57 protein-coding genes and 1 riboswitch (1 of these 58 running past the window's edge) are annotated in these 57,671 nt (G+C 43.4%); of the genes, 15 read left to right on the forward strand and 42 right to left on the reverse strand.

The window, feature by feature from the left end:
• Positions 1-304: 304 nt before the first annotated feature.
• Complete coding sequence (locus Q4591_RS10085; protein ID WP_102436057.1) at positions 305-763, forward strand: RNA-binding protein; 459 nt, start codon at positions 305-307, stop codon at positions 761-763.
• A gap of 10 nt (positions 764-773) precedes the next feature.
• On the opposite strand, the gene murI is transcribed toward Q4591_RS10085, so the two are convergent.
• Positions 774-1,574 (reverse strand): glutamate racemase, encoded by an 801-nt coding sequence (gene murI / locus Q4591_RS10090; RefSeq protein WP_102436055.1) that lies wholly within the window; start codon positions 1,572-1,574, stop codon positions 774-776.
• 142 nt (positions 1,575-1,716) lie between these two features.
• Here murI and trmA point away from each other — a divergent pair, with 142 nt between their 5' ends.
• Positions 1,717-2,814 (forward strand): tRNA (uridine(54)-C5)-methyltransferase TrmA, encoded by a 1,098-nt coding sequence (gene trmA, locus Q4591_RS10095; protein ID WP_102436053.1) that lies wholly within the window; start codon positions 1,717-1,719, stop codon positions 2,812-2,814.
• A gap of 87 nt (positions 2,815-2,901) precedes the next feature.
• Here the strand turns inward: trmA and fabR are convergent, their stop codons facing one another.
• Positions 2,902-3,516: an HTH-type transcriptional repressor FabR gene (gene fabR / locus Q4591_RS10100; RefSeq protein ID WP_076541308.1), complete on the reverse strand. Its 615-nt coding sequence runs from the start codon at positions 3,514-3,516 to the stop codon at positions 2,902-2,904.
• A 144-nt stretch (positions 3,517-3,660) separates the two neighbouring features.
• On the opposite strand from fabR, the gene Q4591_RS10105 reads away from it, so the two are divergent.
• The 3 genes from Q4591_RS10105 (at position 3,661) to mnmH (ending at position 7,017) form a co-directional block, all read left to right on the forward strand.
• Positions 3,661-4,764, forward strand: coding sequence for a fatty acid desaturase (locus Q4591_RS10105; protein ID WP_102476453.1), 1,104 nt, complete (start codon positions 3,661-3,663; stop codon positions 4,762-4,764).
• A gap of 95 nt (positions 4,765-4,859) precedes the next feature.
• Positions 4,860-5,903 (forward strand): selenide, water dikinase SelD, encoded by a 1,044-nt coding sequence (gene selD, locus Q4591_RS10110; protein ID WP_303412815.1) that lies wholly within the window; start codon positions 4,860-4,862, stop codon positions 5,901-5,903.
• A 10-nt stretch (positions 5,904-5,913) separates the two neighbouring features.
• Positions 5,914-7,017 carry a tRNA 2-selenouridine(34) synthase MnmH gene (gene mnmH / locus Q4591_RS10115; protein WP_102476455.1) on the forward strand — a complete coding sequence of 368 codons (1,104 nt, stop codon included), beginning with the start codon at positions 5,914-5,916 and terminating at the stop codon, positions 7,015-7,017.
• A 122-nt stretch (positions 7,018-7,139) separates the two neighbouring features.
• On the opposite strand, the gene Q4591_RS10120 is transcribed toward mnmH, so the two are convergent.
• From Q4591_RS10120 to nudE, 3 genes are all read right to left on the reverse strand, one after another.
• A complete protein-coding gene (locus tag Q4591_RS10120) occupies positions 7,140-9,011 on the reverse strand; it encodes an MFS transporter (protein ID WP_303460922.1) in 1,872 nt (623 codons plus the stop codon).
• A gap of 294 nt (positions 9,012-9,305) precedes the next feature.
• Entirely contained in the window at positions 9,306-10,115 is an 810-nt protein-coding gene (cysQ, locus tag Q4591_RS10125) for a 3'(2'),5'-bisphosphate nucleotidase CysQ (protein WP_102436043.1), read from the reverse strand.
• 168 nt (positions 10,116-10,283) lie between these two features.
• Complete coding sequence (gene nudE / locus Q4591_RS10130; protein ID WP_102436041.1) at positions 10,284-10,832, reverse strand: ADP compounds hydrolase NudE; 549 nt, start codon at positions 10,830-10,832, stop codon at positions 10,284-10,286.
• Between the two features lie 79 nt (positions 10,833-10,911).
• Between nudE and yrfG the strand changes: the two genes are divergently transcribed.
• A complete protein-coding gene (gene yrfG / locus Q4591_RS10135; RefSeq protein WP_102436039.1) occupies positions 10,912-11,586 on the forward strand; it encodes a GMP/IMP nucleotidase in 675 nt (224 codons plus the stop codon).
• 90 nt (positions 11,587-11,676) lie between these two features.
• On the opposite strand, the gene gspN is transcribed toward yrfG, so the two are convergent.
• The 12 genes from gspN to gspC all read right to left on the reverse strand — a co-directional run bounded on the left by gspN (position 11,677) and on the right by gspC (position 23,261).
• Complete coding sequence (gene gspN / locus Q4591_RS10140; protein ID WP_102476458.1) at positions 11,677-12,438, reverse strand: type II secretion system protein N; 762 nt, start codon at positions 12,436-12,438, stop codon at positions 11,677-11,679.
• A 12-nt stretch (positions 12,439-12,450) separates the two neighbouring features.
• The gene (locus Q4591_RS10145; protein WP_102436035.1) at positions 12,451-12,927 is read right to left on the reverse strand and encodes a type II secretion system protein M; all 477 of its coding nucleotides are present in this window, start codon (positions 12,925-12,927) and stop codon (positions 12,451-12,453) included.
• 1 nt (position 12,928) lies between these two features.
• The gene (gspL, locus tag Q4591_RS10150; RefSeq protein ID WP_102436067.1) at positions 12,929-14,131 is read right to left on the reverse strand and encodes a type II secretion system protein GspL; all 1,203 of its coding nucleotides are present in this window, start codon (positions 14,129-14,131) and stop codon (positions 12,929-12,931) included.
• Positions 14,132-14,209: 78 nt separating this feature from the next.
• Positions 14,210-15,211, reverse strand: a complete 1,002-nt coding sequence (gene gspK, locus Q4591_RS10155; protein ID WP_102436065.1) for a type II secretion system minor pseudopilin GspK — start codon at positions 15,209-15,211, stop codon at positions 14,210-14,212.
• Positions 15,211-15,945, reverse strand: coding sequence for a type II secretion system minor pseudopilin GspJ (gene gspJ / locus Q4591_RS10160; RefSeq protein WP_102436033.1), 735 nt, complete (start codon positions 15,943-15,945; stop codon positions 15,211-15,213). Before gspJ ends, gspK begins: the two co-directional genes overlap by 1 nt.
• Positions 15,935-16,303 (reverse strand): type II secretion system minor pseudopilin GspI, encoded by a 369-nt coding sequence (gene gspI / locus Q4591_RS10165; protein WP_076541330.1) that lies wholly within the window; start codon positions 16,301-16,303, stop codon positions 15,935-15,937. Before gspI ends, gspJ begins: the two co-directional genes overlap by 11 nt.
• Positions 16,290-16,865, reverse strand: coding sequence for a type II secretion system minor pseudopilin GspH (gene gspH, locus Q4591_RS10170; protein ID WP_102476459.1), 576 nt, complete (start codon positions 16,863-16,865; stop codon positions 16,290-16,292). The genes gspI and gspH overlap by 14 nt, the downstream gene beginning before the upstream one ends.
• A 22-nt stretch (positions 16,866-16,887) precedes the next feature.
• Positions 16,888-17,337, reverse strand: coding sequence for a type II secretion system major pseudopilin GspG (gspG, locus tag Q4591_RS10175; protein WP_102436029.1), 450 nt, complete (start codon positions 17,335-17,337; stop codon positions 16,888-16,890).
• Positions 17,338-17,400: 63 nt separating this feature from the next.
• Positions 17,401-18,624 carry a type II secretion system inner membrane protein GspF gene (gene gspF, locus Q4591_RS10180; protein WP_102436027.1) on the reverse strand — a complete coding sequence of 408 codons (1,224 nt, stop codon included), beginning with the start codon at positions 18,622-18,624 and terminating at the stop codon, positions 17,401-17,403.
• A 3-nt stretch (positions 18,625-18,627) separates the two neighbouring features.
• Entirely contained in the window at positions 18,628-20,190 is a 1,563-nt protein-coding gene (gene gspE / locus Q4591_RS10185; protein WP_102436025.1) for a type II secretion system ATPase GspE, read from the reverse strand.
• On the reverse strand, positions 20,183-22,327 hold the full coding sequence (gene gspD, locus Q4591_RS10190) for a type II secretion system secretin GspD (protein WP_102436023.1): 2,145 nt from the start codon (positions 22,325-22,327) through the stop codon (positions 20,183-20,185). The genes gspE and gspD overlap by 8 nt, the downstream gene beginning before the upstream one ends.
• A 25-nt stretch (positions 22,328-22,352) precedes the next feature.
• Positions 22,353-23,261: a type II secretion system protein GspC gene (gspC, locus tag Q4591_RS10195; protein WP_102436021.1), complete on the reverse strand. Its 909-nt coding sequence runs from the start codon at positions 23,259-23,261 to the stop codon at positions 22,353-22,355.
• A 246-nt stretch (positions 23,262-23,507) separates the two neighbouring features.
• Between gspC and hslR the strand changes: the two genes are divergently transcribed.
• The 4 genes from hslR (at position 23,508) to Q4591_RS10215 (ending at position 28,707) form a co-directional block, all read left to right on the forward strand.
• Positions 23,508-23,906 carry a ribosome-associated heat shock protein Hsp15 gene (hslR, locus tag Q4591_RS10200; RefSeq protein ID WP_102436019.1) on the forward strand — a complete coding sequence of 133 codons (399 nt, stop codon included), beginning with the start codon at positions 23,508-23,510 and terminating at the stop codon, positions 23,904-23,906.
• Between the two features lie 33 nt (positions 23,907-23,939).
• Positions 23,940-24,800, forward strand: coding sequence for an Hsp33 family molecular chaperone HslO (gene hslO / locus Q4591_RS10205; RefSeq protein WP_303460929.1), 861 nt, complete (start codon positions 23,940-23,942; stop codon positions 24,798-24,800).
• Between the two features lie 299 nt (positions 24,801-25,099).
• Positions 25,100-26,641 carry a phosphoenolpyruvate carboxykinase gene (locus Q4591_RS10210; RefSeq protein ID WP_303460931.1) on the forward strand — a complete coding sequence of 514 codons (1,542 nt, stop codon included), beginning with the start codon at positions 25,100-25,102 and terminating at the stop codon, positions 26,639-26,641.
• A 197-nt stretch (positions 26,642-26,838) separates the two neighbouring features.
• Positions 26,839-28,707 (forward strand): M14 family metallopeptidase, encoded by a 1,869-nt coding sequence (locus Q4591_RS10215; RefSeq protein WP_102436015.1) that lies wholly within the window; start codon positions 26,839-26,841, stop codon positions 28,705-28,707.
• Positions 28,708-28,778: 71 nt separating this feature from the next.
• On the opposite strand, the gene Q4591_RS10220 is transcribed toward Q4591_RS10215, so the two are convergent.
• On the reverse strand, positions 28,779-29,135 hold the full coding sequence (locus tag Q4591_RS10220; RefSeq protein ID WP_102476462.1) for a GIY-YIG nuclease family protein: 357 nt from the start codon (positions 29,133-29,135) through the stop codon (positions 28,779-28,781).
• Positions 29,136-29,272: 137 nt separating this feature from the next.
• Between Q4591_RS10220 and moeA the strand changes: the two genes are divergently transcribed.
• The 3 genes from moeA to Q4591_RS10235 all read left to right on the forward strand — a co-directional run bounded on the left by moeA (position 29,273) and on the right by Q4591_RS10235 (position 31,745).
• Positions 29,273-30,526: a molybdopterin molybdotransferase MoeA gene (gene moeA / locus Q4591_RS10225; RefSeq protein ID WP_102476463.1), complete on the forward strand. Its 1,254-nt coding sequence runs from the start codon at positions 29,273-29,275 to the stop codon at positions 30,524-30,526.
• Between the two features lie 38 nt (positions 30,527-30,564).
• Positions 30,565-31,335: a molybdopterin-synthase adenylyltransferase MoeB gene (moeB, locus tag Q4591_RS10230; RefSeq protein ID WP_303460935.1), complete on the forward strand. Its 771-nt coding sequence runs from the start codon at positions 30,565-30,567 to the stop codon at positions 31,333-31,335.
• A 77-nt stretch (positions 31,336-31,412) separates the two neighbouring features.
• Complete coding sequence (locus Q4591_RS10235; RefSeq protein WP_303460936.1) at positions 31,413-31,745, forward strand: DUF333 domain-containing protein; 333 nt, start codon at positions 31,413-31,415, stop codon at positions 31,743-31,745.
• Between the two features lie 71 nt (positions 31,746-31,816).
• Here Q4591_RS10235 and Q4591_RS10240 read toward each other — a convergent pair whose 3' ends face one another.
• Positions 31,817-32,038 (reverse strand): DUF2986 domain-containing protein, encoded by a 222-nt coding sequence (locus Q4591_RS10240; RefSeq protein ID WP_102436005.1) that lies wholly within the window; start codon positions 32,036-32,038, stop codon positions 31,817-31,819.
• Positions 32,039-32,177: 139 nt separating this feature from the next.
• Positions 32,178-32,345, reverse strand: a complete 168-nt coding sequence (locus Q4591_RS10245; protein ID WP_076541354.1) for a YqaE/Pmp3 family membrane protein — start codon at positions 32,343-32,345, stop codon at positions 32,178-32,180.
• A gap of 139 nt (positions 32,346-32,484) precedes the next feature.
• On the opposite strand from Q4591_RS10245, the gene Q4591_RS10250 reads away from it, so the two are divergent.
• Complete coding sequence (locus Q4591_RS10250) at positions 32,485-33,681, forward strand: GGDEF domain-containing protein (RefSeq protein WP_102436003.1); 1,197 nt, start codon at positions 32,485-32,487, stop codon at positions 33,679-33,681.
• Positions 33,682-33,728: 47 nt separating this feature from the next.
• Here Q4591_RS10250 and Q4591_RS10255 read toward each other — a convergent pair whose 3' ends face one another.
• The 11 genes from Q4591_RS10255 to moaA form a co-directional block, all read right to left on the reverse strand.
• The gene (locus Q4591_RS10255; protein WP_102531521.1) at positions 33,729-34,409 is read right to left on the reverse strand and encodes a TIGR01621 family pseudouridine synthase; all 681 of its coding nucleotides are present in this window, start codon (positions 34,407-34,409) and stop codon (positions 33,729-33,731) included.
• Between the two features lie 63 nt (positions 34,410-34,472).
• On the reverse strand, positions 34,473-35,729 hold the full coding sequence (locus Q4591_RS10260) for a HAMP domain-containing sensor histidine kinase (protein WP_303460937.1): 1,257 nt from the start codon (positions 35,727-35,729) through the stop codon (positions 34,473-34,475).
• Positions 35,730-35,778: 49 nt separating this feature from the next.
• Positions 35,779-36,456, reverse strand: a complete 678-nt coding sequence (locus tag Q4591_RS10265; RefSeq protein WP_303460938.1) for a response regulator transcription factor — start codon at positions 36,454-36,456, stop codon at positions 35,779-35,781.
• An 11-nt stretch (positions 36,457-36,467) separates the two neighbouring features.
• Positions 36,468-36,992 (reverse strand): PepSY domain-containing protein, encoded by a 525-nt coding sequence (locus Q4591_RS10270; protein ID WP_303412836.1) that lies wholly within the window; start codon positions 36,990-36,992, stop codon positions 36,468-36,470.
• An 82-nt stretch (positions 36,993-37,074) separates the two neighbouring features.
• Positions 37,075-38,181: an ABC transporter ATP-binding protein gene (locus tag Q4591_RS10275; RefSeq protein ID WP_303460939.1), complete on the reverse strand. Its 1,107-nt coding sequence runs from the start codon at positions 38,179-38,181 to the stop codon at positions 37,075-37,077.
• Positions 38,162-38,842 (reverse strand): molybdate ABC transporter permease subunit, encoded by a 681-nt coding sequence (modB, locus tag Q4591_RS10280; RefSeq protein WP_303460940.1) that lies wholly within the window; start codon positions 38,840-38,842, stop codon positions 38,162-38,164. Before modB ends, Q4591_RS10275 begins: the two co-directional genes overlap by 20 nt.
• 3 nt (positions 38,843-38,845) lie before the next feature.
• Complete coding sequence (modA, locus tag Q4591_RS10285; RefSeq protein WP_303460942.1) at positions 38,846-39,700, reverse strand: molybdate ABC transporter substrate-binding protein; 855 nt, start codon at positions 39,698-39,700, stop codon at positions 38,846-38,848.
• 14 nt (positions 39,701-39,714) lie between these two features.
• Complete coding sequence (moaE, locus tag Q4591_RS10290) at positions 39,715-40,191, reverse strand: molybdopterin synthase catalytic subunit MoaE (protein WP_102476470.1); 477 nt, start codon at positions 40,189-40,191, stop codon at positions 39,715-39,717.
• Between the two features lie 2 nt (positions 40,192-40,193).
• The gene (moaD, locus tag Q4591_RS10295; protein ID WP_076541374.1) at positions 40,194-40,442 is read right to left on the reverse strand and encodes a molybdopterin synthase sulfur carrier subunit; all 249 of its coding nucleotides are present in this window, start codon (positions 40,440-40,442) and stop codon (positions 40,194-40,196) included.
• A gap of 111 nt (positions 40,443-40,553) precedes the next feature.
• Positions 40,554-41,036 carry a cyclic pyranopterin monophosphate synthase MoaC gene (gene moaC, locus Q4591_RS10300; RefSeq protein WP_102476471.1) on the reverse strand — a complete coding sequence of 161 codons (483 nt, stop codon included), beginning with the start codon at positions 41,034-41,036 and terminating at the stop codon, positions 40,554-40,556.
• 64 nt (positions 41,037-41,100) lie between these two features.
• The gene (gene moaA / locus Q4591_RS10305) at positions 41,101-42,081 is read right to left on the reverse strand and encodes a GTP 3',8-cyclase MoaA (RefSeq protein ID WP_102476472.1); all 981 of its coding nucleotides are present in this window, start codon (positions 42,079-42,081) and stop codon (positions 41,101-41,103) included.
• A riboswitch (molybdenum cofactor riboswitch) is annotated at positions 42,069-42,202 on the reverse strand. It overlaps the preceding gene by 13 nt.
• 208 nt (positions 42,203-42,410) lie before the next feature.
• On the opposite strand from moaA, the gene Q4591_RS10310 reads away from it, so the two are divergent.
• The gene (locus Q4591_RS10310; RefSeq protein ID WP_102531517.1) at positions 42,411-44,060 is read left to right on the forward strand and encodes an electron transfer flavoprotein-ubiquinone oxidoreductase; all 1,650 of its coding nucleotides are present in this window, start codon (positions 42,411-42,413) and stop codon (positions 44,058-44,060) included.
• Positions 44,061-44,155: 95 nt separating this feature from the next.
• Here Q4591_RS10310 and Q4591_RS10315 read toward each other — a convergent pair whose 3' ends face one another.
• The 11 genes from Q4591_RS10315 to Q4591_RS10365 all read right to left on the reverse strand — a co-directional run.
• Complete coding sequence (locus Q4591_RS10315; protein WP_102435982.1) at positions 44,156-44,515, reverse strand: DUF4870 domain-containing protein; 360 nt, start codon at positions 44,513-44,515, stop codon at positions 44,156-44,158.
• A 49-nt stretch (positions 44,516-44,564) separates the two neighbouring features.
• Entirely contained in the window at positions 44,565-45,275 is a 711-nt protein-coding gene (locus Q4591_RS10320; protein ID WP_303460943.1) for an MOSC domain-containing protein, read from the reverse strand.
• 395 nt (positions 45,276-45,670) lie between these two features.
• Positions 45,671-46,525: a PfkB family carbohydrate kinase gene (locus tag Q4591_RS10325; RefSeq protein WP_303461016.1), complete on the reverse strand. Its 855-nt coding sequence runs from the start codon at positions 46,523-46,525 to the stop codon at positions 45,671-45,673.
• Between the two features lie 171 nt (positions 46,526-46,696).
• Positions 46,697-48,034 carry a coproporphyrinogen III oxidase family protein gene (locus Q4591_RS10330; RefSeq protein ID WP_303412850.1) on the reverse strand — a complete coding sequence of 446 codons (1,338 nt, stop codon included), beginning with the start codon at positions 48,032-48,034 and terminating at the stop codon, positions 46,697-46,699.
• Positions 48,035-48,353: 319 nt separating this feature from the next.
• The gene (locus tag Q4591_RS10335; RefSeq protein ID WP_303460945.1) at positions 48,354-49,337 is read right to left on the reverse strand and encodes a formate dehydrogenase subunit gamma; all 984 of its coding nucleotides are present in this window, start codon (positions 49,335-49,337) and stop codon (positions 48,354-48,356) included.
• A 74-nt stretch (positions 49,338-49,411) separates the two neighbouring features.
• Entirely contained in the window at positions 49,412-49,981 is a 570-nt protein-coding gene (fdh3B, locus tag Q4591_RS10340) for a formate dehydrogenase FDH3 subunit beta (RefSeq protein WP_102476477.1), read from the reverse strand.
• 28 nt (positions 49,982-50,009) lie between these two features.
• Positions 50,010-52,865 (reverse strand): formate dehydrogenase subunit alpha, encoded by a 2,856-nt coding sequence (locus Q4591_RS10345; protein ID WP_303460947.1) that lies wholly within the window; start codon positions 52,863-52,865, stop codon positions 50,010-50,012.
• A 17-nt stretch (positions 52,866-52,882) separates the two neighbouring features.
• On the reverse strand, positions 52,883-53,080 hold the full coding sequence (locus Q4591_RS10350; protein ID WP_102435971.1) for a twin-arginine translocation signal domain-containing protein: 198 nt from the start codon (positions 53,078-53,080) through the stop codon (positions 52,883-52,885).
• Between the two features lie 785 nt (positions 53,081-53,865).
• Positions 53,866-54,876: a formate dehydrogenase subunit gamma gene (locus Q4591_RS10355; RefSeq protein WP_102435969.1), complete on the reverse strand. Its 1,011-nt coding sequence runs from the start codon at positions 54,874-54,876 to the stop codon at positions 53,866-53,868.
• A gap of 48 nt (positions 54,877-54,924) precedes the next feature.
• Complete coding sequence (fdh3B, locus tag Q4591_RS10360; RefSeq protein WP_102435967.1) at positions 54,925-55,521, reverse strand: formate dehydrogenase FDH3 subunit beta; 597 nt, start codon at positions 55,519-55,521, stop codon at positions 54,925-54,927.
• Between the two features lie 26 nt (positions 55,522-55,547).
• A protein-coding gene (locus Q4591_RS10365; RefSeq protein ID WP_102435965.1) for a formate dehydrogenase subunit alpha crosses the window boundary here: on the reverse strand, positions 55,548-57,671 show its 3' portion. Its footprint extends 726 nt past the window's final position; only the last 2,124 of its 2,850 coding nucleotides appear in the window; its start codon lies beyond the right edge, outside the window; its stop codon occupies positions 55,548-55,550.

Here is a 57,671-nt window from a genome sequence, read left to right on the forward strand (position 1 = left end):
CCCATGCTAGTGCGTGGTTTGCCGTGTCAGTGGATGCGCATTATAGGCAGATTCTGAATTGGTGCAAGGGCTTTTTATATAAAAACCGTTTAAGCGAATAGCTTTTGAACAGATCGTTTTATTTTTAACTATTATGGGTATTTAAAGAACACTTTTGTCCTACAGTAACTATCAGTAATATGGTTTTTATCGTGTTTTGAGGTCATATTTTCATCAGAGTATGGTGAAAGCTTCAATAATTCATTACCATAGCAATGTTTTTAACAGTTATTTATCATTTTTCATTTTTATTAGAGACAATCATATGCAAAAGTCATTTGTTATTACCCTAATTATTGCCCTTATAGGTGCAATCGTTATTTATGCTCTTTCTACCAATGTTCAATTAGTCGTGTCTTTCATCGCTGGTGTTATGTTAGCGAGTCTTATATTCACTTTTGTTCCGTCTTCAACTGCAACTGATTCAAATAAGCCTTATGTTGGCCCAACAATGACACTTTATGTTGGTAACTTGCCTTACCGTGTTCATGAAGGTGAAGTGAAAGCTTTATTCGGCGAATATGGACCAGTTAATTCAGTACGTTTAGTTAGAGATAGAAAAACAGGTCGCCGTAAGGGATTTGGTTTTGTTGAAATGTCTGAAACTGGCGCCAAGAAAGCAATGAACAAGTTAAACGATTACAGTTTCCAAGAACGCACACTAAAGGTGCGTGAAGCTAAATCACAAGAGTCAGATCCATCTGAGTCAAATAAAGAAGACTAAACCCCTTCTATTAGCTGCCTACGGAAATGCACTCTAGTTGCTTAAAACCGTAGTCAGCTAATGTTAATGCTAAGCCTTTATCTATCTTCTTTGTAAATCCCGCTGTTAACCTGCCTACTTTGTTCGTTTTACCTTTAGCTGACCTGTTTATTGTTTCTAATAATGACGCCACTCTTATTGCAATGGCTTCGCCGGAATCTAATAGCGTTACTGGATGGCTAATGCACTCAGCTATTTCTTGGCGTAATAACGGAAAGTGAGTGCAGCCTAAAACCAAGGTATCTATATCAGTGCCATTTATCGAAGCCAAGATTGGTTTTATCGCATTTAAGTTTATTGGGTTTCTTTTAGCTTTCTCTTCGGCAATAAGCACTAATTCAGATGAACCAATCAAAGTCACTTCACAGCAACCAGCAAACTCACGGATCAACTCTTTAGTATAAGCTCTTTCAACTGTCCCTGGCGTGGCAAGTAATGCTATGTGTTTGGATTGAGTCAATTGCGCTGCAGGTTTAATTGCTGGCACTACGCCCACCACGGGTATGGTTAGTCGTCTTCGTAAATGCGGTAACACTAAGGTGCTGGCAGTATTGCAGGCAACGACCACAATGGAAGCATTAATGCATGCCACTTGCTTGATAATCAGTGCCACACAACCTTCAATTAATGCTTGTTCTGCTAGATCCCCATAAGGTAGCCGGGCATTATCAAATAAATAGAAGATATCTTTAGCAGGCATTTTTGTTTGAATGTGTTCTAAAACGGATAAACCGCCGATACCAGAATCAAAAATAAGTATTGGACCTGACAATCTCTTCTCCATAATGCGGGTGATAAAAGCTGTATAGATAAAATTAACCACTTAATCCATTAAGATTAAGTCAATCCGCTGGACATCAGCGTTGTGTAGTATAATATTTGCGCCCTTAATTTACAGCCTATGGTGGAACAAAATGAATTTAGCTGCAATGGATCCTAAAAACTATGATGCGCAACTAGCAGAGAAGCGTATCAAGCTTGAACAGGACTTTGCCGATTTTACGCCGCCTAGTTTAGAAGTTTTTGCCTCAGAACCAGCCCATTACCGTATGCGCGCCGAGTTTCGAGTATGGCACGATGGCGATGACTTATTCTATTACATGTTTGATAAAGTCTTAGATGAGAAAGTGCGCTGTGAGCAATATTTGCCAGCAGGGACTTTAATCAATGAAATGATGACTGCATTAATGGAAGAGCTACGTCCTAATCATGATTTACGCTTTAAGTTATTTCAGGTGGACTTTTTAACCACGCTTAGCGGTGAGATCTTAGTGTCGTTACTTTATCACCGCCAATTAGGTGACACTTGGATAGAGCAAGCGACCCAAATGAAGGCGCGTTTAGCTGAAAAGTTTAACGTCAATATCATTGGCCGAGCACGTAAACTTAAAATCGATTTAGATAAAGACTTTGTGGTTGAGACCCTTAATGTAGCCGGTCAAGAATTACATTATAAACAAATTGAAAATAGCTTTACCCAGCCAAATGCGAAAGTGTCAGTCAAAATGCTCGAATGGGCTATTTCAGCAACCAAAGACAGCACTGGCGATTTATTAGAGCTTTATTGCGGTAATGGCAATTTCACTATCGCTTTAGCGCAAAACTTTGACCGCGTACTAGCAACAGAATTAGCTAAGCCATCTGTTGATGCTGCGCAGTATAATATTGCCATCAACAAAGTCGATAATGTGCAAATCATTCGTATGTCTGCTGAAGACTTTAGTGATGCGATGGCGAAAAAACGCACCTTTAGACGTTTAGAAGGTATTGACTTAGATAGCTACGATTGCAATACCATTTTCGTTGACCCACCACGAGCGGGTATTGACGATGACACCTTGGCATTAATGCAAAACTACGACCGCATTTTATATATTTCATGTAACCCAGAAACCCTAAAAGCAAACCTTGAGGTACTGGGAAGCACCCATAAGATCACCCGTTTCGCTTTATTTGATCAATTCCCATATACCCACCATATGGAATCAGGTGTACTACTAGAACGTAAGTAGGTTCAACACATATTAAAAAGCCGTTATGGGATGAATTATCCATAACGGCTTTTTTATTGCGCAAGTTTTACTATTAATTCACTGATGCTATTTAGTATCAACTTTATGTTGCAGCGCTTCTGCGCCTTTTGCCACCATGCGCAATTGCAGCACTAAGTGATCGGCTAATACTTTTCTGTCAGCTCGTTTCATATCTAAAGCTGATGCCCCAGCGTTAAACACTAGGGTAACTAAAGCTTCTGCTTGTACTCTGGCTAGCATCGGCGTTCTTCCAGCAGTCGCCTCTGTGTAATGAGACAACTCTGAAATAAAGTGTTCTATTTCTCTTGCTACAGCGGCACGAAAAGCCGCTGACGTTCCTGAGCGCTCATGTAATAGAATTCGAAAAACATTGGGATTTGATTCTAATACTTCCACAAACGTGTCAACCGAGATGCGAATGACACTGCCACCCGCTTCTGCGCGCTGGCGACCTTTACGCATCATTTGTCGAAGTGTGAGTCCACCTTCATCAACCATGGTTAAACCAAGTTCATTCATGTCTTTGAAATGACGATAAAAAGAGGTTGGTGCTATGCCCGCTTCCCTTGCCACTTCTCGCAAGCTTAAACTGGAGAAACTACGTTCAGCGCTTAATTGATTAAAAGCGGCATCTACCAATGCACGACGGGTTTTTTCTTTCTGTAATGCTCTTACACCCATGTAAAGATCCATTTAGTAAATGTTATTGCACAGATAATACCGCTTTTAAGCTAAAAACACAGCCCCGAGATACTTGACCGAATAAAGTTGGTGAGCTAAATTAGCTTACAACTGTACGCTCAATAAGAATCATGGATTATCTTAATGAAAAAACCACCGATTATTTGGTTAAATACTGCTTTATTTGCGCTAACACTACTTGGCGCGCTGACTTTAGTGCCGTGGCGTGGCTTTACACATGGCTTTGAAGCTATTGAGTGGATTGCTTTTGTGGTACTTGCCTTTGCTAGCGGCCTTTCAATTACCGCCGGTTACCATAGATTATGGTCTCACAAAGCTTATAAAGCGCATCCTGCAATGCGATTCTTATTTGCCCTTGGCGGTGCATTAGCATTACAAAATAGTGCACTGCATTGGTCATCAGATCATCGCATCCATCATAAGCACGTTGACAATAACGACAAAGATCCTTATTCAGCCAAAATGGGCTTTTGGTATAGTCATATTGGTTGGATGCTACGTGAATACCAAGCCAGTCGTTATCATGATTATAATAACGTCCGCGATTTACAAAAAGATGCCATCGTTATGTGGCAGCATAAACATTATCTTACCCTAGTGGTATTGATGAATATCGCACTACCGGCATTTTTAGGCTGGCTCAATGGCGATATTATTTCAATGGTGCTGATGGCAGGACTATTACGTTTAGTGGTCGTACATCACTGTACTTTCTTTATTAATTCATTAGCCCATGTCTGGGGCAGTCAGCCCTATACCAATAAAAATACGGCTAAAGATAATGGCATGATTGCCTTACTGACCTATGGTGAGGGTTATCATAACTTTCATCACATTTTTGAAAATGACTACCGTAATGGTATTAAGTGGTGGCATTACGACCCAACAAAATGGCTAATTAAGTCAATGCAATGGTGTGGTTTAGCCACTGATTTACGAGTAGTACCGCAAGAGCGAATCGAAAGTGCCAAACTTCAAATGCAATTATTAAGAGCGCAAAATAAGGTCGCACATTTACCAAATTGTGATGAAATAATCGCTAATTTCCAAGCCGAATATGATCTTATGAAGCAACATCTAGTGGATTATTATCAAGCGAAAAAGGTACTGCTAGATGCCAAACGTAAACAACTGAGCAACCAGCAATTAAAATTGCAGGTCGAAGAATTAAAAGCACGTTTGTTAGCCCAAAAGAAAAACTGGAATAGCCTCACTGCTGCTTATTAAAGTCTGTTTTAACCCATTAAAAGTAAACGGCTACCTTGCAAGGTAGCCGTATGTGTTTATGATGGATAATCTTCCTTTTTAAGGGTTACCCATTAATGTCTGAATCGTCAGTTAAACTTACTGAATATAGCCACGGCGCCGGCTGTGGCTGTAAAATTTCCCCGCAGGTACTTAGCACCATACTTGCCTCATCTTTACCCTCTTTTACCGATCCTAAATTATTAGTCGGCAATCAAACCCGTGACGATGCAGCAGTTTACCAACTCAATGATGAAACAGGCATTATCAGTACTACAGACTTTTTCATGCCGATTGTGGATGACCCCTTCACCTTTGGGCGTATCGCGGCCACTAATGCCATCAGCGATATTTATGCCATGGGTGGCACGCCTATCATGGCTATTGCCATACTTGGCTGGCCAGTGAATATCTTAGCTGCAGAAGTGGCTCAAAAGGTTATTGAAGGCGGGCGCCAAGCCTGCGCAGATGCGGGAATAATGTTAGCTGGCGGTCACAGCATTGATGCACCTGAACCGATTTTTGGATTGGCGGTAACCGGACAAATCCCTCTTGAGCAATTAAAGCGCAATAATACGGCAAAAGCTGGCGATAAACTGTATCTCACTAAACCGATAGGGATCGGTATCCTCACTACCGCGCAAAAACAAAAAAAACTCACAGAGCAAGACAGTATGATTGCCATTGATGCCATGTGTCAGCTAAACAAGGCCGGCCAAGATATTGCGGCAATCGCTGGAGTAAATGCACTGACAGACGTCACGGGTTTTGGCTTGGCAGGTCATTTGATTGAAGTTTGCCAAGGCGGCGATGTCACTGCGAATTTAGTATTTAATAACATCCCATTATTAGACCGAGCGCTGCACTACTTAAACTTAGGTTGCACCCCAGGCGGAACCCAACGCAACTTCGACAGTTATCAGCAATACTTACCTAAAATGAGCGAGCAACAAAAAGCGATTCTGTGCGATCCGCAAACCAGTGGCGGCTTGTTGATTGCGGTAAGCGCTGACGCAGAACAACAACTGGTTGCTTTACTTGAGGCGCAAAATATTGCCCCTATTTGCATTGGTGAATTGAGCGCTTCAAATACCAATAGCGCATTAATTACACTGACATAGAGAGTAACAAATGCTTGCTAACATCATTGCTAAAACCGAGTATCAACGTCTTTTCCTTCAGCAGCGTGCGCTCATTGATGTGCGCGCCCCCATCGAATTTAGTAAAGGCGCCTTCGAGCATTCGGCCAATTTCCCGCTGATGAATGACAGTGAACGTACCAAGGTTGGTACTTGCTATAAAGAGCAAGGACAACAGGCGGCTATCGAATTAGGTCATCAATTGGTTAATGGCAAAACCAAACAGCAGCGCATTGAAAGCTGGCAGCAGTTTATCGCTAAGCACCCCAACAGCTACCTATATTGTTTTCGTGGTGGCTTACGTTCAAAGTTGTCACAGCAATGGCTGAAAGAGGCCGGCATCGATATCCCTTATATTGAAGGTGGCTATAAAGCCATGCGCCAATATTTAATTGATATCATTGATACCGCGGCGACTTTGCAGCCCTTAGTCATTTTAAGCGGCAGCACCGGCAGCGGCAAGACCGAGCTCTTACAACTGCGACCAGAGTCCATTGACTTAGAAGCCATTGCCAATCATCGCGGCTCAAGCTTTGGTAAGAACCTTGAGCCCCAACCAACTCAAATTAATTTCGAAAATCAGCTGGCGACACAGCTACTACAACATCAGCAATTGCCACAACATAAAATCTTGTTAGAAGACGAAAGCTTCTTAATCGGGCGCTCAGCCATACCCAAAGCTTTTTACCAAGCGATGCAAGCCAGTGAGATGATTGTATTAGAAGAAAGCTTAGCGAATCGTATAAACAGAATACATAAAGACTATGTTATTGATAAGTCAGCCGCCTTTATCAATAAATATGGCGCAGAACATGGAAAAGAACAGTTTAGCCAATACCTGCTTAGCAGCATTAATAGCATCAAAAAACGCTTAGGTGGCAAGCAACACCAACAGCTCAGTGCCATTATTGAAAGCGCCATAAATCGACAGTTTTCAATAAACGATGCTAATGAACATTTTGATTGGATTTCAATACTATTAGAGCGCTATTACGACCCTATGTATCAATACCAAATGAGCAAACGTCAGCAAAGGGTAATATTTAGTGGTGATAAAATTGCGATCCAGCAATATTTAGATCAGCTAGCAGGATAATTCACACACTCTGCACTCATAACAACGAACGGTTGCTGTTATGAGTATCACATAGCAAAGATAGAGCAACCACTTATACTCGTGTTTTAGCTCCATCACTTAACGACCATTAGCGCTCTCATTTAACGAGTAGTTGTGCTATCAAATAACTCAGTGACCTTAGCTTGTAGCCCATGGCGACCCAGTGAGACCCCATCGACCGCTGCATCAATATTCACAGTCACCCTAGACCAAAAACGCTTCGGCAGTGTTGTCAGTGCATGGCCGCCTTTATGGCTAAAGTATGAGCCCCATAAGCCTTGTAATGACATCGGGATTACTGTGACGGGATCTCTCGCTAAAATCGCTTCGATACCGGGTCTAAACTCAGCAATTTCACCATCAACAGATAAACGTCCTTCAGGGAAAATACACACTAGCTCCTCATTACCAAGGGCTTGATGGATTAGCTCAAATGCTTGCTTGTAGGTGGTTTCACACTTTTTAGGTGAGCAAATAGGAATAACTCCAGCATGGCGAAAGAGATATTTTAATAGCGGAATTTCACTGATGGATTTATCCATCACAAAACGAATAGGACGGGTGGATGCACCCATAATAATTAAGGCATCAACATAGCTAACATGATTACAGACAATCACCCCAGCTCCCTGCGCCGGAATATTGAGACGCCCATTAACACTGACGCGGTACATCAAGTGGCTCAACAAGTAACTGATAAAGCGCTGAGCAAACTCAGGTACCTGAGCATACACATATAACGCCACCGCAGTGTTCAACCCAGCAAGGAGTAAAAATAATTGCGGAATACTCCACTCTAAAACGCCAAGTAACAACATAGATAGTATTGCCGCCATCACCATGAATAAGGCATTAATAATATTGTTTGCCGCAATAGCTTGGGCACACTCCCCTGGTGCAGCCCTAGATTGAATAAAGGCATACAAGGGCACAATGAATAATCCACCACTTAAGCCAATAAACAGCAAATCAGCCATCAGCCGATAATGCTGCGGATCAGTGATGAAGCGACTAAAGCTATATACGAAACTGCTATCTAATGGCGCTGGCGGAATAGCAAAAATTAAATCAACCCCAAATACCGTTAAGCCTAAAACCCCAAACGGCAACACGCCTAACTCCACATGACCATAGGAAATCCGCTCACATACCCACGAGCCTATGGCGATACCAATGGAAAATAATGCCAACAATAACGACACCACGGTCGCATCGGCATACAGGTGTAATTTAGCAAAGTTTGGGAACTGGGTTAAATAAGTGGCGCCCAAAAACCAAAACCAGCTAATGGCGAGAATAGCCATCCAGATACTTGGGGTTTGCCTTACTTTGGCAATACTGCGCCATGTTCCCGTAAAAGGGGTAAAACGAATTTTACTGATTGTGCCTTGTGGCGGTAATGCAGGAATAGCCCGGCTTGATAAGTAACCAGCAATAGATAACGTCACCACAGTCACCGCAGCGCCAAGTAAACTATGCTCACTTGCCACTAACAAACCTGCAGACAAGGTGCCAGCAAGGATCGAGATAAAGGTGCCCATTTCAACCCAAGCATTACCAGTAACTAACTCATCTTCTTTAAGCGTTTGTGGCAATAAGGAATACTTAACTGGGCCAAAGTAAGCCGATTGACTGCCAGTAAGAAATAGCAGCACCAACATCAGCAAATAGCTTTGCGACAATATGGCAAAAGCCGCGCAAGACATGATGATAAGCTCCAGTAATTTAAGTCGTCTTATCAGTCGCGCTTTGTCCATATTGTCAGCCACGACACCTGCATGGGCTGAAAATAAGAAAAACGGTAAAATAAACACTCCGGCAGCTAAATTAACAAACATATTGACGCTAATCGGTAGTGCATCTACCTGGCTGTAAGTCACCAGTAATAGCAGCACATTTTTATAGATATTATCGTTTAATGCCCCAAGGCACTGAGTGATGAAGTAAGGGAGAAAACGTTTGGTTAATACCATGAAACATCCTTATTTTGCCATTCCTGAGGTATAGCCTTGAATATAAATAGATAACAATTTTGGTAAGTAATTTAAGCCATGAATGAAGCTCTGAGTGAACACCCCCTCTCCTTCACGCATTGCATTTGCCCTTAAGCCGCTATTATCAATAATGCTTTGAACAACAAACTAACAGCAAACAAAATTAAAACAATGCTCATAACCCATTAATTTATAGACAGCATGAGTATTTTATAAATGGCGGCCACAAAAAAGCCCTCTACTAGAGGGCTTAAATAAGTCATGTCGAGCTGACTAATTAGTGAGGATATCGTCCCAAGGTAAATTCGGGCTACCTACAACAATAAAGTTTGGATTTTCAAGGGTTTCACGTTCATTATAAGTTAACGGTTGCAGGTTAATATCCATTAACGCGCCGCCTGCTTCTTCTAGAATAATTTGCGCAGCGCCTGTATCCCACTCACCGGTTGGCCCTAAACGCACGTAACAGTCAGCTCGGCCTTCGGCCACTAAACAACTCTTTAATGCTGCGCCGCCTAACACCACTAATTCGCAACTGCTAGGATGACTGAGTAACTTTAATACTGATTGTGGGTCTTGACGACGACTTACCGCAAGACGTAAACCTGATTCATTAATATCAGTAAGTGGTTTACTGCTAATACGCACTTCATTGTTAGCATCACGTTTGTAGGCTCCTAAACCTGCAATCGCGTAGTAACACACGTTTGTCATCGGCACATACACTATCCCCATCACAGGGCGATTATGCTCAACGAGTGCAATAATCACTGAAAAGTCACCACTACCAGCAATAAATTCACCAGTGCCATCTAATGGATCCACTAACCAATAACGTGGCCACTCGCTACGCTCATTAAAAGGTATATCGGCAGCTTCTTCACTTAAGATTGGAATATCAGGCGTTAATTTAGCAAGTTCAGTACAAATAATTTCATTTGCAGCCAGATCCGCTGAGGTGACAGGAGTATTATCAGATTTTATTTCGCGATCAAAATCACCTTTCAAATAAATATCGCGGATTTTTTGACCCGCCTCGGTGGCAATACTGATGACTTGTTCAATTACTTCTTCTGGCTTCATAACGACTCCAATCGCCAAATAATACTCTGAATAGTGTCAAGTTAGACTAATTTACGATTTATTTGTAGTTAAATTAGATGAGTAAGCTGAAATATTTTAATCATCAGTCAGTAATAACGCTTACAATATCTCAATTGGCTAAATTTAGCCGCTAACACAGTAGCAAGATTAACCTTGTAAATGTTGTTGGGCTAAAAATAATGCACTCACACTTCTCGATTCTGAAAAATCAGTGTTATCCAGTAACGCTTGCCATTCACCAAGCGCCCACGGGATAACTTCAATAGGTTCAGGCTCATCACCTTCTAGGCTGCTTTCATATAAATCTTCAGCAATGAAAATTTGCATCTTACTGGCAAAATAACCTGGCGCTAAGCTTAATTCTTTCAATAAGGTCAGCTTACGACTGGCAAAACCGATTTCTTCTTGTAACTCACGATTCGCGGCTTCAACAGCCTCTTCGCCGGGATCAATCAAGCCTTTAGGAAAACCCAACTCATAATTATCAGTGCCTGCGGCATATTCTTTAGCCAACAAAAATTGACCTTGATGCACAGGCACAATCATGACCGCACCGCGGCTGCCACCACTCATTCGTTCATATTGACGCTCAATGCCATTAGAAAATTTTAGGTGCAGCTGTTCTATCTGAAACAGTCGACTTTTGGCGACAATTTCGCGATGAAGAATTTCGGGCTTTTTATGCCGTGATGTCATTAAAACCTCGTATATGACGAATTTAGTAAGACCAGTTACAATCTTACTACCCTAGCTATATTCTACAACCGGAATTTACATGTTTCCTTGGCATAAGATAGACACAGTTTTGCTCGATATGGACGGCACCTTGCTGGATTTGCATTTTGATAACCATTTTTGGTTAACTTTGGTACCTCAACAGCTTAGTACACAAAAGCAAATTTCCTTAGCCCAAGCGCAGGCGCTAGTCGAGCAGTCTTACCATAAGGTTGTTGGCACCCTAGACTGGTATTGCATTGATTTTTGGCAGCAACAATTAGACATAGATATTCTCACCCTGCATTATTCACTGGTTGAGCGAATTCAAATGCGCCAAGACAGCATGCCCTTTTTAGAGGCGCTCGCTACGGCAGGTAAACAAAGAATCCTGTTAACCAATGCCCATCCTAAAAGCCTAGAACTTAAATTAGAACATACTGAACTGGCAAGAGGCCTAGATGGAATGATGTCGAGCCATGAAACGGGTTATCCTAAAGAGCACCCTGAATTTTGGAAGCAAGCATTCGCGAAATATGACTTAGATCCAAGCCGCTGTTTGTTTGTTGATGACAATGAAAATATTCTTGAAGCATCACGTTTGGCGGGTGTTGGCTTTCAATTAGGTATTAGCAATCCTGACAGTCAAAAGCCCAATAAGGATTTCATCGATTTTCCTGCCATTGATGATTACCAACTCTTACATCAAGACTTATTAGCTGCAGTTAAAGGCTAAGTGCCTATGGTAGCTAATAATTTATAGCCAATAAAAAAGGCAGCTGATGTGATTCAGCTGCCTTTCAAATTTCTGATGAAGCAGTCGTTACTACAACCCTGGAATCGTGCCCTGATAATTAACAGGGTAATAGCCTTGGCTATCTTGTTTACCCAAAAAGCTTAAAGCTTGGGTTAAATCTTGTGGCTGCTCATGGGTCGGTTTGATCTTAGCACTAACCACAATACGATTATTTTCACCTAAAGTGGCGCTACCTTGAATCCCCATTTTGTTCATTGAGTCATCAGTCATCAATTGCACTTGGCCATCAATACAACTCAACCCTAGGGCGATATCCCCTAAAGGATATTCACCAAACTGATTTTTAACATCAATAGCATTCAAAAATAGCTTACCGGTTAACTGCTCACACCAAGGCGTACCTTGCTTAAGGCTTTCAACAATTAAACTGACATCACCATCTACCATGGTTCTAAAGGGTAATTTTGCGTTGCCTAATAAAAATTTATTCGGCGCTTCAAAGCGCAAGTTTTCAGCTGAGACACCTGAGAAAGACCAACTAATATCACCCTGCCCACTAACTGGCGTTGCCCGGCTACCAATCTGCAGATCGACATTGAGCTGACCAATAAATAATGTCCAAGGATTTAAATCCCATGACACCTGTTCAATCAAACGGCGATCAATCGACACCAAATCAGCAGAGCCTTGCCACAATGTACCACTAACACCGCTTACCTTGATATTATTGGGTAATGGCGCAATCCCCACTAGCCAATTTGCTGGGATAAATACCACCAAAAAGATCAGGTAAACAAAAACACCTAAAATAATTTTCTTAATCAAACTCACTTCTATACCTACTTACTTAGATAACTGAATACGGCGCACTTTGACATAACCTGCCAAGTCAGACTCTGATACATCAACACTTTCTAGGGTTAAGCCTTTTTCTTCAACCAGTTCATGCAAGTAATCAAGTAAGCTGTCAAATGGCACATCGTCCATCCATAATTGGATTTTATTGCCCTGTGGCTGCATACGGGTAATGTCTAAATCATATTGGCCAGCTAATTGGTTCACAATCGAACTTAAGCTGCCTGATGCTCTTGGCCCAGAACCTTGTTGTTTTAAACCGGCAATTTTATTCGCCGATTGTTTAACATAATTTAAGGTTTGCTTGGCTGCTTGATGATCTTTTTCAGCATTGTCTGCCGCAGTTGCAATCGGGCTCCAAATGCCCCAATACAAAATTCCAATAACCACAAACACTGCGCAACTGCCGACTAATTGCTGTTCACGTTGCGCGAGTCCACGCCACCAAATTTGCAAATTTTCCATCTTATTTGCCCTTCAAGGTAATTGTGGTATTCACTTCATTGTCACCGCTATTGATGGCACCCATATCAAACTCATAACGCGCTTCAACCAGTTGCTTGAATTTATCCACGTGATCATAACTTTTTGCCGTCACTTGCATGCGCAGTTCATTACGACTTGCATCAAAACGAATTGAGTTCGGTTTTAAATCGGGCACTTTTTGAAATGACTCTTTCAGGCCATCAAGCATGTCAAAGAAAGCAGCACCGCCACCTTGACCTTTAAGACTGCGCAATTGTGAGTCCAGCTGCGAGCGAATATTAACAATCCGGTTTACCCCTGGACTAACACGCTTAAATATCGCTTCACTTTGCTGTTTTATTTCAGCGGTTTGTTGATTCAACTGATGAATGGTTAAGCCTTTATTCACTAGCCCAAGTACGATAGCAATAACCGCTACAATAGCCGCATTTTTCCATAGCATCAGATGCTTGCTGTATTCACGCTTTGGCTGATACACACCGCTTAATAAATTAATCGGTGCCTGTAAAATACCCTTTGCCAATACCATCATCGGAATATCTAATGGTTTCGCTTCCACCTCAGCATTGGTAAACACTAAGTCTTCGCTATAGGCGGCAATTTTTAGCGCAGAATCGGCATCACTTCGACGCGATAGCAGCTCAGGTAAGGCGAAATCTAACCATGTTTTTGGCAAGCTCACACCACTACCTTCACCGGTACGCAGTAACAATTCATCACCCATATCCAGCGCAGCCCAGCTACATTGATCCAACGGTAAGGCTAAACAATCAGGGACAATACTCTTTACTTTAATGCCAGCATCAAGCAGCCAAGATAACCAGTTTTGCATTTGCTCATGGGCCACTGCGGCGACATTTAGCTGCTCACCATCACGGGGGCCAACCACAAAGTGCATGGTTTCAACATCAGAGGCGATGGTTTCTTCTAGCATGAAAGGGAGTGCCTTTAACGCTTGGCGCTGATTTTTTTCAGGCAATGCAATTTGAGTCAATGTCATACTGGCCGCTGGCACCAACACATCCACCGGACGATTGCCCGCGCGCTCAGTCAAACTGGTTAAGCTCGCTGCATCACTTAACTCACCTGAAGCAATAATTTCTTGCTCTTGTTCTGACCATACCAGCCACGAACAAGGACTTGTTGATGTTTTCCCTAATCGGATAAAAAGCCGTTCAGACACTGTCATTCTCCACAAGCTTCAAACTGCCACAGGCCAAACTAGCCAAGGTTAATTGAAGCGGATTGTTACCCATATTCATTATTGCTGATCACCGTATTGACGACTGATCACATCAAACTTGTTATTACTGCGACGCAAAACGCTATCCATTCTAAACATCGCATTATCCACTTTAGCGCCCGCTTTTAATAAGAAGTAATTACTATCTACCACTATGCTCGATTTCATATTACTTTCAGTGGCTAAACTCGCTAAGGAATTATTTTCCCAAAACTCTGCTGCGGTTTCGAAGCCATCTGCAGGTCGTTGGTTAATTAAACTTTCCGCATCGCTTTGGCTAATCTTGTTTTCTAGCATACCCACTAACAATGCTGCTTGTTCAACCTCTAGGGTATTCACATTAAGCAATTGTTGGTTATTACCTGGTATCGCGCAAATATAAGGCAACAAGGTTAAATACACTTGCTGGTTATATCCTAATACCGCCCGCAGCTCACTGCGATGATTCATCAAGGTATTCGCTGCTCGATACGGCGTATTACGAGACTCATAATCGGCATCTTCAGCGCCATAGGGCATTGCTACCGTATCTTCGTCAATATAATCAATCAAAGTATGGGTCAGCCGCTCGGCGCCAAATTCATCCATACCTAGGGCAACCAACAGTGACATATACTGAGTCGCGGCTAATGATAATTTAGGTTGGCCATTTTCAACTTCTGTTGACTTAACTGATAAAGCGTTAAGATTAAAACAAGAACGCATATCTTTAATCTCACCGCCAATTTCGCCGTATTCAGCCGGAAAAATCACATCAGCTAAAGCCCAATATTGCTGTAAATGTACGGTGCCGTCAGCATCTTCCATATCTTGCTTTAAAATCTTTTTACCTAATTCTTCTGCCGAAATAGCATACCAATAGGCTTGATCATACTGGGCTAAATTCAAGGTACGGCGCATGGATAACTGATTACGGCTGGTAATATTGGTCGCAATAATCACCACTAAAGCGACCACCAGTAACACCACTAATAACGCGACTCCGCGCTGTTTACGCAACCCCGGCGACTGATATTTCATCATCCGTCTTCACCCGTGCTAGAGCCATCAGTATCATTGTCGTTATCAGTATTATCGTTACTACCATTATCATCGTTATTGTCGCCGTTACTGGCTGCGGCATCACCGCCACCTTTAGGCAGTAGAAAACGACGCTCAATGATACCTAAGCCTTCAATTTCTAATTTCATCGCGATGCCAAGTGGCAGTTGTGAAGCATCAACTTTACGCTCCCATTTATCACCGACAAAAAACGAATACTCGATGGAGATAACATCTTTAATGATCAAACTTTTTAATGGCTCTGCACCAATTTCTGGCTCAGGGTAAGGATAGTACCAACGCTCTAAGCGGCCTTCTTGCACCACATATGACACCGATTGCAAACTACCCCTTGGCAACATGCCATCAGGGTTGAGCCAACCTAAACGGAAAAACACCAGCGCTTCGGTTTCTGAGTCCAGCATGTTATCGCCCGTTTGAAACACAGTGGTGGTACGCTCGCCGTCTAGGCCACGTTGTGTTCGGGCTACCATCTGGCCTAAATCACGTTCGATAATGCCAAAACCTTGCTGTAAGGCTTTCAAACGGATTGAAAATTCTTTGGTGGCTTCATCGTTTTTCATCACGGTTGACAGTACCGAGTTCGATGCCAGCCCGATCATGGCAAAAATACCAATAGCAATCATCATTTCCAGCAAAGTAAAGCCTGCTTGGCGATGATTGTCGCTGTGTCTTGAGCGCTTAGCCTTCATTGTGAACATAGCTACTCACTTGTGCGACGGTGCGATTAAATCTGTCATCATCACTGACTAATACTCTGATCATTCTGAAATTGTCGTCGGTGGTTTTAATCACTTCCTGACGCCAATACCAATCTTTATCGGCTAACTCTACCTGACCATTTTTAGTGCCCAGCTCAGGAAAAGGCTGCGTTAATCTAACCTCAACCATTTGATTGCTAGCAACCCATTGGGCTAAGGTTCGCTCTTCTAAAATCGGCAGGTTGGCCATTTGATCGCCAATGCTTTTGGTGACAGCAACCGCAGCAATAGAAAACACCGCCAAGGCCACTATGACTTCAAGTAAGGTCATACCTTTACTGTATTTCATCAAAGCTTCCTATGGCTAAACGCCCTAATGCATCACCCACCACTAACACTTCAATCTCTTTACCTTGGTCGTCATCGGTCAAAAAACTCAACTCAAACGTCGACATTTCACCACTGGGAAACAGTAAAATTTGCGGCTCGGGATTTTTCTTTTTATCTTCTTTTGAGGCTTCAATTAATGGCTCATCAAACCAAGATTCATCATCTTCATCTTCTTGAACTAATGGCAAGCCATCAAGCAGTAGACTCAAACTCACACCCGGGTCCATTTGCCTTGGGGCCAGTTGACGATCTTGGGTTATAGGGTGCCATTTTTTTTCATCGTAATAGACAAATTGATATTCATCTTCTTCGACGACGATACCTAAGAATTGACCGCTTAAAATGGTTTCTTCAATCACTAATTCAGTGGTCGCAATAAACTGACGGGCCGTTTTTTTTAACGCTTGCTCAGGCCCTGAAGTACTGGTTGTCATCGTGACGGCAGCCGCAGCTAACCCCATCAATAAGGCAACCAGCAATACTTCTAAGAGGGTGAACCCCGATTGGCGTTTAGATATCATCATCTGTTATTAGACTTCGTGCTTACTGGAAGTTTTGCAGATTCCAGTTGCCGATATCATCTTCAGTTCCCACTTGGCCATCAGGACCGGCACTGAAAATATCAATACGGCCATTTTCGCCAGGACTTAATAGGTAGTAATCGTTGCGCCAAGGATCCTGTGGTAAACGCTTAATGTAACCGTCTGGTCGGTAATTACGTGGCTCAGGTGACGAGGTTGGCTTTTGCACTAACGCATCTAAGCCTTGCTCCGTTGTTGGATACACACTGTTATCTAGGCGGTACATATCGAGGGTGTTTTCTAACGCTACAATGTCAGAAACGGCTTTTTGGATATCAGCTTTATCTTTGTTACCCATTAAGTTAGGTACCACCATAGAGGCCAAAATACCTAAAATAACAATCACGACCATGACTTCAAGTAAGGTAAAACCAGCTTGTTTACCACGGGTTTGATTTCGATTAGTTTGCATTAACAACTTCCTCCGACGCGCACACTCGGTGCGCTAACAATAAATAGTAAATAACTTGGATACTTAAGCGCTGATCAAGTTATTCAATTCTAAAATAGGCTGTAAAATTGCCATCACGATAAATAACACCACCGAGGCCATACTGACCACGAGCATGGGTTCAAATACCCCTAAGGCAATATTCACATTAGATTCAAATTCTCTGTCTTGGTTATCTGCAGCACGTTCTAGCATTTGCTCCAGCTGACCACTTTTTTCGCCTGATGCAATCATATAGAGCATCATAGCCGGAAAAAGTTTGGTATTAGTTAGCGCCGCGCCCAGGCTGGTACCTTCACGCACTCTTGCTGTAGCATCATCCACTGCTGCGCGCACTTTGACGTTTTGCAGCACTTCACTGGCAATACGCATGCCCTCAAGCAAAGGTACAGAACTTGCTGACAAGATACTTAAGGTTCTCGCAAAACGGGCGGTATTCAGGCCTTTACTGACTTTGCCAATAACCGGTGCTTTGAGTAACCAGGTGTCATATTGCATTCTAAAGTTTGGTTTTTTTAGCAGCTGCTTTAGTAGTGCAAACAAACCAATCAGTGCCACAAGCACAAATACCCCATAATTTTGCACAAAATCAGAGGCGAGGATCAAAAACTGAGTTGAACCGGGTAGCTCTTGACCCATATGTTCAAACTGACCAACCACCTTAGGTACCACTGCTGCCAGTAATACGGCAATTACCCCAATGGCAACAATGGTTAATACCATAGGGTAAATCATTGCCTGAGTTAGTTTAGATTTCAGTTGCTGGCGACGTTCGGTGTAATCGGCTAAGCGGTTTAGTACCACTTCTAAATGACCAGACTTTTCACCTGATGCCACCATAGCGCGGTACAAATCATCAAATACGTGGGGGAATTCGGCTAAAGAATCAGCCAAGCTATACCCTTCAACAACCCGCGAGCGCACCGCCATGACCAAACTGGCAAGACGATCTTTTTCACATTGCTGGCCTACCGCTTTGAGTGATTCCTCAATGGGTAAACCTGCAGCAACTAAAGTGGCGATTTGACGGGTAATTAAAGCAAGCTCTGCAACCGAGATACCACGTTTGAAAAACTTAAGCCCACCGCTTTTGGCCTTGGCTTCTTTTTCAGCAACCGGTTCTAGCTCTAAGGGCATTAAGCGCTGTTCACGTAGCTGACTACGTGCATGACGAGCCGTATCAGCCTCTATCACCCCTTTTTGCTGTTTACCATTGCTATCAAGGGCTTTATATTCAAACGCTGCCATTGATTACTCCTCGCGGGTCACGCGCAATACTTCTTCAAGGGTGGTAACCCCTTTCAGTACTTTGCTCATGCCATCATGACGGATACTTGGAATCGTTTGACGGACATACTTTTCAATGGCTAACTCACCGCGGCCACCGTGAATTAATTCACGAACGTTGTCATCAACAGTGAGTAATTCATGGATACCGGTACGACCTCGATAACCATTATGACCACAGGCTTTACAGCCTTTAGCGCGATAAATCACTCGGGTATCATTGACCGTTATGCCTAATAATTCGCGCTCACGCTCATCTGGCTCATGCTCGACCTTACATTCGTTACACAAGGTACGAATAAGTCGCTGGGCTAATACACCCAGTAAGCTTGAAGACACCAAGAAAGGCTCAACACCCATATCTTGCAGACGAGTAATCGCGCCCGATGCCGTGTTGGTATGCAAGGTCGAAATAACCATGTGACCGGTTAGTGAAGCTTGCACTGCAATTTGTGCGGTTTCTAAATCTCGGATTTCACCAATCATGACCACATCAGGATCTTGACGTAATATCGCCCGCAAACCACGGGCGAAGGTCATATCCGCTTTCATATTCACTTGAGTTTGGCCAATGCCTTCCAGTTCATATTCAATCGGATCTTCAACGGTTAAAATGTTGGTGTCTTTGGAGTTAATCTCAGTTAACCCCGCATACAGGGTGGTACTTTTACCTGAACCTGTTGGGCCGGTAACCAAAATAATACCGTGCGGTTTACGAATTAACGCTTCAAATTCATCTTGGATAGACAGGGTCATACCCAATAATTTTAAATCTAGGTTGCCGGTATTTTTATCCAGTAGTCGTAATACCACTCGCTCGCCATGGCTTGATGGCATGGTAGAGACACGCACATCAACTGCGCGGCCGGCAATACGTAATGAAATACGACCATCTTGCGGCACACGTTTTTCTGCGATATCTAAACGCGCCATCACCTTAATACGTGAAACCAACAATGAAGACAGTTTACGGTTAGGTTTTAAAACTTCTTTCAAAACCCCATCAATACGGAAACGGACGATTAATTGCTTTTCGTAGGTTTCGATATGGATATCAGAGGCTTCTTCTTTAATGGCTTCTGATAACAAGGCGTTGATCAATTTAATGATTGGCGCGTCATCATCACCTTCGAGCAAATCTTCGGTTTGTGGCAGTTCTTCGGCGAGGGTAAATAAATCCATTTCATTACCAATGTCTTCCATCAGCTGCTGGGCTTCTGATGAATTAGCCTGGAATGTGTGGGTTAATTTCGCTTCAAAGTCTTCTACCGGCAGCTTGACTAACACCAGATCTTCACCGGCATAACGGCGCACTTCAAGCATGGCATCAAGTGGGGTATTACTGGTGTAGTAAAGCTTTAGGGCATCGGCTTCTTTGGCCAATGCCAAATTAAAGCGATGAGAAAAAGCAAATGGCAGGCGTTCACGACTGTTGGAGTGAAACACCTCATCATTAAGCTCTTCGGCTTCTAAGCCTAAATCGGTAGACACCTGTGCCAATTGTTCAGTCATTGCTGCTTCACTCATTGGCATCATCTTCTTGTTCGGTTTCTGCAGCTTCAGTGACTGCATTGTCTAGATCTTTTCTTTCGCTAATATGCTTAAGCGCAGGGTCTGTTTCGCGCATCTTAGTTTCTAACTCTTTACCTTCTTTGTAACGATTAAGCACTTCGTTCACTTCATCAGGTAAGTAAGCTTCTTGATCCCACTCAGTTAACACTGGCACATTGGTCTTAGGCATTAAGTTTACGCCGCGCTCTTGTTGCTCAAGTTGCAGGGCGCGGAAGTAGTTATATTTACGACCAGCGATGCCTTCCATGGTGATACCGTCACGAATAATGGTTGGCTTGATAAATACCATCAAGTTCTTCTTTTTCTTACCGCTTGATGAAGACTTAAATAAGTGACCGATAATCGGTAAGTCACCTAAAAATGGCACTTTTTGTACTGACTCTTGTACTTCTTCATTAATCAAACCGCCCAGTACTACAATCTGACCAGAATCTGCCATAACCGTGGTAGTTAAGCGACGAGTTGCAAAGGTCACATCGACACCAGTTTTACCGTTAATACCTGACACTTCTTGCTCAATGGTCAGCTTAACCGCATTACCTTCATTGACTTGTGGTACCACTTTTAATTTAACGCCCACTTCTTTACGTTCAACGGTTTGGAATGGGTTGCTGTTACCGTTACTTGAGTTTTGGCTACCGGTAAGAATAGGTACTTCGTCACCAACGATGAATGATGCTTCTTGGTTATCAAGGGTGGTAATCGACGGTGTTGCAAGTACGTTTGATTTGGTATCACTTGAAACCGCTTGGATTAAGGCGCCGAAGTCACCCATTGCCACGCCCCAAGCCATGCCGTTCACTTTACCTAATGCTTGCGCCAGTAAGGTAATATCACCACGTGAATCTGGGTTTTCAGTACAAGTACCATTTTCGGTACACACTGTAGTGCCTTCTTCACCTTGTGCTTGCCATACACCTGCGCCAATCTCACCTATGGTTGGGCCTAAGTTATTAAACTGAGTACCACCACCAGCAGCTGATGCCCATTGAATACCAAAGCCAACATCATCGCCTTCTGATACTTCAACAATAATCGCTTCTACCAATACTTGTGCACGGCGAATATCTAACTGGTTAATCACGCTTTCAATGGTGCGCATTTGATCCGGTTCAGCGCTGATCACCAAAGCATTGGTATCAACGTGAGCCATAATATTAATTTCTTTACGCTTGCTACCCGAGGTTTTACCCGCATCTTGATCGCTCACGAGTTGGTCAGCAAAACCGGTTAGCACTTCGACTAAATCTTCTGCTTTAGCGTAGCGTAAGTAGCGTACTTTAGTGTTACCAGTGTTAGCTTGCTCAGCATCTAGACGACGAATTAGATCGACCACGCGTTGACGGCTCTTTTCATCACCACTCACAATAACGGCGTTCATACGCTCATCAGCCACCACTTTTGGCGCTTGACCGGGCATTTGTGCTTGATTAGCGCTGGCGCGATAAAGGGTATCAACAATACGGACAATCTCACCGGCTGAGGCATATTCAAGGGATACCACTTCAACAGCTGTATCACCTTGCTTATCGACACGGCGAACAATTTCTACTAATTTATTTACGACAGCTGCGCGGCCTGAAATCATCAATACGTTAGATGGGTCGTAGTTCACTACGTTACCGCCACCAGCATTATCATTAAGCTGGCGCAGTAATGGCGCTAGTTGTTTAGCTTCGGTGTTGTATAACGCCACAATGCGGGTGACCATTTCATCGCCCAAGCCTGGGGTGTTATCATCAGCGACGCGAATAGCTGCAGTTTTGGCATCTTTATCTTTAATGACTTTAATAACGCGGTTTTCCATTTCAACCACGGCATAGCCATACACCTGCAAAACATTGAGGAAGAACTGGTAGTACTGCTCGTCATCTAATAAGTCGTAACTGCGGACGTTAATTTTGCCGCGAACAGTAGGATCAACGATGATGGTCTTATTGAGGTTTTTACCCACAATATTAATGAATTCCTGAATGTCTGTGCCTTTGAAATTGGCAGCATACTGTTCCGACCAAGCAGCTTGAGAAGCCAGCATGGCAATACCGGCAACCATTCCAGCAAATAACTTGCGTCGAATTCCGTAACTCTTCATTATTTTCAATCCTCTACTGCCCATACTATTCTGGCAAACTAAAAATTATTTCAACTAACTGCCCATCACGTTCGACCATGACGCCAATTTCGGTTAATTCTGCTAATTGCCCCATCACTTCTAACGACTGCCCCATATCAGTTAAGTCGTAGCCGTTGATGGATTTGGCTAAATCATTTGCTTTAAAACCTGCTGAGGCAAATAAAGACTTATTTTTGCCCGGGTTTAATCGATAACCGCTGATGCCATCTGCACCGCTGACTGGTGAGATAGCCAGATAGTCGGTTAATTTACCCGGATCGGCTAGTAATTCATCACGTGAATCGGCTAACTCTTGAGAGAGCACACTGCGCTGAACCGTTTGCACGGTGCGATTTTGTTTTGCTTTTTGAAGTGATTCATTGGCTTGGCTTTGAGTGGTGTAATTTAAGCCATCAAGCATTAAGGTTTCATAGCGGCCCGCATTGGTAATAATAATGCGGTCGGCATAAACTTCTTTTAATGACGCTGAAGTGCCTTTGATTTTGTCACCTAGGCTGTAGGTTTCTTGGCTGCCTTTTGACTCGATAACCGCAAGGCCATGTGAATCAGAAGTTGATGCCACCACACCTGTCAGCAAAATAGACAAGTTAGTTTTAGGGGCATCGGTAATTTGTTCCACTGGAGCGGGCTTTTTCGCTTGGGTATCACTGGCACCTTTTTTACCAAACAGTGATAACTGTTGCACACCGCTGAGCTCAATACGTTTCGCGCTAGCAGAAGAAGTTGGCGATGGTTGCCATGCTACAGCTTGAGAATTAACAGGCATTAACTTCCAAGTGATCTGAGCAGCAATTGATAGCACGATCACTAACCCTAACCAAAAGAAGGCCGCGCTCAGCTGCTTTTGAGGAAGAGCCGCAACCTTGGTAATAACTTTATCTAATACATCCATATTTGCTTTGACCCTCAGCACAGGTCGCTGTTCTTATTCTGTTAATTTAGGAAATACTGCATCATGCTAACCTACACGGCTTGTCGCAACAAGCCCATAGCATCTGGATTGGCGAAATACAGCTGATTATGCTACATTTGCGCGCTTAAAAAGGCTGTGAGAAATGCCACTATTTAGGCTCTTGCCTCCATTTTACATGTGAAAAATGTCAACCTTGTGAACTCATACCACTTTTGAGGGGGCTTAATGAGCATAGCTCAAGTTAATACCATGTCAGTAAGGTTAGATAAATGGTTATGGGCGGCACGTTTTTATAAAACTCGCTCGCTAGCAAAAGACATGATCAATGGTGGCAAAGTTCACTATAACGGCCAAAGAGCCAAATCGAGCAAACTAGCAGAAGTCGGTGCAACAGTGCGACTTCGCCAAGGGCACGATGATAGGGAAATAATTATTGCTCAATTGTCTGAACATCGACAAGGGGCTGCTATAGCGCAAACGCTATATCAAGAAACGGCTGAAAGCATCAAAAAACGCGAGTTTAATGCTGAAGCCAGGAGATTAAATATCTTAAATAATCCGGCGCCTGAAACTAAGCCGGATAAAAAGCAACGTCGACAACTTAAACGCTTTAAAGAGTTATAAACTTTTTAACGGCACAACAAATTGAGAGACCACATGAGCAAAGATCTATTACATCGCTACTTATTCGATAATGCCGAAGTCCGTGGTGAAATGGTACAACTGGAAAACAGCTACCAAGAAATTTTAGCCGCCCATGATTACCCTGTTGCATTACAGCACATCATCGGCCAATTAATGGCGGCAACGTCATTGTTGACAGCCACCATTAAATTTACTGGCGACATCAGTGTGCAATTGCAAGGTGATGGCCCAGTATCTTTAGCAGTTATCAATGGCAGCAACTTACAGGCCTTACGCGGCATAGCCCGCTGGAAAGGTGAGTTAGCAGATGACGCTTCACTGACGGAGCTGTTTGGCCAAGGTATTATGGTGATTACCCTAACCCCTGATGAAGGTGAACGCTACCAAGGTATTGTGTCTCTTGAGCATGCTGATTTAGCCGCCTGTTTAGAAGAATACTTCAATCAATCTGAGCAGCTCCCCACAGTGATCCGTTTATTTGCTGACGGTAAACAAGCTGCCGGTATGTTGTTACAGGTATTACCGACTGAAAACAAAGAAAACGAAGAGTTCGAACACTTATCTGCGCTGACTCATACTATCAAGTCAGAAGAGCTATTTGGCTTAACCGCAGAAGAAGTGTTACATCGTTTATACCATCAAGAAGAAGTGCGCTTATTTGATCCTATCGATGTCACCTTTAAGTGCAGTTGCTCTAAAGAGCGTAGCGCTAAAGCGCTGGCGACCTTAGAGCAAGCAGAAGTTGAAGCCATACTCGCTGAAGAGGGTAAAATTGAAATGGACTGTGAATATTGTCCTGCAGTTTACAACTTTGACAGTATCGATATTGCGGCAATCTTTGCTGGTAACATGAGTGCAGACAAGCAGCAATAACTGTTACCTCCTCAAGTAAACTTTCAAAAAAAGCGCCTAAGGCGCTTTTTTTATCGCTAAAAATCCCCCTTTCAACTTAAAAAATGCCACTAATTACAAAAAAGTTACCAAACTGTTACTCCTCCGTGCCGTTATTGCGTTATTATTAAATTGCATAGGGATCGCTAATTTAGTGTTCAACCGAACCTTAATTCAGCCGCACCTAAGCCAAACTTAAGCAAGCTAACGTAAGTCATCCTAAACAAAAAAATCGGCGCCATAGACCGATAAACGACCTACTTATGACGGAGAACCACTCGATGACAGATGAAACCAACAGCGTACACCTTAACCTTACTAGCGCTGAGTTAATTGAACTTGCTTTACAACGTAATGAAGGGACATTAACCGCCAATGGCGCACTGGTAGCAAAAACCGGCGCAAGAACAGGTCGCTCTCCCAACGACCGCTTTATTGTTCAAGAAGCCAACACCCAAGATGAAATCGACTGGGGCTCAGTCAACAAAGGTATCGCTGCCGATACCTTTGATGCACTTTGGGGCCGTGTTGAAGCCTACCTTGCTGATAAAGAGCTTTTTGTTTCTGAACTTGAAGTTGGTGCCTCTGATGAGCACTACCTTCCGGTTCGTGTTACTACAGAATATGCTTGGCATCAGGTATTCGCCCGTAATCTATTTATCACCCCAGAAAGCTTTAACCGTGGCGATAAAGCAGTATGGCAAATTATCAATGCACCTGATTTTGTTTGCGATCCTGCCCGTGACGGCACCCACTCCGATGCCGTAGTGATGATTAACTTTGCCTCCAAAAAGGTACTGCTTGCAGGACTTAAATACGCCGGCGAAATGAAAAAGTCGATGTTCTCGGTGCAAAACTTCTTATTGCCAGCAAAAGGGGTATTGCCAATGCATTGCTCCGCTAACGTGGGCGCTAAAGGTGACACTACTTTATTTTTTGGCTTATCAGGCACAGGGAAAACCACCCTTTCAGCCGATCCTAAGCGCTTTTTAATTGGCGATGATGAACATGGCTGGGCACCGGGCGGGGTATTTAATATTGAAGGCGGCTGCTACGCTAAATGTATCGACTTAAGTCAAAAAAATGAGCCGGTTATTTGGGATGCGATTCGCTTTGGCACCGTACTTGAAAACGTGGTGTTAGATGACTCTCGCACTCCTGATTACACAGATACTAGCTTGACTGAAAACAGCCGTGCTGCTTATCCGTTAGAGCATATTGGCCAGCGCGTTGAAGAAAATCGTGGCGCTGAGCCTAACTCGGTGGTGTTTTTAACCTGTGACGTATCTGGGGTATTACCGCCAGTGTCTGTGTTAACCAAAGAGCAAGCGGCTTATCACTTCTTGTCAGGTTATACCGCCAAAGTCGGCTCAACTGAAATGGGCTCGACCGCAGCCATTCAATCGACCTTCTCAACATGCTTTGGCGCACCATTCTTCCCACGTCCAGCAGGGGTTTATGCTGAACTATTGATGAAGCGCATTGAATCATTTGGCAGCCAAGTTTACTTGGTTAATACTGGCTGGACTGGTGGACCTCACGGTGTTGGTAAGCGTTTTGACATCCCTACGACCCGCGCGATTGTCGATGCCATTGTCAGCGGCGAGCTTAAAGACGTTGAAACCATGCATATTGATAAACTTAACCTTAAGGTGCCTGTCGCGGTATCAGGGGTTGAAACTGCATTATTGAACCCAGTAAACACTTGGGCAGATAAAGCTGAATATGCCAAATTTGCTCAGCAACTCGCCGAAGAGTTCACCGCAAACTTTGCTAAGTATGACGTGTCTGATGAGATTAAAAATGCTGGCCCTAATAGCTAGTGTTGAGCCGATGACATATTAACTTGTCATCACGGCGCTACCAAGTTGAAGCCTAATCAAAAAGCCGCAAATCCCCAGTTGCGGCTTTTTTAATGGCGTAATTTACTTTCCTTGAATCAGTATCAATCTGCTATTGCCTCCATAGAGAATTAATTTAAGATGACACAATAAACTTTGGATATATCATAGGGATATCTATGCGCCGCGCCATCATTGCCACTCTAGTGATTAATTCATTCTTGCTGCTCAATAGCAATGCATTCGCCACTGAAAACCTTAGTAAGCATTCGGAAAAAATAATAACTGCCAGCCCTAGCGTTAATAACACCTTTGTAAACGACCCTATTTTACCGCCAATTGCCAGCTGGCAAGGCGCCAGTAAAGCATTAATTCAATCAAAAAATGCACCATGGGCGACCCCTTTTGAGCAAAACGGTTTAATTAGCAGCCCTAATTACAATGATACCCAGCAATGGCTCACCAAGCTGGTCGACAGCAGTGATTTACTGCAACAAGTCTCCATCGGTAAAAGCCCCCAAGGCCGTGATATTTGGATGCTGGTCGCATCGGAAGAAGGGGCTGCCACTGCTAAAGAGCTTAGCGGCAATAATAAACCCACAGTCCTGGTACAGGCGGGGATCCATTCTGGCGAGATTGATGGCAAAGATGCCGGCATGATGTTGCTACGTGACATTAGCCATGGCGACAAAAAAGCCTTACTGGATAAGGTAAATCTGTTGTTTGTGCCCATTTTAAGTGTCGATGGTCATGAGCGCAGTGATGAGTTTAATCGGGTTAATCAGCGAGGGCCAGTTAATATGGGCTGGCGCACCAACGCCAGAAACCTTAATTTAAACCGTGATTACGCCAAGTTAGATACCCTTGAATTACAGCATATGATCCGTGCCATCAATTTGTGGCAACCCGACTTGTACATTGATGTCCATGTGACTGACGGCATCGACTACCAATACGATGTCACCTTTGGTTACAACGTCAAACAAGGCTATAGCCCAGCAAGTTTTGATTGGCTAGAAAACTATTATCGCCCTGAAGTTGAAGCGGCGCTGACCAAGCAAGGTCATGTCCCTGGCGGGTTAGTGTTTGCCATTGATAATACCGATATGTCTAAAGGGCTGTCTTACTGGAATCCAAGCCCACGCTTTTCAAATGGTTACGGTGATGCGCGCCATTTACCGACCATTTTAATTGAAAACCACAGCTTAAAACCCTTTAAACAACGGGTGCTTGGTACCTACGTGATGCTTGAGCAAACCCTTAAAACGGTTGCCGAGCATGGCACTAAATTAACAGCGGCAATTTATGAAGATAAGTACCGCACCCCGCAGCAGCTTGCGTTAACTTGGCAAAGCGTCAAACAACCCCAAGGTTGGGATTTTAAAGGCATTGACTACAGCGTTGAGCAAAGTGACATTAGTGGCACAAATGTGGTCAGATGGAATGGCCAGCCAAAGCTATACCCTAACTTACCGCTAATGGGTAACACTGAAGCCGATATCATCACTCAACGGCCTAAATTCTATTATGTTCCCGCCCAGTGGCAGCAAGTGATTGAGCGCTTAGCCATACATGGCGTAAGAATGACTCGCTTAGAAAAGCCTAAAACCATCAAGGCGGCGCAATACCAATTTAGTCAGCCTGAATTTAACGCAGTAGATTATGAGGGTCGTCAACGGGTTAAAGCTAGCAGCACTAAAGTTAAAATAACAACCACTTTACCAGCTGGTACTATTCAAATTGCCACTAACCAACCTCTGGGTGATTTAGCCATTTTACTGCTGGAACCTCAATCTGCAGATTCGTTTTTTCAATGGGGATTTTTCAATAGCATCTTTACCCGTACTGAATACATTGAAGACTATGCCGTCGAGCCATTAGCGGCCAAAATGCTGGCTGAAGACGATAATTTGAAACTAGAATTTGAAAAAGCCTTAGAGGATGAAGCCTTTGCTGCAGATCCGAAAGCCAGACTGCGCTGGTTTTATCAACGTAGCCCCTATTACGATGAGCAATACTTGAAGTATCCAGTACTGAGATCTCACTAACTCAAATTCTAAAGCTAACGATAACCAGCTGCAGCAGCAAACATTGCCACTTAATACGCCATAAGCGCCTGTTAAGTGGCTTTAGCTTGCGCGTTTTCATAACTCGCAATCATGGCTAACTTTTGCCTACGCGTTAACTTCTTTACCGCTATTTCCCGCTTCAATGCACGACTTCTATCAGGCTGTGACTCTTGATATACCAGTGTGAGTGGCCCTTTTCCTTTTAAGAATTTAGCCGCTTTTACGCCACCAGCTTGATGCTCAGCAAAACGGCGACTAACATCTGTGGTAACCCCAGTGTACAAGTGACCGTTATGGCATTTGACCATATATAAAAACCAAGCAGATGCCACGATTGCTGGCTTTTTCGATGTGGTCATTAGACTATTATTGCAGTCACTGGCAGTTTGTTGGTTTTGGGTCGGCATCGATATAAAAAACCTTCGGTCTGATCATAGTTATCTGCTGCCAGCATGGCATAATGCAGAATCAAACATAAATCTTATCATCTTAGCACTCGCTAAGTGCAATCAGTATATGGCAATAGCCATGTGAGGAAGCAACGATGTCAAAGCAACCAGATGCCTGCGCACAACCCGATTTAATGCCGCCACAGGAGGCTATCGAAGCGTTATTAGCGCAAGTTAATGCCACCCAAGACAATGAAATGGTCAGCTTAAATGATGCAGTTGGGCGAGTATTATCTGAGAATTTAGCTTCTTGTATTGATTTGCCTCCCTTTGATAATTCATCAATGGATGGCTTTGCTTTTCGTTTTGAAGATTTAAACCTCAGCGCAGCATCGACTGAACTGACCCTTATCGGCACCTCATTTGCGGGTCACCCTTTTAAAGGGACGCCTCAAGCCAATACTTGTATCAGGATAATGACCGGCGCGCCGGTACCCGCTGGTTATGACACAGTGCAGATGCAAGAAAAAACTACCACCAATGCTGACATCATTAGTATTGAAGCGCCCAAAGCGAAAGGCGCTAACGTGCGCTACCGCGGCGAAGAGTTGCTTGCTGGTACCAATGTGTTAAAAAGTGGCATTCAAATTCGCGCCGCAGAGATGGGCGTACTGGCCACTATCGGTATTAGCCAAGTCAGAGTAAAACGTAAGCTTAAAGTCGCCTTTTTCTCAACGGGTGACGAATTAAGACCTGTTGGTAGCGATCTCGCCCCTGGGCAAATTTATGACTCTAATCGCTACTCAATTAAAGGCTTATTAACCCAAGCAAACGTGGAATGGATTGACCTAGGTGTCATCGAAGATGACAAAGAAGCTATTCGAGGTGCATTCAGAGAAGCAGCAGAGCAAGCTGATATCGTGCTCACCTCTGGCGGGGTTTCAGTGGGTGATGCGGATTACACCAAACAAATTTTGTCTGAAGAAGGTGAAATCACCTTTTGGCGCTTGGCCATTAAACCGGGTAAACCGTTTGCCTTTGGTAAATTAGGTAAAGCGGTATTCTGCGGTTTACCGGGTAACCCTGTGTCATCAATGGTGACGTTCTACAAGCTTGTTTGGCCTATTATCAACAAAATGCAGGGCTTAACCCCTAAAGCACCTGTCATCGTAACAGCGACACTTTCAAGCCCTATCCGTAAACAGCCGGGCCGCGCCGAATACCAGCGTGGGGTGCTTAGCCGTGATGACAATGGCGAGTTAGTTGTTTCCACCACTGGCGGTCAAGGCTCTGGCATGTTGACCTCAATGAGCCTAGCGAATTGCTTTATTAACTTAGCGCAATTTCAAGGCGATGTAGCAGCGGGTAGCACAGTCGAAGTTGAACCCTTTAACAGCGTGCTTTGCTAAGGATTAATAATGACCGACAGCAAGGGGCTAGCAGCTTAATGAGCAATGATATGTTAACTGACGATATTCTTACCGATAATGAAATGCTACGTTATAGCCGCCAAATATCCATTAAAGCCATGGATATCGAAGGTCAGGAGAAACTTAAACAAGCCAAAGTCTTAGTCATAGGCGCTGGCGGTTTAGGCTGTACTGTGACCCAATATCTGGCAGTGGCAGGTGTGGGTGAAATGACCATAGTGGATTTTGATACAGTAGAGTTATCAAATCTGCAACGCCAAGTGCTGCATCATGATGAAAATATTGGCCAAGCAAAAGTTGATTCCGCTAAGCAAACATTACAGCAACTCAATCCGCTAATCCGCATCAATACCATTAATCAGTTTCTGGATGAAGCTGCCATTGAGCAGTTGGTATCAGCACATATGTTAGTGCTGGATTGCACCGATAATGTGTTAGTTCGCGAGCAACTTAACCGCAGCTGCTTTAAGCATAAAGTCAGTTTTATTTCAGCGGCAGCTATTCGCATGGAAGGCACGGTGACGGTATTTGATTATCAGTCGCAGTCACCTTGCTATCAATGCTACAGCAGTCTGTTTGGTGAGCAGCAACTAACCTGTGTTGAATCAGGAATATTAGCCCCTGTCGTGGGCTTAGTGGGTTGTATTCAAGCCACTGAAGCCATTAAGGCCATTAGCGGTATGGGCCAAGGGCTTAATGGGCGCATTCTAATGATTGATGCCATGACCATGGAGTTTCGAGAAATGAAACTACCGAAGCAAACTCACTGCCCCGTTTGTGGGCAATAGAAGTAATTCACCTAGCAAGGCAAACTTGTCTATAGTTGAAGAAGAGATAAAACGGCTTTATAAACAGGAACTCTGTTATGTCAGCTCTTCTTCAACAACTGCGCCTACGCATTCAACAACTGCGCCAGATAACTGGGTTTACGCCAAGCTCGTCTCAAGGGTTTTACTGCCGCTTTAGATCTTTGCAGCCACTGTGCTTAGGCTGCAGCTTTACGCTTCTCTCGGCCTGTTCAGGTGACGATATAACCCCACTTCACCAAACCAATCCAGCTGCCGATTACTGCCTTAAGTTAGATGGCAGTTTAGCGACCATAGCTCACATCAATGGTGATATCTTACTGTGCACCTTACCCGATGGTGAAGTAGTGGAGTCTTGGGAATTATTTAGACGCGACCATCAAAAATCGTAGTGGCACTGAACGCTAAGCGCAATTGAATTGGCTAGCGCCTAAAATTATAAGTATCAGTGTGATAAAACGGATTAGCTTGTAGTGGTAGCCGTTACCAAGTCACTTTGTAAAACTGCACTATCAGGTTTCACCGCTGCAACTTCAGTGACTGCAACCTCAGTGACTGCAGCTTCATCAAGTTTAATTCTATCGGCTTTAGCAATGTAGGCCGGTTTGTTACTGCCAGCTTTTTTAGCATTGGCTTTTTTGGCTTTCGCTTTCAGGGTTGAGTTGATTTTTTTACGACGATTCATTGCATACTCTCGTTACTGTTACGCCGAAAAAATTCAATATTTTTACTGCAGATATTCAAATGGAGGGCGATTTTACAATTGAACGGTTAAAAATACCAATTTTGAATCATCAAAATTGGTATTTAGATTTTAAGATTAATTAATCTTGTATCACCACCCAAATCGCATGTAGCACACCTGGAAGGAAGAATAATAAGCATAAAATGATGTTGATCAGTAAGTCTTTACCGACCCCTTTTTTCAAGAAAACCGCCACCGGTGGTAATAAAATTGCCAGTATAATCAGAAGAATTTTGTTTGCGTCCATAAGTTTCAGTGTCCTTTTTATCAACAGTAAAAGCTAACTAGTGTAAAAATAATAACCAATTGTGAAAGTCGCTAAATATCATTATGATTATTTTACCTACAATTTCATATTGAAATATTTATAAATTTTTGAAGGCTTAATGATAGAAAATAGTAGTAGCTTAGTGTTAATTCAAGTTATTTGCGTGCTTTGTATTGCAGCAACTGTCGCTTGGATCATCATGGTCGTACCAATGAAGGTCGCGCCCAGTGCCAGCTCACGCTTTGCATTGGCTAATTTTTCTATCCTTGTCGGCATGCAGCTTTACATTCAGCGCACAGATGAACCCAGCTACTTACATTGGCTAGTCGCTGATATGTTCATCCTGATTGGCTTTTGTTTATTACGCTGGGGCGCACAACGGCTGTATCACCTGACCTCTAGCCATCGCAATGATTTAATGCTGCTGTTTATCACTGGCGGGTTAATGCTATTGGCTAAACCGCAAGCCTCTAGCTCTGCGTACTTGATGATTATTTTATCCTTTAGTGCCGCCACACTATTTTTTATGCTCGCCAAAGATCACTATGTCGCGTTGAAAGCTAACTTTACTGCTTTTGCAACTTATTGGTTAGTCATCCCCATTGTTGCTATTGGATTCATGTTTTTTATCAGAGCGTTCATTTTGATGCTCTATCCAGAAAAAGTAGCCAATTACGCCGCCTTTAATGCCAAAGAATCTATCCCTATTTTATGGACCTATATCGCACTTATTTTGATCGTGAATATTCTTATTATTGGTAACACTATCAATCGCCTAGTCGTAAAGATTAGAACTCTCGCCAACAAGGATGCCCTCACCGGATTATGGAACCGTAATGCCCTGCAACATAAACTCAATACTGAACATCAACGCTGGTTAAGGGATAAGGTTAGCTTCAGTGTGATGGTGATTGATTTAGATCGCTTTAAAGATATAAACGATAATTATGGTCATGTGGCTGGTGATGAAGTGCTTAAAGCGGTGGCGCAACAATTGAGCTCAGCGACCCGAAAATTAGACTATTTATGCCGCTTTGGCGGCGAAGAGTTTGTGCTGATCTTACCCTTAACCGATGAAGATAACGTGCTACAAGTGGCAAGCAAACTGCAGCATAAATTAGCTCAAATTCAACTGGACTGGCACGGTAACACCATATCCATTGAAGCCAGTATCGGCTGTGTCACCATGAAAGAAGGCGTCGATGCCGAAGCGTTATTAGGACTGGCCGACAAAGCCATGTATCAAGCAAAAAACAGTGGTCGCAATTGTGTTAAATCAGCCAACCTAATGCGCTTACAAAGCGATTCAATTTAACCGCTAACAAATCCATTTTACTGCAAGCGTGATGACTCTGAGCACGTTTACTTTACTGGCGCAGGCCATGGTAAATCATTGGGACTTTGCCATTCATTTGCTAGCTGCTGAGTGACTGCTGCCAGTTTGAATTGCTCACCTAAATGGGGCCATTGAATAAATTGGTACTGCGTAGCTTTATATTCAAACTGCAGCGCCATTGCATGCAGGTAGCATCTATCTGATGCCTCTCCGCCATAAAGGCTATCCCCTAAAATCGGTACCGCTAGACTGGCTAACGCGACCCGTAATTGATGGGTTTTACCACTCAGTGGTTTTAGTAAATATAACCGAGTCCCAGCGGCAATTGAATGGGAAAAAAACTGCGTGATAGCGGGGTTCTCAGTAGAACGTAATAACTTATACATACTGCGACGCGACTTAGCCATATCGCCAATCACCCAACCTTGTTTCTTTTTCGGCTTACCTTTAGCAATGGCCAAATAATATTTTTGGATCTTATGAGCGCTAAACATCTCGGTGAATATCGCTGCGGCGGCTGAAGATTTAGCCAAAATCAATAAGCCTGAAGTTGGCGTATCTAAACGGTGAACCGCATATAACTTAATCCCTAAATCAGCCTCAACTTGAGCGACTACGCCCGCATTACCATCTTGACTGTGAAAATGAACCCCTGCGGATTTATTAATGATAATAAAGTCAGGATGCTGCTCAACTAGCTGATACATAAATGGGCTTCTATTAAGTAATGATGAGTGATGCGAGATAACATTGAATACTGGAAGTGAACATTAGAAATGAATATCGGCAATCAAACCAGGGTTATTATCTACCAATTCAATACTGGCACGATGGCGAGATAAAATCGCTTTTACCATAGATAACCCTAAACCTGTGCCTTGATGGTGACGACTAGGATCTAAACGCACTAAACGCTCAAACACTCGTTCTTTGTCTTGCGCATTTATCCCTGGGCCATTATCAATAATTTGGATCCGCCGACCTTGTTGCACAATGCTAATTTCGGCATCTTCAGGCGCGTACTTAATGGCATTATCCACTAGGTTAAATAATGCTTGGAATAGCAGGTATTTATCCCCTGAAATAGTGACATCATTTTCAATCACTAAATTAAGGGTTTGCTGTTTAGACTCAGCCACCACTTCTGCCATTTCATATAAATCTTGGCAAAGCTGCTGCAAGCTAACGGGTTGCATATCAAGGGTCTGCTGGCCTTCTTCAATGCGCGTTAGTGACAACATGGCATCGAAGGTTGCTAAGCAATGATCTAGCTCTTCTAGCAGCATTGCGGTGAGCTCAGGTATCTGCTCGGCCGGTTTTTGCGGTAACTGCTCGATACCTATGCGCAAATGCGAAAGCGGCGTACGTAAGTCATGGGCGATATTATCGGTCACCCCGCGTACTGACATTAAGTTGTGCTCTAAGGTATCTAATACCCGATTAAACTGTCCTGCGAGCATATCAAATTCATCTTGATTATGACTGACAGGAAAACGGGTATCGTATTGGCCTTGCTCAATTTTTTGACTGAGTAAATTATACTGCACTAAGCGCCGTAAGATGGCTTTAGAGAAGATAAAACCAACGGCTAAGGTCATTGCTAATGTCAGCGCTACCACCCAAAAGGCCGCATTAACAAATTTATCAATCAATGCAGCTAAGTTATCAGTACGGGTGGCGATAAGCACGGGACCGTAATTGGTTAACACCAATCCTCCGGTCAAAATATGCAGTTTATCTGGTCCGCCAGTGAGAATGGGGAAATCGCGGGTTTCAGGCAATAATGGCATGTTGTCAGGTACAAAACTTAAGGCACCAACCATGTCGACATTATTACGCCAAGCAATTAACGCGGTTTTGGGATCAGCCGCGCGAATTTGCGCCGCAAAACTACGACGGTCCAAAGTGAGGGCTAATTGCTTGTAGCGCTGCATTTCAGTCGCGAGATGCTGCTCAACTTGGCTTTCTTGTTCCATGACTAGCTGCCGGTATAAACCCGATACCAGCAGTACAATTAACAAGGTCACCAAAGTAGAAAATATCAGCGTGATCCGCCAAGCACTACTTTGGTAGGGTTTAATTCCCTTTACTGAGGCGATAACCAGCCCCTCGAACGGTTTCGATAATTTCTGGGTGACCTAACTCTTCAAACTTGCGGCGTAGCTTAGCGATATGTACATCAATCACATTGGTGCGGGGGTCAAAATGGTAATCCCACACAGCTTCAAACAATAGCGTACGGCTAATGACTTTGTTGGGATGCTCCATTAAGTATTTGAGTAACTGAAATTCTTTAGGTTGCAGCATAAGTTCATGATCATCTAAGGTCACTTTGCGCGTGAGTAGCTCCATTTTCAAATTACCGACTTCAAGATCGGTACTATTTGAAGCAGGCGCATTGCGTTGAATTAACTTTTCAGCTCGCACTTGCAACTCTGCAAACGCAAAAGGCTTAGTCATATAATCATCGCCACCAGCACGTAAGCCTTTTACACGCTCATCCACATGACTTAATGCTGACAAGATTAACACTGGGGTTTCATTACCATTTTTACGCAACGCGGTTAACAATGTTAACCCATCAATTTGGGGCAGCATTCGGTCTAAAATAATAATATCGAAATCATTATTTTTGGCTTTATACAGGCCATCATGGCCATTGGTTGCCGTATCGACTTGGTATTGCTGAGCTGTAAAACCCTCTGCAACATACTGTAATGTTGTTGCGTCATCTTCAACGATTAATACTCGCATAGTGCTGTTCCTTAGTCCCACTGCAGTAGGGGTAATGGACGTAAATTCTCAATATCAAAAGCAATAGTATGCTTACTGGCCGCATTAAGTAGCTTCAATTCTAAATAACTTATGGTCAAATCGTGCTCGAGTTCTGCTTCAATTAAATAACCAGATTGATTTTTTGTCGCTAACTTAATCAAATCCGTAAAGGTCATTTTATGATCAATAAGTACTTTGGCGGCCTTAATTTGGTCTAAATCATCTGAGGCAAAATGACTTAATTTCTTACTCATCAAGCTGCCATCTTTGGCATCAAATTCAAACGCTATAAGTTCGTTTGTATCAAGGTTGATAAGTTCTATTTCATAAATTAACTGATCTTTTTCAATATCCATATCAAAAGCTGAAACCAAGCCATTGTGATCCATTTCAACTTGCTGGATCACCACAATAGGTTCAACGTACTCACCTTGAGATAACAAAGTATGCATACTAGGCGTTGCCATCACCATTGAAGGGAATACCACAAGCAATGATAGAACAATACGGAACATGAGAGCCTCAAAAGACATTGATAATTGAGCTACTTTACCTAAGCCGATTAAAAGACCCAAGCTTTGTAAGATTAATAATTGATCATGATTCTAGAATATGAACTTGTTCTGACTTCAATGCTATTGTGGTGGCTAAACCTTGTTGTAGCTCAAGTTTAGTCGCTAAGTGAGCTGGCACATCCATATTAAACGTCTCATCAATCCCTGCCATACGCGCTTTTATACGTACAGATTCCCCCATCACCAACATAGAATCAATCACGATATCGAGTTTATTGATACTGCGGCAAAGGCGGCCGCTGGTAATAGCGCTGAATCGAATGCCCTGATTAGGGATCACCCAGCGTACGGTTTGACCAACTTCGCAATCTGGGGCGCTATCGCTAGCAATAATCTGGTCGCCCATTTTAAGCCAAGTAATATTGGCTTTTTCATCACGACCAGACACTTGGGCATTAAAGATATTACGTAAGCCCATTTGCCTCGCCACGGTTTCATTGCGAGGATGAGACAAGACATCAAACGGTTTACCTTGCTGGAGCATTTTGCCTTGGCTGATTAAAATCATTTTATCGGCCAGTAATAAAGCCTCATTCATATCATGGGTCACCATAATCACTGGAATTGATAATTGCGATTTTAACCGTGCTAACTCAATATATAACCTTTCTCGGGTTTCTCTATCCACCGCAGAAAAGGGTTCATCCAGCAATAAAACTGCCGGCTCTCTGGCAAGCGCCCTGGCTAAGGCGACTCGCTGGCGCTGCCCACCCGAAAGCTGCGCCGGTAATCGTGCCGGCAAGCCATGTAAATTAACTCGCTCTAACCAATCTAACGCACGGGCTTTACGCTCATGCTTTGGAATATGATCGAGCCCAGAAATAACATTATCCAGTGCCGTTAAGTGCGGAAACAAACCAAAGTGTTGTGGCACGTAGCCGATATGACGTTGCTGCGGCGATAAATTGATGCGCTTCTGATGACAAAACCAAGTTTTATCTCCACTTTGAATCGCTCCTTGTTGAGCTGAACCTAAGCCCGCAATCATTCGCAGCAAGGTGGTTTTACCACCACCTGAAGGGCCAACGACGGCTAATACTTCTCCCGCTTTACAACTAAAGTCAGCCTCTAACGGGATCGGTGCTTGTTGGGAAATATGGCAATGTAAATCAACGTTGCGGATTGGCATGCTCGCCTCCTAAACGCCTTGAAAGACTGGTGGTGATTGCCAAGACACTAACGGCAAAGACCAATAACACTAACGACATGGTACCAGCCGCTTCAAAATCAAAGGCCTGCACACTGTCGTAGATGGCAATAGATATGGTTTTGGTTTCACCGGCAATATTACCGCCTAACATTAGCACTACACCAAATTCACCCAGCACATGGGAAAAACACAGCACCACTGCGGTTAACACCCCAGGCCAAATCATCGGTAGCTCAATTTTGACAAAAATTCGCCACCAACTCATGCCACAACAGGCGGCGGCATCAGGAATATCGTGAGGGATAGTTTCAAATGCCCGCTGGATTGGCTGCACTGCAAAGGGAATATTGACTAAAATAGAGGCAATAACTAAACCGGAGAAGTTAAACACTAATTGCACGCCAAAGAGTGACTCAACCCATTGGCCGATGAGGCTTTGACTGCCAAGGCCAACCAGTAAGTAATAGCCTATTACTGTGGGAGGCAGCACTAAGGGCACCATGATTAACGCTTCAACCCATGACTTCCCTTTGAACTGACGGTAAGCCAGTAGTCGACCAACTACAATGGCCAATGGCACTAAAATTAGCACAGTAACGCTACTCAGCTTGGCTGATAACCATAACGATTGCCAATCCATAGATTAATTCTCGACTTGCATAAAAGCGCTTGAATTAGCACGCTGAGGAAAACCAAAACCATAATTGAGCAGTACATCTTTTGCGGCTTGGGTTTGCATATACTGATAAAACTGCTGAGTGGTAGCACCAGCATTGGGCATCATCACCATTCGCTGATTAATCGGCTCATATAACGACTGGGGTATTTCGATATAATTGCCCATTTTGCGAAACTGCTCAGATGACGCTAACGATAGCGCCACTATGCCACCTTGTGCAGAACCACTTAAGGCAAATTGCGCCGCTTGCGAGACATTTTCGCCCATGATGATTTTAGACTCTAACTGCGGCCATAAGCCTTTTGCTTGCAATAAACTTCTGGCTCTTTCGCCATAAGGCGCGTGAGCAGGGTTAGCAATAACAAAGCGGGAAATCTTGCCATCAGTTAACTGCTGTTGTAAGCCGTTAAGCTCAGCATCAAGCACTAGGGAGGAGTTTTTCGGGGTAACTAGGGCTAACTTACCAATAGCATAAATGGTGCCATCAGAGTCTGTTTTTCCCGCTTTATGCAGCTGCTGAACATAAAACTCATCAGCACTTAACAGCATTTCAAAGGGAGCCCCATGTTGGATCTGGGCGACAAAATTACCCGAAGATCCATAGGATACTCTTAATGGCAATCCAGTTGAGGCAGTGAAGTTGGTAACAATTTCATCAAGAGCAAATTTAACATTAGCAGCGGCGGCAATCGCTGGAGGTTTGGCCGCCAGCGATGAAAATGACACCAATAACACTAGGCTAGATAACGCCCTGATAAAAGCGGTTCGACGCCTTTGACTCAATGAAAAACAACGGCGAATCGTGCTTAACGTCATCATGTCAGCATCCTATGCTATTTAGATTCATTCCACATAGTGGCTGCTTGCTCATCTGAATCACGGGCTTCAACCCAATTATTGCCTTGCTCACCAGCTTCTAGTTTCCAAAATGGTGCTTTGGTTTTTAAAAAGTCGATTAAGAACTCACAGGCTGCAAAAGCGGCTTTACGGTGGGCACTGGTAACACCGATAAACACGATTTGCTCACCAAGCTCCATACGGCCAACACGGTGAATAATTGTGACATAATTCAGCGGCCAGCGAGCATAGGCTTGCTCAGCCAGTTGCACTAATACCGCTTCAGTCATGCCAGGGTAATGCTCAAGGGTGAGATCAGTCACTGCGCTGCCGTCATTAAAGTCACGCACTTTACCGGCAAAGGTCACCACTGCGCCATCACTGTTATCTTGTGCAATAGCGGCGTACTCATCGGCGACATTAAAGTCTTCGGTTTGCACTCTCACCACTTGTTTAGTATTCACTTGGCTCATGGTTAGCCTCCAGTGACAGGTGGGAAAAAGGCCACTTCATCGCCATCTTTAACCGCTGCATCCCATGAACTCATGGTTTGATTAACGGCAACTAATAATTTATCTGAGGTGAGTACTTTAGCCCACTTTTCATCTTTAGCGGCTAGGGCTGCGCGTAATTGTTCAGTATTGCTAACGCCATCAGCAGCAACTTCTACTTTAGCGGTGCCGAGTAACTCTCTTACTTGTGCAAAAAAAAGGACCTGGATCATGTCAATCTCTCGTCTTTCAAAATTTTAAAATGGCTAATATTTTATCTTTATAGCTGATGTTGCTAACTCGCATTGATAACTAGCGTGATAGTGCTAGTTAAGCGCTGCCGGCTAATCTTCAGCTTGGAAATGACCTGATTTGCCGCCACGTTTTTCAAGTAAACGTACTTGGGAAATGATCATGTCTTTTTGCACCGCTTTACACATATCGTAAATGGTTAATGCAGCGACTGAGGCAGCTGTTAATGCTTCCATTTCAACGCCCGTCTTACCTGATAACTTACATAAGCTGGTGATCCTGACGCGATTAAGTTCTGGCTGCGCTTCAAGGTCTACTTCCACTTTGGTCAGCATTAATGGATGACATAATGGGATCAGATCTGAGGTCTTTTTCGCGGCTTGGATACCGGCAATACGCGCAGTAGCAAACACATCACCTTTATGGTGACTACCGCTCATGATCATCTCTAACGTACTTGGCGCCATATCAATAAAGGCTTCGGCGCGAGCTTCACGCTCAGTGATATTTTTTTCTGTGACATCAACCATGTGGGCATTGCCATCGGCATTGATATGGGTAAAACAATTGCTCATGCTAACTTGCCTTATAGAATCTTGAGAGTAAAAAATTATTCAAATATAAGTAAACCGCAGCAGCTTAACCGCCAATAGAGGCTAAGTGCTTGGTGACACCCGTGATACCTTGGTGGAGATAATGGGTTTCTTTTTTCTGGGCTAATTGGCCATGTAAGCGCTCAATTAACTCGGCGCGCTGAGACTCGTGTTGCAATAAGTCACGTAAGTCCAGACCGGTTTCGGTAAATAAACACAAATGCAATTTACCTTTGGCCGACACTCGTAAACGGTTACAGCTGGCACAGAAGTTCTTCGCATAAGGCATGATAAGCCCTATACGACCTTGGTAATCTGGGTGACTGAAATTTTGCGCAGGACCATCATCTACATCAGGAAGATCATATAACCAACCTTCTGACTCAAGTTTTAACTTAATATCGAGTCCAGCTAGATGATGAGCGTTGAAATAATCATGGCCTAAGCCTGTTTCCATCAGTTCGATAAAACGCAAATCAATCGGCGTATTCTTTATCCACTGCAGAAAACGGGGCAAATCTTTATCATTAAGCCCTTTGAGTAAGACTGCATTGATTTTGATTCGCTCAAAACCTGCATCAAGTGCAGCATCAATGCCACGCATGACTTCATCAAATTTGTTCTCACCAGTGATTTGATAAAACATCTTAGGATCTAAGCTATCAACCGACACATTGATGCGTCTAAGTCCGGCGTCATACCATTCTTTGGCATTTTTCTCGAGACGATAGCCATTAGTGGTGGTAGCAATGGTTTTGATATTGTCATTGTCTGCAACGATACGAATGATATCTGTGAAATCTTTACGTAAGGTTGGCTCACCACCGGTGATGCGGATTTTTTGGGTGCCTACTTCACCAAAAGCTGCCACTAAATTTTCAATTTCATTTAACGCGAGAAACTTAGGTTTGCCATCAGGTCTGTAACCATCTGGGAGGCAATAGGTGCATTTGAAGTTACAAACATCAGTGACTGACATTCGCAAATAGTGAAACCTTCGACCGAAACTGTCTTGTAATTGGGACATGTTAACCTTTCCAAGTGTGGGAGGTAAGCGCATTTCTTTGCTGACCCCGGTGGCATAATTACCACGGCTAAATATCCATATCTGTGGACGTAGGACATAAAGCTCGGAGAACCGTCAGACTTAATTATAGGCCTAAATTCGCTCGAATCAGTATCTTTTTATGACATTTTGTCCCAGTTAGTCAAAAATCTGTAAATATTTGCGAGCCAGCTCACGAGCTTAAAATCTCACTTGCTACTGTGACCTTTAGCAATTTTAAGGTAAGGTGAGTAAAACAAAAAAATAACAAACCCGCCAAAAAACGGGAAATTAAGAACTAAGGTGAAATGATGGAACGCGAATCAATGGAATTCGACGTAGTTATCGTTGGTGCTGGCCCTGCCGGACTCGCGACTGCTTGTCGATTAATGCAAATATCACAAGATGCAGGCAAGGAAATGACTGTCTGCGTGGTTGAGAAAGGATCTGAAGTCGGCGCTCATATTCTGTCCGGTGCCGTATTTGAACCAACGGTATTGGATGAGCTATTCTCTGATTGGCGCGATTCAGACATTCCACTTAATACTAAAGTCTCTCACGATGAAATCTACCTATTGAGCTCTGATAGTAAATCTCAGCTTATGTCCAATAGCTTAGTACCAAAAACCATGCACAATGATGGCAACTACATCATCAGTGTCGGTAACCTCGCTCGCTGGTTAGCTGAGCGCGCTGAAGCATTAGGGGTAGAAATTTTCCCTGGTTTTGCGGCCAGTGAGGTACTTTACAATACCGATAATAGCGTTAAAGGTATTTTAATTGGCGATATGGGTGTTGGCATTGATGGTCAGCCTAAAGACAGCTATATGCCGGGCATGGAACTTCACGCTAAATACACGGTGTTTTCAGAAGGTTGTCGTGGTCATTTAGGTAAAGAGTTAATTGCAAAATATCATTTAGATAATGGTAAAACACCACAGCATTACGGCTTAGGCTTTAAGGAAATGTGGAAAATCCCTGCTGAACAGCATCAGCAAGGTAAAGTGGTACACACAGGTGGCTGGCCCTTAAATGATGGTGCATCTGGTGGCGGCTTCTTATACCACATGGAAGATAACCAAGTGGCAGTTGGACTGATTATCGACCTTAACTATAAAAACCCTCACATCAGTCCGTTCGATGAATTTCAGCGTTATAAACAACATCCTGTTATCGCACAAACCTTATCGGGTGGTGAACGTATTACTTATGGCGCTAGAGCGATTGCAAAAGGTGGGCTTAACTCATTACCTAAAATGAGCTTTCCTGGCGGCTTATTAATTGGTTGTGATGCTGGTACGCTAAACTTTGCCAAAATTAAAGGCACCCATACTGCAATGAAGAGCGGTATTGTCGCTGCAGAAACCTTAGCGGAAGCATTAATGGCTGGGGTTGAAGCAGGTAAAGATTTAGATTGTTTCCAAACGCGCATAGAAAAAAGCTGGCTCCATGAAGAGCTGGTTAAATCACGCAATTTTGGCCCTGCTTTACATAAGTTTGGTACTTACCTTGGCGGTGCATTTAACTATATCGACCAAAACTGGTTCGGCGGTAAATTTCCAATCACCTTACGTGATGAAGCTCCAGATCATGCTGAAATGGGCTTAGCTAAAGACTTCAAAGAAATTCAGTACCCTAAACCTGATGGCAAATTAAGCTTCGATAAATTATCGTCAGTTTACCTATCTAATACTTACCATGAAGAAGATCAGCAGTGTCATTTACATTTAAAAGACCCTACGATTCCTATCGCGGTAAACCTAGTTAAGTTCAACGAGCCAGCTCAGCGTTACTGCCCTGCTGGCGTGTATGAAGTGGTCTCTGAAGGCGCTGAAAACAAGTTTGTGATTAATGCGCAAAATTGTATTCACTGCAAAACATGCGATATTAAAGATCCAAGTCAAAATATCACTTGGGTCACCCCTGAAGGTGGCGGTGGTCCAAACTACCCGAACATGTAATCCTTATTTAGATGTGTTTCAGCCACTAAAAAGCCGCATATAAACAATGCGGCTTTTTGTTGCAAGCAATAGGCTCTAAGTGATTTTCAACGTCATTACTTTATGAAGTTAATCGTTAATGGATAGCGATATGCGATACCTTCGCCTGCCCTGATGATGGCAATAATGGTACAAATGATATCCATCAACCCTAAAAGAATAAGCAATATAAAGCCAATACCAATAAAGGCTAAAATAGAACTAACGATGGCATAAATGAGTAAACTCAATTTAAAGTTGAGACAGTTTTTCCCGCACTCATCAACAAATTTAAATTCATCACGTTTCATCAACCACACGATTAGTGGTCCAATAATGCTGCCCAGTGGAATAATATAACCAGCAAAACTTGCCGCATACACCAACAAGCCCATATTACGTGCTTCTTTTTCTACTGTATCCACTGAATCACTCATGATTTTCCCTATTATTTATATTACTGATTTGATTTTGATGTCGCTGTTTCTAGTTTTGCGCTGGCCCATATAAACGGTAATGCCAGTTCTCTATTGTTTGCGTTTGAATTCGTTTTTGTAAGCTAGCAACCCAAGTTTGCGCTAACCCTTCACAGTGCAACAGAGTCGAATATTGTTCGATATTCACTTCTGCTAGAAAGTAAATTTTCATCGCCTCAGCAATAGAGATATTCGATTTTCGCTCGACTAAATAAATGCTATCACCAGCGTTAATTTCACCTTGTTGCAAGACTTTATAAAACCAACCACACATCGCAGTTTGTTGCATAGCAAGGGCAAATTGAGGGTGACCAAACTGTAAGTTAAGCTTAAAACAGGGCGAACGAGGCTGGGTGACTTGCAATAGCGTAGTGCCAATTTGAATAATATCGCCAATATTGACCTGTGATTCATCTAAGCCAACGCTACTGATATTTTCGCCCATGGCAGGCGCATCTTTAAAACCTGCCATTAAATCCCAACGACGATATTGGCCATAATGCTCTCGAGGAAAGTGATGCAGTACCCGATCGCTGCCGCCATGATGCTGTGGATCTGCTTGGCCATCGCCTGTTACGCCCAGCTTGGAGACGATAAGGGTTTGGGCGAGTTGTTTATTGTTAATGCCACTATCAATAAGGTGCGTCTGATCACCAAGAGCACTAACTTGTTCTCCTTGATATAAAGCGGAAATTTTTTTAACCAGCAACTGAGCATCCATGAGCAGTAACTCTTAATTAACAAGGGATTGGATTATTTAAGAATATAGCAGGCTTATAGCAGTGCTTACTATAGGGAATTTTCAAAGCGCATTTTTAGCCCTAACACAAAAGAGCGATGCTAAACAAAAAGCCCCTGCAAATGGGGAGATTGCAGGGGCATAAATCTTTCAAATTACATTGGGCATTAACGTATCCCAGAAATGGAAGAAACTTTTTCAACAAAAAGCCATATAAAGCATCCTGTTCAATAAGTTACCTTGTCATAATAATCGTCTCACATGACAGAACAACGACACTTTTATGATAAGAATATGACCTGAGGCGACAGTAAAATGATAACTAACAGCAATTAGCCTAAAATATTCGCCCACTATTTAAACTGAGTTAATTTCAGTTACTCACTATGTTTTTTTGATTGAAGATAATGCTGCAGCGCATCTCCTGGGACTGAGCTGGCAGTAGCCACGGCAATGGCGGCCCATCTTGCCCCTTCTTCCATGGCTTGGGTAATGGCTTTTTGCTGGCATAAATAATGGATTAAGCCTGCGGCAAAGGCATCTCCAGCCCCTGTAGTATCTAACACTTGCGCTGTTACTGCTGGTACATGAAACTGTTCATTGGCACTATAGGCTATCGCCCCATTCTCGCCATCGGTGACCACAAAGTATTGCAATGACTCACCGGCAATTTTAGCGGCAAAATCCCACTTATTGTCATCACAGCGGCCATGCATATCGGTAATTGAAGCAATTAAAATATGGCATGGTCGTACCCGCTCATCTTTAGCTAACTGCGATACGACCAAGCAATGATCAAGGGCTGATGCGGTCCATTGACTAATGCCTTTAGCTGATGAGTTAGTGTATAGGGCATCCCATTGTCGCCAGCTTGGCGGCGTGCTTAGTTCAAATAGGGGTCTTTGTGGGCGGATAATAGTGCGTTCACCATCGGGCGTCATCACCAATAACATTTCACAGGTTGCGCCATCAAAGCGTTCCACTAAGCGGCAATCTAGCCCCTTGGTGCTGGCTTGAGCCAAAATCCAATTACCTATCTTGTCAGAGCCCACTTGGCTCACTAACGAGACATTGTGCCCAGCCCATACCAAACCGATGCCGGTATTAGCACCACCGCCACCGAGCCGTAAGCCGCCATCTTGATAATGAAAGCGACCTCCGGTTTGCAGCGGTTTATCTAATTCCAGTAAGCGGTCACAGTTAATGTTGGCAAGCAGTAAAATATTAGCCATAGCGGTCTCTTTTAACAATCCAATGTCCAATGCACCAAAATCATCATGATAAAAATGACGAGGATGGTGGGACAGTGATGATGCATTCAAAATCAGTATACTGCAAATAACAAAAAAGGCAGTGACCATGGTCACTGCCTTTCATTAACTTATTTCTCAAGCTTGGGGCGCTTACATATCAGCGGCTTGCAAGGGTTTACGTAATTGAGCGCGAACATTATCCATGCCTGAATAAAATTCTTTCATCATCAATAAGCCCATCATTTTACCGTTATCGGTCCAAATGAGGTTATCAGGATCGTTCGGGTCATTTTTAATTGCACCTATGGCTCTCATTGAGGCCATTTCTTTAAACAATGCGGTATCTAAGTTAACGCCGAAGGTTTCACGGAAATACTTACGTGATAAACGACCAGAGAACATGCCCAGTAAGAAGCGATATTGCATCACTTCTTTCTTGCCATATTGCTTTTGTTGCTCGACACCCATTTTGCCATTGGCAATGCGCTCTTGGTATTTTTTAAGCGAGAAGGTATTCACGTATAAGGTGTCATCTAAGAAACTAAATGAACCTGAACCTACGCCTAAGTATTCATCATAATCAATAACATACTCATCAAAGCCTTCGTTCTGCGCTTTACCAAATGCCCAACCAGATAGCTGAGTATATTGACCATTTAAGGTATTAAGAATTTGACGATACTGACGTGCCATATCACCGTGTGGCGCAGCCAGTTTACCCTTAACACTCTTACGAGTTTGGTGGGTAATCATCAATGGATAAGTAGTAATTTGGCGAGGGTCTAGCTTAGACGCCATATCTAAATCATGCTGAATAACTTCATCGGTTTGACCGCGGAAACCAAAAATCAAATCAACATTGATAATCGGGAACAGCTCTTTTGCCGCCATAATTTTATCAAATGTTTGCTGACCGGTACCGAATTTCTCAATGCGGTCTGTCATCGCTAAAATGTCATCATTAAAGCTTTGCACACCAATAGACATACGATCGACTAAGCCTTCTAACTGCTTAAAGCCAGGGCTGTCTAAGTGCTGAGGATCGGATTCACACGATACCTCTTTAATATTCGGGAATAGGGTTTTAGCATGCTCGATGGTACGAGCCAATTCATCTTCTAATACCGTGGTGGTGCCGCCGCCGATATACATAGATTCAAAGTCGTAACCGAGGTTTTTAACCATATCCATTTCTTTGCGTAAAGACACGAAATAGCGACGAGCTTTATCTTCATTAAATAAGAAACGATGGAAAGTACAGTATGAACACAAGGTATGACAAAAAGGTACATGAGCATACAGCATGTACTTTTTACCTTCTACTGGCGCTGGCATCATTTCCGCTGAAACCGTGTCTAAACGCAAATTACGATCAACGTAAAATTGCATCACTTTTTCCATCGCATTTATCATCCAATCTGGCGTGGTGATATTGGCCTGATAAGGTGATTGGATAATGGTATCTGATGGACGGATAATTGATGACATGGCAATTCCTAGTTAAAAAGGGGCTCGCAAGCAACGCTAATGAGTTGCTACTCAAGTAGAAAATTTCGACATACGCTACAAGGATGTTAACTATCTAGAAGTTATCAGTTAAAAACAACCAAATCTGTCGATTTTTACCGCCACGATCACAAATTAGGAGTGCTTAAATAACCAATAGCTAATATAAGGTATCACATTGTTAAAAATGATAAAAAGTTTTGTTAAAACACGGTTAACCTAAAGCCGAAATAAAAACACCTCCAAAACCGAAGTCATTGGAGGCGCTTTTTAAGCTTTAGCTAAAAATACTGCAGACCTATTAGTCTTTATATTTTAACTCGCCATTCGCTTTAATTTCATCATACCAAAGGTTGTGATGCTGTTTCGCCCACTGCTCATCACAGTAACCTGAAACCATACAATCCATACCACCTTCTGACATAGCAGTTGCCATGAAGATATGCACGATTGAGAAGGCACAAATCACGATAGCGCTCACTGAGTGAATAACTAACGCAATTAAGCTTAAGGTACGGCTTGGTTCAAATAAGTTCGGGAACAGTAATAACATTCCTGATACTGAGATGAATAAACCAAACAATGCGAATGCCCAAAACCACAGTTTTTCACCCGCATTAGCAAAGCCCGCATCAGGGTGCTTACCTTTAAATGGACCGAAGTTAATGTAACCACCAACCACCATCATCCACTTAAGGTCGTACATTTTTGGCATTTGGTTTTTAGCCCAAAGCACTACCATTAACACCCAACCCAACATGAATGGGATAGCCATATAGTCGTGAACTTCTTTAGCAACGTAGACTAAATTAGACCACATACCTTCACTAATATACGGTTGGAAGAAATAACGGCCAGCCAATAGTACTAAACCTGTCAGTATCAATAACAAGCAAGGGATCGCACCTAGCCAGTGAATTGAGACATCAAATTTAGACCAGCGATACACCATCTTGCCGGTGAAACCACCGTGAAGCTTAGAAATACCGTTTATCTTGATAAACAGTAAGAAGATGATGATCATGCCAAATAACGCCGCCATTAACGCAGGCGCTAGTAAGTCACTACGGAGTTGAAATACACGCATATCATAAGTATTGATAGGCTGTGCATGGAACTCGCTGGTTGAAGTAGTACGCCCTTCAACACCGTCTTTAAGCTGTGTCCAAATTTGAACATTGCTGTCTTGCGCTGTTGTCGGTTGCTCACCACTTGCATGGGCAAATGTGATCACACTGAATACCAGTGCAACTGCAATGCCTATTTGTTTGAACCACTTGTTCATAATACTTCCTCTATGCTGCTTGATGCCCAAGTGACCTTGGGCATCATAGCTATGCTTACTAACTCAGCTGGAGATTAACCCCAAATAGCCTTGTTAGAACCGCGATAAGCCACACGCTCACGGAAGATAGCAGAAACGATTTCTGCATCACCAGCAAGTAGGGCTTTGGTTGAACAAAGCTCAGCACACATTGGAAGCTTGCCTTCTGCAACACGGTTAGCACCATATTTCTGACGCTCTTCATTAGAGTGATCAGCTTCTGGGCCACCAGCACAGAAAGTACACTTGTCCATCTTACCGCGAGCACCAAAAGCGCCGCCTTGAGGGAACTGAGGCGCTCCAAATGGACATGCATATAAACAGTAACCACAACCGATACAAGTATCTTTATCGTGCAGTACGATACCGTCTTCAGTTTTGTAGAAACAGTTTGCAGGACAAACAGCCATACAAGGTGCATCACTACAGTGCATACATGCCACTGAGATAGACGCTTCACCTGGTTGACCGTCATTGATAGTCACTACGCGACGACGTTGAATTCCCCACTCTAAAGCAGAGTCGTTTTCGTTTTTACAAGCTGTGACACAACCATTACATTCGATGCAGCGCTTGGTATCACATAAAAATTTCATTGTAGCCATTCGGCAATTCTCCTAGCTTAAACTGCTGTTACGCTTTCTCTACCTGACAAAGCGATGCCTTAGTTTCCTGCATTTGTGTCACAGGGTCATAACCGTAAGTCATTGCAGTGTTACAAGACTCACCTATTACGTAAGGAACAGTACCTTCTGGGTAGTTAGCTGCTAAGCTTTCGCCATGCATAACACCCGCAAAGTGGTAAGGCATCCAAGTAACACCTGGTTTAACGCGTGGAGTAACCATAACTTTAATCTTAATACGGCCACCTTCAGCACCTTCTAACCAAACAGTATCACCGTCACGTAGACTGCGATCTGCGGCATCAGCAGGGTTCATTTCAACAAACATTTCTTGTTGAAGCTCTGCAAGCCAAGGGTTAGAACGAGACTCTTCACCACCACCTTCATACTCAACCAAACGACCAGAAGTCAGTACTAATGGGTACTTAGCTGACGTGTCTTTCTCTTGGATTGACTTGTAAAGAGTTGGTAAGCGATGTACTTGCATATCATCGTAAGTTGGGTACTTAGACACAAGATCACGACGAGATGTGTATAACGGCTCACGGTGAATAGGTACGATATCTGGGAAAGTCCAAACGATACAACGCGCTTTAGCGTTACCGAATGGAATACAACCATGCTTAACAGCAACACGTACGATGCCGCCTAATAGATCGGTTTTCCAGTTCTTACCTTCAGCTGATGCTTTTTCTTCAGCTGTTAGTTCGTCCCACCAGCCTAATTGCTTAAGCATTTGTGCAGAGAACTCTGGGTAACCATCAGTGATTTCAGCGCCTTTAGAGAAGCTGCCATCAGCAAGAATGTTCTCACCTTTGTATTCAACACCGTAACGTGCACGGAAGTTACCACCACCGTCTTTAACGTGTTTGCTTGTGTTATACAGGATTTGAGTACCAGGGTGCTTCTGCTCTGGCGTACCCCAACAAGGCCAAGGTAAACCGTAAGTTTCGCCTTTAGCAGGTCCGCCAGCAGCTTCAAGAGTCTTGTTGCTGAACGTGCCCCAGTTTTGGGTGTGCTGTTTGATACGCTCAGGGCTTTGACCTGTCATACCAATAGTCCACATACCGCGGTTGATTTCGCGAGTGATGTCTTCAATAACTAGGATGTCATTGGCATCTTTAGCGATACGTTTAGTGTATTGCTCTGCAAAACCAAGCTTTTGAGATAGACGGTACATGATCTCAAGGTCAGTTTTTGATTCGAATAAAGGCTCGATAACCTTTTCACGCCACTGCTGACTACGGCCAGAGTTAGATACTGAACCTTCAGTTTCGAACTGAGTCGCAGCTGGAAGCAAGTAAACACCGTTCTGACGACGATGCATAACACCCGCCATAGTTGGGAATGGATCCACAACAACAACTGTGTCCATCTTATCTAATGCATCACGCACTTCGCTTTGACGAGTTTCAGTGTTAACAGATTGACCCCAGAAGAATGCCATACGGATGTTGTCATTCTGCGCTAGTTTACCCTTCTCTTCTAACACACCATCGTGCCAGCGAGAACAAGGAATACCAGGAGTGGTCATTGGGTCGCGACCTAAGTAAGTACCTTGGTCGAAACGGTTGCTAACCCAAGATTTTTCAAGATCCCAAACGTTAGTCCAGTGATCCCAAGCGCCTGAAGTTAGACCGTAGTAACCTGGTAAGTTATCAAATAACAAACCTAAGTCAGTTGCACCCTGTACGTTATCGTGACCACGGAAAATGTTTGTTCCGCCACCAGATACACCCATGTTACCAAGGGCTAATTGAAGGATACAGTAAGCACGAGTGTTAGCATTACCTACGTGATGCTGAGTACCACCCATACACCAAACAACAGTACCTGGACGGTTATCTGCCATCATTTTCGCAGCTTGGTAAACTTCTTCTTCGCTACAGCCAGTTACATCAGCAACTTCTTTAGGCGGGAATTTTTTCACTTCTTCGCGAATTGATTCCATTTCGAAAACACGTTCTTTGATGAACGTCTTGTCTTCCCAACCATTTTCAAAGATGTGCCATAGCATACCGTAAATGAATGGAATATCAGTACCAGGACGAAGACCACAATGTAGGTCAGCGTGCGCGGCAGTACGTGAGAAACGAGGATCAACAACGATGATTTTCGCGTTGTTTTTCTCTTTCGCTAATAAGATATGCTGCATTGCAACTGGATGCGCTTCAGCCGGGTTTGCACCGATGAAGAAGATTGCATTTGCATTCTGGATATCATTGAAAGAGTTAGTTTGCGCACCATAGCCCCAAGTGTTTGCAACACCAGCTACAGTGGTAGAGTGACAAATACGTGCAGAGTGATCGATGTTGTTTGTGCCCCACATAGCCGCAAATTTACGGTACATGTAACAACCTTCGTTCGAGAACTTAGCACTACCCATGAAGTAAACTGAATCAGGACCTGACTCTTCACGGATATCTTGCATCTTGTCGCCAACTTCGTTGTAAGCTTGCTCCCAAGATAGTTTCTTCCACTTGCCATCAACCAATTTCATTGGGTATTTAAGACGCTTCTCACCGTGACCATGTTCACGTAATGCAGCACCTTTAGCACAATGTCCACCAGCGTTAAATGGGTGATCGAATGCAGGTTCTTGACCTGTCCAAACGCCATTTTGTACTTCAGCGTATAAACCACAACCAACTGCACATGCAGAACATACAGTACGTTTGATTTCAGTTGGTGCATCATGAGCAATTTCTTTTGCTTCAGCTCGACGCATCATGCCAGTGCCCATTAATGAAGCAGCGGCGATACCACCAGTAGCAATACCTGCATTCTTCATAAATTGACGACGGTTGATACCGAGCGACTTGCTAGCAGCTTTAGGTGCTGCTGTAGACTTGCGAGTTAACTTCATCGCTTATTTCTCCTGAATTATCCGCGTAAGCTATCGTAGTAGCTACGAATATGCGCAGTTTCTTTGTAACCATTAGAACCTTTGATACTAATGTTACTCTCGGTTGCTTTTGCCACACTCACACCTGAAACAGCAATTGCTGCAGTAGCAGCGCTACCTACGGTGATGGCTTTCAGCAAAGATCTGCGGTTCAGATCAGGCTGTTGCTTCTTCATCTTTACTCCTGGGTTTAATACACATCTGCTTATCATGCAGATGCCCTCTTAGGCCTTTTTAGTTACCAAACACCATTGTTAATCAATGGTTAAGTGGATGAGCTAAAAAGGTAAAAACACATATAAATGAATCTAGTCCACAAATTTACGCCGCTAATATATAGAGAGAGAGGCTGAAATAATATGATCTAACACCTGTTCATTGGCCTAAAATAACCAATAAATAAAGAAAGCGTTAACTGGGTCATGTTTTCAAATCATGCCGTGTGAGAACAAGACTTTGGGGTGGGATTTTAGCTGCATTTACAATGTTAAATAATTTAACAAAGCGATTGAGTTAAAAGGATTTTTATACAGTTTTTGTCTAAATAAACACCACAGCAACCATATAACTTTTAGGACTTACAACCTGTACCTATAGTGCTTTTGGTTATTAAAATAACCAATAGTTAGCTGCCCACAAATCACTCAGTAAATATTAACAAGCAAGTTACTTTGTAGCATGAGTAGCACGCAGAAAGCGTCCAAGAAAATTCAGTAATAACTGCAATCAATAAGCCACTAAAATTGGTCCAAGTAGCTCTTGGAATAGCTCTTGGAATAGCTCTTGGAATAGCTGTTGGAATAGCGGCCTAAATTAAGCGATTTATTCGTCCAGCAGTGAGCAATAAAATAGGTACTGACAAAACTACCCGTTCCGCCAGCAGGCAGATATAAAAACACCTCAACAAGATAGACTCTGTTGAGGTGTTTTAAGCACAAACTAAAAATATGCTAAGTCATTATTACTTCTGATATTTTATCGAACCGTTAGCTTTGATTTCATCGAACCAAACATTGTGATGCTGCACTGCCCAATTTTCATCACAATAGCCTGAAACCATGGATTCCATACCACCTTCACTCAATGCTGTTGCCATCCAAATATGCACAATGGTAAATGCAATGAGAATCGCAGCACTAATGCCGTGAATAAGTAGCGCGGCCATTGAAGCTTCACGGGGTAAATCTAATCCCGGTAACACTAGCATGATGCCTGATACGCTGATAAAGAGGCCAAAGAACACTAAGGTCCAAAACCACATTTTTTCACCGGCGTTGGCAAAACCACTGTCTGGATGCTTACCTTTAAATGGACCGAAGTTGATGTAACCCCCAACCACTAAAAACCATTTTAAGTCATACATCTTAAAGGTTTGCAGTGGCATCCATTTAACAATACATAGCAACCAAGATACGATAAATACCGGACCTGTCCAATCATGTACTAGTTTACTAAAACCAATAACACCAGCCCAAATACTCGCACCGACATAGGGCTGAATAACAATTTTACCTAGTATGATCACCAGACCAGTTAGCATTAACGTTAAACAGGCAACGGCCATAATCCAATGCAGCCAAATATCTGCTTTAGACCATCGCTCAACCATCTTGCCTGAATACCCCTTCGCCAATTTTGCTGGGCCATTAACAAAGTAGAATAGTAAAAATGCAGCAAATACACCTACGAGAGCTAACGCCACTCCGGGAGTAATATAGTCATCTCTGATTATTCGACCTTGATTGCCCGCAACATTAATCAGTACGCCGGGTTCAATACCTTGAGCTGTTGTAAAGCCAGAGTCGCCAGCTTTCACTGCTCGCCATAATTCAGCCGGGTTTTCCTTCCCTGCCTGCTGCTTACTTGATTGTTCATCTGCCGCTAAGGTTGTGGTTGCAAAACCTAACCCCATCACCAGAACCAACAGAGCAAACAAGCTACGCAGTGATTTGTTTAACTGTTTGTTTAACATTGTCACTCCTTGCTTGGTTACGGACAAAGCCCGTAACCTTTGCACTGTCTAAACCATATCACCCGTTTTAGGATCATAGCCCCAAATGGTATTCGGATTACCGCGCTTAGACATACGTTCGCGATAGATGCTCGATACGATTTCGGCATCACCAGCAAGCAGGGCTTTAGTTGAACAAAGCTCAGCACACATAGGTAACTTACCTTCAGCAATACGGTTTGCACCGTACTTCTGACGCTCGGCATCGGAATGGTTTTCTTCTGGGCCACCGGCACAGAAAGTACATTTATCCATTTTACCGCGGCTACCAAATGCGGTCTTTTTCGGGAACTGTGGCGCTCCAAAAGGACATGCATAAAAACAGTAACCACAACCGATACAAGTATCTTTATCGTGTAGCACAATGCCATCGTCGGTTTGATAGAAACAATCCGCCGGACATACGGCCATACAAGGAGCATCGGTACAATGCATACATGCAACAGAAATTGACGCTTCACCGGGTTCACCATCATTGATAGTAACCACGCGGCGACGCTGAATACCCCACTCTAAAGCGGAATCGTTTTCGTTCTTACAAGCTGTGACGCAACCGTTACACTCGATGCAGCGTTTTGTGTCACACAAAAATTTCATGACTGCCATAATGGCTTATCTCCTCATCAAGTTAATTAGGCTTTGCTGATCTGACACAAGCTAGACTTAGTCTCTTGCATCTGAGTCACAACATCATAACCATAGGTCATTACGGTATTGGCAGCTTCACCAATAATGTAAGGTACGGTTCCTTCAGGGTAATTTTTCTCTAGGCTCTTGCCTTCGAATACACCCGCGAAATGGTATGGCATGAAACATTCACCAGCAATGACTCGTGGAGTCACCATTGCTTTAACTGTGATTTTAGCGCCTTCTGGACTGTGAACGAATACATCATCACCATCACGTAAGCCGCGGTCGGCTGCATCAGCAGGGTTAATCTCAATAAACATTTCTTGCTGCAATTCTGCAAGCCATGGATTTGAGCGTGTTTCTTCACCACCACCTTCATACTCAACTAAGCGACCCGTAGTTACCGCTAATGGGAAGTCTTTAGCAAAGTCTTTTTCTTGAATAGACTTATACAGAGTTGGAAGACGTGCAACCATACGATCTTCGTAAGTTGGGTACTTAGCCACTAAGTCGCGACGAGGGGTATATAACGGCTCGCGATGAATCGGGATATCATCTGGGAAGTTCCACACAATACAACGTGCTTTGGCATTACCGTATGGGATACAACCGTGATTGATAGCAACACGTTGAATACCACCAGAAATATCTGTTTTCCAGTTTTTACCTTCAGCGTGAACTTTCTCTTCAGCAGTTAAGTCATCCCACCAGCCAAGCTGTTTCAGCATGTCAGCGGTGAACTCTGGGTAACCGTCTTTGATTTCAGATCCTTTTGAATAAGAACCTTCAGCAAGAATATTATTACCGTTATGCTCAACACCGTAACGTGCACGGAAGTTACCACCACCATACTTAACTTCACGTCCAGTGCGGTAAAGAATTTGCGTACCTGGATGTTTGTTTTCTGGCGTGCCCCAACAAGGCCAAGGTAAACCGTAGGTTTCACCTTTAGCTGGACCACCTGGCGCTTCTAAGCTTTCCATATCGAATGTGCCCCAGTTTTCTTGGTGCATTTTCAAACGCTCAGGGCTCTGGCCAGTGTAACCAATGGTCCACATACCTTTGTTGAACTCACGGGTCATATCTTCAATCAACGGCTCATCGCCATTAACTTTAATATGCTTACAGAACTCAGCATCGATACCCCATTTTTTCGCCAGCTTGTACATGATAATGTGGTCAGCTTTTGACTCAAATAATGGTTCGATAACTTGTGAGCGCCACTGCAGTGAACGGTTTGAAGCAGAGACTGAACCGTATGTTTCAAACTGAGTTGCAGCAGGTAATAAATACACACCGTCAGTTCGTTCGTGCATGACACCTGCCATCGTTGGGAATGGGTCCACAACAACAACTGTATCCATTTTGTTCAATGCTTCACGCACTTCACGACCACGGGTTTCAGTATTGACTGATTGCCCCCAGAAGAATGACATACGAATATTATCTTTCTGCGCAATCTTAGATTTGTCTTCAAGGACACCATCATGCCAGCGAGAACATGGAATACCCGTTGAAGTCATTGGATCTTGACCTAGACGTTGCTCTTGATCGAAACGGGCTTTAACCCACTCGTAATCCAAGTCCCATACATTACACCAATGTTTCCATGAACCTGTTTTAAGGCCATAGTAACCTGGCAATGTATCAAACAATAAGCCAAAGTCAGTTGCACCTTGAACGTTATCATGGCCACGGAAGATGTTAGTTCCACCACCAGAAACACCCATGTTACCTAGGGCTAACTGCAAGATGCAGTAAGCGCGAGTATTGGCATTGCCGATGTGATGCTGAGTCCCACCCATACACCAAACCACAGTACCAGGCTTAGTTTCAGCCAGTAACTTGGCGACACGATGCATCTGCGCTTCAGGCACGCCAGCAACATGTTCAACTTCGGCAGGGGTCCACTTTTTCACTTCCTCACGGATACGTTCCATACCGTATACACGTTGGTCGATGAATGTTTGGTCTTCCCAACCATTTTCAAAAATGTGCCACAACAAACCATAAATGTAAGGAATATCCGTACCAGGACGAATATGCACGAACTCGTCAGACTTAGCTGCAGTTCGAGTGAAACGCGGGTCGACTACGATAATTTTCGCGCCGCGCTCTTTACCTTC

This window comes from Shewanella sp. 3_MG-2023, assembly GCF_030548765.1.
Classification (GTDB): Bacteria; Pseudomonadota; Gammaproteobacteria; order Enterobacterales; family Shewanellaceae; genus Shewanella.

Bases quoted from the DNA above. Each gene is read 5' to 3' on its own strand.
- Q4591_RS10085 (WP_102436057.1), top strand. From the start codon at position 305: ATGCAAAAGTCATTTGTTATTACCCTAATTATTGCCCTTATAGGTGCA.
- trmA (WP_102436053.1), top strand. From the start codon at position 1,717: ATGAATTTAGCTGCAATGGATCCTAAAAACTATGATGCGCAACTAGCA.
- fabR (WP_076541308.1), bottom strand. From the start codon at position 3,516: ATGGGTGTAAGAGCATTACAGAAAGAAAAAACCCGTCGTGCATTGGTA.
- Q4591_RS10105 (WP_102476453.1), top strand. From the start codon at position 3,661: ATGAAAAAACCACCGATTATTTGGTTAAATACTGCTTTATTTGCGCTA.
- selD (WP_303412815.1), top strand. From the start codon at position 4,860: ATGTCTGAATCGTCAGTTAAACTTACTGAATATAGCCACGGCGCCGGC.
- mnmH (WP_102476455.1), top strand. From the start codon at position 5,914: ATGCTTGCTAACATCATTGCTAAAACCGAGTATCAACGTCTTTTCCTT.
- Q4591_RS10120 (WP_303460922.1), bottom strand. From the start codon at position 9,011: ATGGTATTAACCAAACGTTTTCTCCCTTACTTCATCACTCAGTGCCTT.
- cysQ (WP_102436043.1), bottom strand. From the start codon at position 10,115: ATGAAGCCAGAAGAAGTAATTGAACAAGTCATCAGTATTGCCACCGAG.
- nudE (WP_102436041.1), bottom strand. From the start codon at position 10,832: ATGACATCACGGCATAAAAAGCCCGAAATTCTTCATCGCGAAATTGTC.
- yrfG (WP_102436039.1), top strand. From the start codon at position 10,912: ATGTTTCCTTGGCATAAGATAGACACAGTTTTGCTCGATATGGACGGC.
- Q4591_RS10145 (WP_102436035.1), bottom strand. From the start codon at position 12,927: ATGGAAAATTTGCAAATTTGGTGGCGTGGACTCGCGCAACGTGAACAG.
- gspK (WP_102436065.1), bottom strand. From the start codon at position 15,211: ATGAAATATCAGTCGCCGGGGTTGCGTAAACAGCGCGGAGTCGCGTTA.
- gspJ (WP_102436033.1), bottom strand. From the start codon at position 15,945: ATGAAGGCTAAGCGCTCAAGACACAGCGACAATCATCGCCAAGCAGGC.
- gspI (WP_076541330.1), bottom strand. From the start codon at position 16,303: ATGAAATACAGTAAAGGTATGACCTTACTTGAAGTCATAGTGGCCTTG.
- gspH (WP_102476459.1), bottom strand. From the start codon at position 16,865: ATGATATCTAAACGCCAATCGGGGTTCACCCTCTTAGAAGTATTGCTG.
- gspG (WP_102436029.1), bottom strand. From the start codon at position 17,337: ATGCAAACTAATCGAAATCAAACCCGTGGTAAACAAGCTGGTTTTACC.
- gspF (WP_102436027.1), bottom strand. From the start codon at position 18,624: ATGGCAGCGTTTGAATATAAAGCCCTTGATAGCAATGGTAAACAGCAA.
- gspE (WP_102436025.1), bottom strand. From the start codon at position 20,190: ATGAGTGAAGCAGCAATGACTGAACAATTGGCACAGGTGTCTACCGAT.
- gspD (WP_102436023.1), bottom strand. From the start codon at position 22,327: ATGAAGAGTTACGGAATTCGACGCAAGTTATTTGCTGGAATGGTTGCC.
- gspC (WP_102436021.1), bottom strand. From the start codon at position 23,261: ATGGATGTATTAGATAAAGTTATTACCAAGGTTGCGGCTCTTCCTCAA.
- hslR (WP_102436019.1), top strand. From the start codon at position 23,508: ATGAGCATAGCTCAAGTTAATACCATGTCAGTAAGGTTAGATAAATGG.
- hslO (WP_303460929.1), top strand. From the start codon at position 23,940: ATGAGCAAAGATCTATTACATCGCTACTTATTCGATAATGCCGAAGTC.
- Q4591_RS10210 (WP_303460931.1), top strand. From the start codon at position 25,100: ATGACAGATGAAACCAACAGCGTACACCTTAACCTTACTAGCGCTGAG.
- Q4591_RS10215 (WP_102436015.1), top strand. From the start codon at position 26,839: ATGCGCCGCGCCATCATTGCCACTCTAGTGATTAATTCATTCTTGCTG.
- Q4591_RS10220 (WP_102476462.1), bottom strand. From the start codon at position 29,135: ATGCCGACCCAAAACCAACAAACTGCCAGTGACTGCAATAATAGTCTA.
- moeA (WP_102476463.1), top strand. From the start codon at position 29,273: ATGTCAAAGCAACCAGATGCCTGCGCACAACCCGATTTAATGCCGCCA.
- moeB (WP_303460935.1), top strand. From the start codon at position 30,565: ATGAGCAATGATATGTTAACTGACGATATTCTTACCGATAATGAAATG.
- Q4591_RS10235 (WP_303460936.1), top strand. From the start codon at position 31,413: ATGTCAGCTCTTCTTCAACAACTGCGCCTACGCATTCAACAACTGCGC.
- Q4591_RS10240 (WP_102436005.1), bottom strand. From the start codon at position 32,038: ATGAATCGTCGTAAAAAAATCAACTCAACCCTGAAAGCGAAAGCCAAA.
- Q4591_RS10245 (WP_076541354.1), bottom strand. From the start codon at position 32,345: ATGGACGCAAACAAAATTCTTCTGATTATACTGGCAATTTTATTACCA.
- Q4591_RS10250 (WP_102436003.1), top strand. From the start codon at position 32,485: ATGATAGAAAATAGTAGTAGCTTAGTGTTAATTCAAGTTATTTGCGTG.
- Q4591_RS10255 (WP_102531521.1), bottom strand. From the start codon at position 34,409: ATGTATCAGCTAGTTGAGCAGCATCCTGACTTTATTATCATTAATAAA.
- Q4591_RS10265 (WP_303460938.1), bottom strand. From the start codon at position 36,456: ATGCGAGTATTAATCGTTGAAGATGACGCAACAACATTACAGTATGTT.
- Q4591_RS10270 (WP_303412836.1), bottom strand. From the start codon at position 36,992: ATGTTCCGTATTGTTCTATCATTGCTTGTGGTATTCCCTTCAATGGTG.
- Q4591_RS10275 (WP_303460939.1), bottom strand. From the start codon at position 38,181: ATGCCAATCCGCAACGTTGATTTACATTGCCATATTTCCCAACAAGCA.
- modB (WP_303460940.1), bottom strand. From the start codon at position 38,842: ATGGATTGGCAATCGTTATGGTTATCAGCCAAGCTGAGTAGCGTTACT.
- modA (WP_303460942.1), bottom strand. From the start codon at position 39,700: ATGATGACGTTAAGCACGATTCGCCGTTGTTTTTCATTGAGTCAAAGG.
- moaE (WP_102476470.1), bottom strand. From the start codon at position 40,191: ATGAGCCAAGTGAATACTAAACAAGTGGTGAGAGTGCAAACCGAAGAC.
- moaD (WP_076541374.1), bottom strand. From the start codon at position 40,442: ATGATCCAGGTCCTTTTTTTTGCACAAGTAAGAGAGTTACTCGGCACC.
- moaC (WP_102476471.1), bottom strand. From the start codon at position 41,036: ATGAGCAATTGTTTTACCCATATCAATGCCGATGGCAATGCCCACATG.
- moaA (WP_102476472.1), bottom strand. From the start codon at position 42,081: ATGTCCCAATTACAAGACAGTTTCGGTCGAAGGTTTCACTATTTGCGA.
- Q4591_RS10310 (WP_102531517.1), top strand. From the start codon at position 42,411: ATGGAACGCGAATCAATGGAATTCGACGTAGTTATCGTTGGTGCTGGC.
- Q4591_RS10315 (WP_102435982.1), bottom strand. From the start codon at position 44,515: ATGAGTGATTCAGTGGATACAGTAGAAAAAGAAGCACGTAATATGGGC.
- Q4591_RS10320 (WP_303460943.1), bottom strand. From the start codon at position 45,275: ATGGATGCTCAGTTGCTGGTTAAAAAAATTTCCGCTTTATATCAAGGA.
- Q4591_RS10325 (WP_303461016.1), bottom strand. From the start codon at position 46,525: ATGGCTAATATTTTACTGCTTGCCAACATTAACTGTGACCGCTTACTG.
- Q4591_RS10330 (WP_303412850.1), bottom strand. From the start codon at position 48,034: ATGTCATCAATTATCCGTCCATCAGATACCATTATCCAATCACCTTAT.
- Q4591_RS10335 (WP_303460945.1), bottom strand. From the start codon at position 49,337: ATGAACAAGTGGTTCAAACAAATAGGCATTGCAGTTGCACTGGTATTC.
- fdh3B (WP_102476477.1), bottom strand. From the start codon at position 49,981: ATGGCTACAATGAAATTTTTATGTGATACCAAGCGCTGCATCGAATGT.
- Q4591_RS10345 (WP_303460947.1), bottom strand. From the start codon at position 52,865: ATGAAGTTAACTCGCAAGTCTACAGCAGCACCTAAAGCTGCTAGCAAG.
- Q4591_RS10350 (WP_102435971.1), bottom strand. From the start codon at position 53,080: ATGAAGAAGCAACAGCCTGATCTGAACCGCAGATCTTTGCTGAAAGCC.
- Q4591_RS10355 (WP_102435969.1), bottom strand. From the start codon at position 54,876: ATGTTAAACAAACAGTTAAACAAATCACTGCGTAGCTTGTTTGCTCTG.
- fdh3B (WP_102435967.1), bottom strand. From the start codon at position 55,521: ATGGCAGTCATGAAATTTTTGTGTGACACAAAACGCTGCATCGAGTGT.